The 55062-nt window shown below is 71.9% G+C and carries 51 protein-coding genes (2 of these 51 cut by a window edge); 23 read left to right on the top strand and 28 right to left on the bottom strand.

Annotated elements, in window-relative coordinates:
- Both murA and ACXJY8_RS18775 read right to left on the bottom strand, forming a co-directional pair.
- On the bottom strand, positions 1 to 1200 hold the 5' portion of the coding sequence (murA, locus tag ACXJY8_RS18780) for a UDP-N-acetylglucosamine 1-carboxyvinyltransferase (protein ID WP_463771970.1). 90 nt of this gene lie to the left of the window's left edge; 1200 of the gene's 1290 nt are visible here — the first part of the coding sequence; the start codon lies at positions 1198 to 1200; its stop codon lies off the left edge, out of view.
- 216 nt (positions 1201 to 1416) lie between these two features.
- Positions 1417 to 1620 carry a hypothetical protein gene (locus ACXJY8_RS18775; RefSeq protein WP_463780938.1) on the bottom strand — a complete coding sequence of 68 codons (204 nt, stop codon included), beginning with the start codon at positions 1618 to 1620 and terminating at the stop codon, positions 1417 to 1419.
- A 372-nt stretch (positions 1621 to 1992) separates the two neighbouring features.
- Here ACXJY8_RS18775 and hemA point away from each other — a divergent pair, with 372 nt between their 5' ends.
- On the top strand, positions 1993 to 3336 hold the full coding sequence (gene hemA / locus ACXJY8_RS18770) for a 5-aminolevulinate synthase (protein WP_463771967.1): 1344 nt from the start codon (positions 1993 to 1995) through the stop codon (positions 3334 to 3336).
- A 15-nt stretch (positions 3337 to 3351) separates the two neighbouring features.
- Here hemA and ACXJY8_RS18765 read toward each other — a convergent pair whose 3' ends face one another.
- Complete coding sequence (locus ACXJY8_RS18765; protein WP_463771965.1) at positions 3352 to 3885, bottom strand: TspO/MBR family protein; 534 nt, start codon at positions 3883 to 3885, stop codon at positions 3352 to 3354.
- Between the two features lie 134 nt (positions 3886 to 4019).
- On the opposite strand from ACXJY8_RS18765, the gene ACXJY8_RS18760 reads away from it, so the two are divergent.
- Complete coding sequence (locus ACXJY8_RS18760; RefSeq protein ID WP_463771962.1) at positions 4020 to 5201, top strand: trans-sulfuration enzyme family protein; 1182 nt, start codon at positions 4020 to 4022, stop codon at positions 5199 to 5201.
- Between the two features lie 125 nt (positions 5202 to 5326).
- Entirely contained in the window at positions 5327 to 5749 is a 423-nt protein-coding gene (locus tag ACXJY8_RS18755; RefSeq protein WP_463771959.1) for a hypothetical protein, read from the top strand.
- Between the two features lie 21 nt (positions 5750 to 5770).
- Here the strand turns inward: ACXJY8_RS18755 and mdoH are convergent, their stop codons facing one another.
- Positions 5771 to 7681, bottom strand: coding sequence for a glucans biosynthesis glucosyltransferase MdoH (gene mdoH, locus ACXJY8_RS18750; RefSeq protein WP_463771957.1), 1911 nt, complete (start codon positions 7679 to 7681; stop codon positions 5771 to 5773).
- Between the two features lie 226 nt (positions 7682 to 7907).
- On the opposite strand from mdoH, the gene ACXJY8_RS18745 reads away from it, so the two are divergent.
- Positions 7908 to 9383, top strand: coding sequence for an OpgD/OpgG family glucan biosynthesis protein (locus ACXJY8_RS18745; RefSeq protein WP_463780801.1), 1476 nt, complete (start codon positions 7908 to 7910; stop codon positions 9381 to 9383).
- Between the two features lie 135 nt (positions 9384 to 9518).
- Here ACXJY8_RS18745 and ACXJY8_RS18740 read toward each other — a convergent pair whose 3' ends face one another.
- The gene (locus ACXJY8_RS18740; RefSeq protein WP_463771955.1) at positions 9519 to 9692 is read right to left on the bottom strand and encodes a hypothetical protein; all 174 of its coding nucleotides are present in this window, start codon (positions 9690 to 9692) and stop codon (positions 9519 to 9521) included.
- Positions 9693 to 9981: 289 nt separating this feature from the next.
- Between ACXJY8_RS18740 and ACXJY8_RS18735 the strand changes: the two genes are divergently transcribed.
- Complete coding sequence (locus tag ACXJY8_RS18735) at positions 9982 to 12318, top strand: Tex family protein (protein WP_463771953.1); 2337 nt, start codon at positions 9982 to 9984, stop codon at positions 12316 to 12318.
- A gap of 51 nt (positions 12319 to 12369) precedes the next feature.
- Here the strand turns inward: ACXJY8_RS18735 and ACXJY8_RS18730 are convergent, their stop codons facing one another.
- The 6 genes from ACXJY8_RS18730 to ACXJY8_RS18705 form a co-directional block, all read right to left on the bottom strand.
- Entirely contained in the window at positions 12370 to 12930 is a 561-nt protein-coding gene (locus tag ACXJY8_RS18730; protein WP_243910365.1) for a DUF4337 domain-containing protein, read from the bottom strand.
- Positions 12931 to 13020: 90 nt separating this feature from the next.
- Complete coding sequence (locus tag ACXJY8_RS18725) at positions 13021 to 14067, bottom strand: sulfate/molybdate ABC transporter ATP-binding protein (protein ID WP_463780799.1); 1047 nt, start codon at positions 14065 to 14067, stop codon at positions 13021 to 13023.
- A gap of 4 nt (positions 14068 to 14071) precedes the next feature.
- Positions 14072 to 14956 carry a sulfate ABC transporter permease subunit CysW gene (gene cysW, locus ACXJY8_RS18720; RefSeq protein ID WP_463771947.1) on the bottom strand — a complete coding sequence of 295 codons (885 nt, stop codon included), beginning with the start codon at positions 14954 to 14956 and terminating at the stop codon, positions 14072 to 14074.
- Positions 14949 to 15758 carry a sulfate ABC transporter permease subunit CysT gene (gene cysT / locus ACXJY8_RS18715; RefSeq protein WP_463780796.1) on the bottom strand — a complete coding sequence of 270 codons (810 nt, stop codon included), beginning with the start codon at positions 15756 to 15758 and terminating at the stop codon, positions 14949 to 14951. The genes cysW and cysT overlap by 8 nt, the downstream gene beginning before the upstream one ends.
- A gap of 185 nt (positions 15759 to 15943) precedes the next feature.
- Complete coding sequence (locus tag ACXJY8_RS18710; protein WP_463771944.1) at positions 15944 to 16990, bottom strand: sulfate ABC transporter substrate-binding protein; 1047 nt, start codon at positions 16988 to 16990, stop codon at positions 15944 to 15946.
- 735 nt (positions 16991 to 17725) lie between these two features.
- A complete protein-coding gene (locus ACXJY8_RS18705; RefSeq protein WP_463771940.1) occupies positions 17726 to 17914 on the bottom strand; it encodes a hypothetical protein in 189 nt (62 codons plus the stop codon).
- Positions 17915 to 18308: 394 nt separating this feature from the next.
- On the opposite strand from ACXJY8_RS18705, the gene ACXJY8_RS18700 reads away from it, so the two are divergent.
- Positions 18309 to 18536, top strand: coding sequence for a hypothetical protein (locus ACXJY8_RS18700; protein WP_082487457.1), 228 nt, complete (start codon positions 18309 to 18311; stop codon positions 18534 to 18536).
- A gap of 127 nt (positions 18537 to 18663) precedes the next feature.
- Here the strand turns inward: ACXJY8_RS18700 and ACXJY8_RS18695 are convergent, their stop codons facing one another.
- From ACXJY8_RS18695 to zapE, 4 genes are all read right to left on the bottom strand, one after another.
- Positions 18664 to 19071 (bottom strand): hypothetical protein, encoded by a 408-nt coding sequence (locus ACXJY8_RS18695; RefSeq protein ID WP_463771936.1) that lies wholly within the window; start codon positions 19069 to 19071, stop codon positions 18664 to 18666.
- A gap of 314 nt (positions 19072 to 19385) precedes the next feature.
- Positions 19386 to 21743, bottom strand: a complete 2358-nt coding sequence (locus ACXJY8_RS18690) for a xanthine dehydrogenase family protein molybdopterin-binding subunit (RefSeq protein ID WP_463771934.1) — start codon at positions 21741 to 21743, stop codon at positions 19386 to 19388.
- Positions 21740 to 22237 carry a (2Fe-2S)-binding protein gene (locus tag ACXJY8_RS18685; protein ID WP_463771931.1) on the bottom strand — a complete coding sequence of 166 codons (498 nt, stop codon included), beginning with the start codon at positions 22235 to 22237 and terminating at the stop codon, positions 21740 to 21742. The genes ACXJY8_RS18690 and ACXJY8_RS18685 overlap by 4 nt, the downstream gene beginning before the upstream one ends.
- 402 nt (positions 22238 to 22639) lie before the next feature.
- The gene (zapE, locus tag ACXJY8_RS18680; RefSeq protein WP_463771928.1) at positions 22640 to 23875 is read right to left on the bottom strand and encodes a cell division protein ZapE; all 1236 of its coding nucleotides are present in this window, start codon (positions 23873 to 23875) and stop codon (positions 22640 to 22642) included.
- A gap of 248 nt (positions 23876 to 24123) precedes the next feature.
- Between zapE and ACXJY8_RS18675 the strand changes: the two genes are divergently transcribed.
- The 3 genes from ACXJY8_RS18675 to ACXJY8_RS18665 all read left to right on the top strand — a co-directional run bounded on the left by ACXJY8_RS18675 (position 24124) and on the right by ACXJY8_RS18665 (position 25459).
- Positions 24124 to 24708: a GNAT family N-acetyltransferase gene (locus ACXJY8_RS18675; protein WP_463771924.1), complete on the top strand. Its 585-nt coding sequence runs from the start codon at positions 24124 to 24126 to the stop codon at positions 24706 to 24708.
- Positions 24709 to 24806: 98 nt separating this feature from the next.
- A complete protein-coding gene (locus tag ACXJY8_RS18670; RefSeq protein WP_463771921.1) occupies positions 24807 to 25121 on the top strand; it encodes a hypothetical protein in 315 nt (104 codons plus the stop codon).
- Between the two features lie 122 nt (positions 25122 to 25243).
- Positions 25244 to 25459, top strand: a complete 216-nt coding sequence (locus ACXJY8_RS18665; RefSeq protein WP_463771919.1) for a hypothetical protein — start codon at positions 25244 to 25246, stop codon at positions 25457 to 25459.
- A 7-nt stretch (positions 25460 to 25466) separates the two neighbouring features.
- On the opposite strand, the gene ACXJY8_RS18660 is transcribed toward ACXJY8_RS18665, so the two are convergent.
- The 3 genes from ACXJY8_RS18660 to ACXJY8_RS18650 all read right to left on the bottom strand — a co-directional run bounded on the left by ACXJY8_RS18660 (position 25467) and on the right by ACXJY8_RS18650 (position 28380).
- Entirely contained in the window at positions 25467 to 26144 is a 678-nt protein-coding gene (locus tag ACXJY8_RS18660; protein WP_463771916.1) for a polyamine aminopropyltransferase, read from the bottom strand.
- A 110-nt stretch (positions 26145 to 26254) separates the two neighbouring features.
- A complete protein-coding gene (locus tag ACXJY8_RS18655) occupies positions 26255 to 27928 on the bottom strand; it encodes a formate--tetrahydrofolate ligase (RefSeq protein WP_463771913.1) in 1674 nt (557 codons plus the stop codon).
- A gap of 230 nt (positions 27929 to 28158) precedes the next feature.
- Positions 28159 to 28380, bottom strand: a complete 222-nt coding sequence (locus tag ACXJY8_RS18650) for a heavy-metal-associated domain-containing protein (RefSeq protein ID WP_463771911.1) — start codon at positions 28378 to 28380, stop codon at positions 28159 to 28161.
- A gap of 236 nt (positions 28381 to 28616) precedes the next feature.
- Here ACXJY8_RS18650 and ACXJY8_RS18645 point away from each other — a divergent pair, with 236 nt between their 5' ends.
- Positions 28617 to 30071, top strand: a complete 1455-nt coding sequence (locus ACXJY8_RS18645) for an EAL domain-containing protein (protein WP_463771909.1) — start codon at positions 28617 to 28619, stop codon at positions 30069 to 30071.
- Between the two features lie 89 nt (positions 30072 to 30160).
- Positions 30161 to 31075 (top strand): TIGR01459 family HAD-type hydrolase, encoded by a 915-nt coding sequence (locus ACXJY8_RS18640; RefSeq protein ID WP_463771907.1) that lies wholly within the window; start codon positions 30161 to 30163, stop codon positions 31073 to 31075.
- Here ACXJY8_RS18640 and ACXJY8_RS18635 read toward each other — a convergent pair whose 3' ends face one another.
- Entirely contained in the window at positions 31076 to 31609 is a 534-nt protein-coding gene (locus tag ACXJY8_RS18635; RefSeq protein WP_463771904.1) for a protein phosphatase CheZ, read from the bottom strand.
- Positions 31610 to 31659: 50 nt separating this feature from the next.
- A complete protein-coding gene (locus tag ACXJY8_RS18630) occupies positions 31660 to 32043 on the bottom strand; it encodes a response regulator (protein ID WP_018046001.1) in 384 nt (127 codons plus the stop codon).
- Between the two features lie 234 nt (positions 32044 to 32277).
- Between ACXJY8_RS18630 and ACXJY8_RS18625 the strand changes: the two genes are divergently transcribed.
- Positions 32278 to 33462 carry an aminotransferase class I/II-fold pyridoxal phosphate-dependent enzyme gene (locus tag ACXJY8_RS18625; RefSeq protein WP_463771896.1) on the top strand — a complete coding sequence of 395 codons (1185 nt, stop codon included), beginning with the start codon at positions 32278 to 32280 and terminating at the stop codon, positions 33460 to 33462.
- Between the two features lie 12 nt (positions 33463 to 33474).
- On the opposite strand, the gene ACXJY8_RS18620 is transcribed toward ACXJY8_RS18625, so the two are convergent.
- Positions 33475 to 33984 (bottom strand): hypothetical protein, encoded by a 510-nt coding sequence (locus tag ACXJY8_RS18620; RefSeq protein ID WP_463771893.1) that lies wholly within the window; start codon positions 33982 to 33984, stop codon positions 33475 to 33477.
- A 203-nt stretch (positions 33985 to 34187) separates the two neighbouring features.
- Entirely contained in the window at positions 34188 to 37601 is a 3414-nt protein-coding gene (locus ACXJY8_RS18615; protein WP_463771889.1) for an acyl-[ACP]--phospholipid O-acyltransferase, read from the bottom strand.
- A 212-nt stretch (positions 37602 to 37813) separates the two neighbouring features.
- Here ACXJY8_RS18615 and ACXJY8_RS18610 point away from each other — a divergent pair, with 212 nt between their 5' ends.
- Entirely contained in the window at positions 37814 to 38455 is a 642-nt protein-coding gene (locus ACXJY8_RS18610; RefSeq protein ID WP_463771886.1) for a TetR/AcrR family transcriptional regulator, read from the top strand.
- Between the two features lie 19 nt (positions 38456 to 38474).
- Here ACXJY8_RS18610 and ACXJY8_RS18605 read toward each other — a convergent pair whose 3' ends face one another.
- On the bottom strand, positions 38475 to 38837 hold the full coding sequence (locus ACXJY8_RS18605) for a hypothetical protein (protein ID WP_463771884.1): 363 nt from the start codon (positions 38835 to 38837) through the stop codon (positions 38475 to 38477).
- A gap of 378 nt (positions 38838 to 39215) precedes the next feature.
- Here ACXJY8_RS18605 and ACXJY8_RS18600 point away from each other — a divergent pair, with 378 nt between their 5' ends.
- Positions 39216 to 40904 (top strand): methyl-accepting chemotaxis protein, encoded by a 1689-nt coding sequence (locus tag ACXJY8_RS18600; protein WP_463771882.1) that lies wholly within the window; start codon positions 39216 to 39218, stop codon positions 40902 to 40904.
- A gap of 59 nt (positions 40905 to 40963) precedes the next feature.
- Here the strand turns inward: ACXJY8_RS18600 and ACXJY8_RS18595 are convergent, their stop codons facing one another.
- Both ACXJY8_RS18595 and ACXJY8_RS18590 read right to left on the bottom strand, forming a co-directional pair.
- A complete protein-coding gene (locus ACXJY8_RS18595; protein WP_463771879.1) occupies positions 40964 to 41218 on the bottom strand; it encodes a hypothetical protein in 255 nt (84 codons plus the stop codon).
- A 177-nt stretch (positions 41219 to 41395) separates the two neighbouring features.
- On the bottom strand, positions 41396 to 42415 hold the full coding sequence (locus ACXJY8_RS18590; RefSeq protein ID WP_463771874.1) for a gamma carbonic anhydrase family protein: 1020 nt from the start codon (positions 42413 to 42415) through the stop codon (positions 41396 to 41398).
- A 150-nt stretch (positions 42416 to 42565) separates the two neighbouring features.
- Here ACXJY8_RS18590 and ACXJY8_RS18585 point away from each other — a divergent pair, with 150 nt between their 5' ends.
- Together ACXJY8_RS18585 and ACXJY8_RS18580 are read left to right on the top strand one after the other, a co-directional pair.
- Entirely contained in the window at positions 42566 to 43042 is a 477-nt protein-coding gene (locus tag ACXJY8_RS18585) for a molybdenum cofactor biosynthesis protein MoaE (protein ID WP_463771872.1), read from the top strand.
- A gap of 146 nt (positions 43043 to 43188) precedes the next feature.
- Positions 43189 to 44418, top strand: a complete 1230-nt coding sequence (locus ACXJY8_RS18580; protein ID WP_463771869.1) for an AI-2E family transporter — start codon at positions 43189 to 43191, stop codon at positions 44416 to 44418.
- 12 nt (positions 44419 to 44430) lie between these two features.
- On the opposite strand, the gene ACXJY8_RS18575 is transcribed toward ACXJY8_RS18580, so the two are convergent.
- Both ACXJY8_RS18575 and ACXJY8_RS18570 read right to left on the bottom strand, forming a co-directional pair.
- Positions 44431 to 45309 (bottom strand): site-specific tyrosine recombinase, encoded by an 879-nt coding sequence (locus tag ACXJY8_RS18575; protein WP_463780790.1) that lies wholly within the window; start codon positions 45307 to 45309, stop codon positions 44431 to 44433.
- A gap of 116 nt (positions 45310 to 45425) precedes the next feature.
- Entirely contained in the window at positions 45426 to 45578 is a 153-nt protein-coding gene (locus ACXJY8_RS18570) for a hypothetical protein (RefSeq protein WP_055946764.1), read from the bottom strand.
- Positions 45579 to 45804: 226 nt separating this feature from the next.
- On the opposite strand from ACXJY8_RS18570, the gene ACXJY8_RS18565 reads away from it, so the two are divergent.
- The 5 genes from ACXJY8_RS18565 (at position 45805) to ACXJY8_RS18545 (ending at position 53124) form a co-directional block, all read left to right on the top strand.
- Positions 45805 to 46461, top strand: coding sequence for a shikimate kinase (locus ACXJY8_RS18565; RefSeq protein ID WP_463771864.1), 657 nt, complete (start codon positions 45805 to 45807; stop codon positions 46459 to 46461).
- The gene (aroB, locus tag ACXJY8_RS18560) at positions 46458 to 47576 is read left to right on the top strand and encodes a 3-dehydroquinate synthase (RefSeq protein WP_463771861.1); all 1119 of its coding nucleotides are present in this window, start codon (positions 46458 to 46460) and stop codon (positions 47574 to 47576) included. The genes ACXJY8_RS18565 and aroB overlap by 4 nt, the downstream gene beginning before the upstream one ends.
- Positions 47573 to 50443, top strand: a complete 2871-nt coding sequence (locus ACXJY8_RS18555) for a PAS domain-containing protein (RefSeq protein WP_463771858.1) — start codon at positions 47573 to 47575, stop codon at positions 50441 to 50443. The genes aroB and ACXJY8_RS18555 overlap by 4 nt, the downstream gene beginning before the upstream one ends.
- 65 nt (positions 50444 to 50508) lie before the next feature.
- Positions 50509 to 51804 (top strand): HlyC/CorC family transporter, encoded by a 1296-nt coding sequence (locus tag ACXJY8_RS18550; RefSeq protein ID WP_463771855.1) that lies wholly within the window; start codon positions 50509 to 50511, stop codon positions 51802 to 51804.
- Between the two features lie 150 nt (positions 51805 to 51954).
- Entirely contained in the window at positions 51955 to 53124 is a 1170-nt protein-coding gene (locus ACXJY8_RS18545) for a GGDEF domain-containing protein (protein ID WP_463771852.1), read from the top strand.
- A gap of 6 nt (positions 53125 to 53130) precedes the next feature.
- On the opposite strand, the gene ACXJY8_RS18540 is transcribed toward ACXJY8_RS18545, so the two are convergent.
- Positions 53131 to 54075 (bottom strand): peptidylprolyl isomerase, encoded by a 945-nt coding sequence (locus tag ACXJY8_RS18540; RefSeq protein WP_463780788.1) that lies wholly within the window; start codon positions 54073 to 54075, stop codon positions 53131 to 53133.
- A 140-nt stretch (positions 54076 to 54215) separates the two neighbouring features.
- Between ACXJY8_RS18540 and ACXJY8_RS18535 the strand changes: the two genes are divergently transcribed.
- Positions 54216 to 54437 (top strand): hypothetical protein, encoded by a 222-nt coding sequence (locus tag ACXJY8_RS18535; protein ID WP_463771849.1) that lies wholly within the window; start codon positions 54216 to 54218, stop codon positions 54435 to 54437.
- Positions 54438 to 54449: 12 nt separating this feature from the next.
- Positions 54450 to 55062 (top strand): IS3 family transposase gene (locus tag ACXJY8_RS18530; RefSeq protein ID WP_463771847.1). Its coding sequence is split into 2 segments (ribosomal slippage): positions 54450 to 54729 and positions 54729 to 55062, totalling 1215 coding nucleotides (it continues 601 nt past the right edge of the window); the frame shifts between segments, so codons are not numbered across the junction.

Below are 55062 nucleotides of genomic sequence, written 5' to 3'. Positions count from 1 at the left end.
GATGCTGGTCTCGCCTTCCGCCGCGAGGCCCGCGATGACGAGGGAGACCGAGGCGCGCAGGTCGGTCGCCATCACGGGCGCCCCCTTGAGGCGCTCGACGCCCTCGACGATGGCCAGATCGCCCTCGAGCCGGATCCGGGCGCCGAGGCGGGCCAGCTCCTGCACGTGCATGAAGCGGTTCTCGAAGATCGTCTCGCGGATGTTGGACTGGCCCTTGGCCAGCGTCATCAGCGCCATGAACTGCGCCTGCAGGTCGGTGGGGAAGCCCGGGAACGGATCGGTGGTGACGTCGACCGCGGCGATGCCGCCGCCGTTGCGGCGGATGCGGATCGTGTCGGTGCCCGTCGTGATCTCGGCCCCCGTGGTCGAGAGCACGTCCAGGGCCGCATGCAGCAGGTCCGCGCGGGTGTTCTCCAGGGTGACGTCGCCGCCGGTCATGGCCACCGCCATGGCGTAGGTGCCGGTCTCGATCCGGTCGGGCAGCACGTCGTGGCGGGCGCCGTGCAGGCGCGAGACGCCCTCGACGGTGATGCGGGGCGTGCCGGCGCCCTCGATGCGGGCCCCCATCTTGGTGAGGCAGGCGGCCAGATCGACGACCTCGGGCTCGCGCGCCGCGTTCTCGATCAGGGTCGAGCCGCTGGCGAGCGCCGCCGCCATCAGCGCCACGTGGGTGCCGCCCACGGTGACCTTGGGGAAGTGGATCTCGCCGCCGCGCAGGCCGTTCTTAGCCTTGGCGACGACGTAGCCGCCATCGACCTCGACGGTGGCGCCGAGGCGCTCCAGGGCCATCAGCAGCAGGTCGACGGGACGCGTCCCGATGGCGCAGCCGCCCGGCATCGAGACCCGGGCCTCGCCGAAGCGGGCGAGCAGCGGCGCGATCACCCAGAAGCTCGCCCGCATGGTCGAGACAAGCTCGTAGGGCGCCGTGGTGTCGATGACGTTGGAGGCGGTGAGGCGGATGGTCTGGCCGGTCTCGGTGGTCTGGCCCGGGCGCTTGCCCACCACCATATGGTCGACGCCGTGATTGCCGAGGATGCGCAGCAGGGCGTTGATGTCGGCGAGCCGCGGCACGTTGCCGAGCTCCAGGGTCTCGCCGGTCATCAGGCTGGCGATCATCAGGGGCAGCGCGGCGTTCTTGGCGCCCGAGATCGGGATGACCCCGTGCAGCGGCCGGCCGCCGATGATGTTGATGCGGTCCATCGTTCTAAAACCTTGCCCAAAACCTTGCCCGGCCGGGACGCATCGCGCGCCGCGGGCCGGAGACATACGAGATCGAAACCCGGCAGATCGAAACTTGGCGAGAGAGCCCTGGCGAGAGAACCCCGGCGAGAGAACCCCGGCGGCCCCTGCACCGTCCACGCGGAAACGGGACCGTTATAGCCAGGTTTTGTCGAAAAGGAGGTTCGCGGCGCGCGATTATGCGTCCCCGCCCGGCTCGTCGTCGCGCGCCGGGTCCGGCGGGCCCGCGCGTCCGCGCGACTGGGCCTTGCGCCGGCGCAGGTTTTCCCGAAGGGCGGCCTTCAGGCGCGCGGCCTTCTGCTCGGCGGCGCTCCTGGGCGGCGCCCCGGGCGTGTCCCGGGGCATGTCCGTGCGGGGCGGCTCGGGCTCGTCGTCCATCATGCGTCGCGGAAATCCGGGTGGGGCGGACGCAGAGTGCGCCGCGCGAAGGGTCGACACGAAGGGTCGGGAAGGGCGACGCGACCCATCGTCGCCACGTCGTCGTGTCGGCTTTGCAGCCCCGGGGCGATGGATGCAAAGCAGGAATGCGGATGTCGACTTGAACCAATTCCAAGTTCACCTGTATCGTCGCCACCGCATCGGGGAAACCCGAGCCAGGGCGAGCGTCGTCAGCAACTCCTTCACGGAGTGTGCGCCAGGCTCGCCATCGAGATCGCTTTCATCGCGGATCCCCGCACGAGGGTCCGCGTGGGAACGATCCCGCCGGAGGCCGCGACCCCACCGCCGGCCCCTCAGCCCAAGCGTGAAGGACGGATGCCCGTGAACCGCATGCCCGCGACGATCAAGATCAGCGACACCAAGCAGGGAGCGGGCCAGGAATCCGGGCAGGGGCGCAACATCGGGCCGGCCGGCCGGGGCCGGACCGACTACGAGTCGCATTTCCGCACCGCGCTGGACCGCCTGCACGGCGAGCGCCGCTACCGGGTCTTCGCCGATATCGAGCGCATCGCGGGCCGCTTTCCCACCGCGCACTGGCGCAAGCCCGACGGCGGCACCTCCGAGATCACCGTCTGGTGCTCCAACGACTACCTCGGCATGGGCCAGCATCCGGACGTGGTCGGGGCCATGACCCGCACCGCCGCCCGCTGCGGCGTGGGCGCGGGCGGCACCCGCAACATCGCCGGCAATAACTCGCCGCTCGTCGACCTGGAGCGCGAACTCGCCGACCTGCACGGCAAGGAGGCGGGCCTCGTCTTCACCTCGGGCTACGTCTCGAACCAGGCCGGCATCTCCACCATCGCCAAGCTGATCCCGAACTGCCTGATCCTGTCGGATGCCTTCAACCACAACTCGATGATCGAGGGCGTGCGCCATTCGGGCTGCGAGAAGCGCGTCTTCCGGCACAACGACCTCGCCCATCTCGAGGAGCTGCTGATCGCGGCGGGCGACCGCCCGAAGCTGATCGCCTTCGAGAGCGTCTACTCCATGGACGGCGACGTCTCCGACATCGCCGCGATCTGCGATCTCGCCGACCGGTACGGCGCCCTGACCTATCTCGACGAGGTCCACGCGGTCGGCCTCTACGGTCCCCGCGGCGGCGGCATCGCCGAGCGCGACGGGGTGATGCACCGGGTCGACGTGATCGAGGGCACGCTGGCCAAGGGCTTCGGCTGCGTCGGCGGCTACATCACCGGCTCGGCGGTGCTCTGCGACGCGGTCCGCAGCCACGCCCCGGGCTTCATCTTCACCACCGCCCTGCCGCCGGCCATCGCGGCGGCCGCCATCGCCTCGGTGCGCTACCTCAAGCGCTCGAGCGGCGAGCGCGAGGCGCACCAGCGCCAGGCCGCCCGGACCAAGGCCGCCCTGGAGGCCGCCGGCCTGCCGGTGCTGCACACCGACACCCATATCGTGCCCGTGATGGTGGGCGACGCCGAGCTGTGCAAGGCGGCGGCCGACCACCTGCTGGAGCACCACGGCATCTACATCCAGCCGATCAACTACCCCACCGTGCCGCGCGGCACCGAGCGCCTGCGCATCACGCCCTCGCCCTTCCACGACGATGCCCGCATCGCCCGGCTGACGGCGGCGCTGACCGAGACCTGGGACACCCTGGACCTGCCCCGCGCCGGCACCGTCTTCGTCGAGGCGGCCGAGTAGGCCGCCCCGGCCGCCTCAGTTCAGGCGCCAGATCGCGCCGGTGAGCACGGTGGCGAAACCGACCCAGGCGGCGTAGGGCACCAGCAGCCACGCCGCCGCCCGGTCGAAGCGCCAGGACAGGCGGATCGTCCAGAGGATCATCACCCACATCGCCGCCGAGACCACCAGGGCGGCCCCTAGCGCGTGGGCGGAAAAGAAGGACGGCGTCCAGGCGGCGTTGAGGGCGAGCTGCACCGCGAAGGCGGCGAGCGCCAGGCGCCAGCCCTCCCGCGTCGGCCCCGTGCGGGGCCTGGCCCCGAGCAGCCGGAAGGCCGAGACCGCGATCATCGCGTAGAGGATCGTCCAGGCCACCGGGAACGCCCAGTTCGGCGGGTTGAAGGACGGTTTCGTCAGGCCCGCATACCAGCCCTCGATGTTCGGTCCCGTGGCGGCCGAGCCCAGCACGGCCGTCAGCGCCACGGGCAGGATCGCCGCCGCCAGCCGCCAGGGCAGGGCGAGGGCGGGCTCGGCGGGGACGTGGATCGGCGACGATGCGGGCGCGCGGGACATGACGAACGGATTTCCTTTCCTCTGAACCGGGCCTCGGCACGGAGCGACGCGGGCTCGGCTTGCGGTCCGTGCACGGGTCTGCGAGGCCGGGTCAACCGAACCCCGACCTCGTGGACCCGCCCATGCCGGACCCCTTGTCAGAACCGAACGCGCCGACCGGGCCTTCGGATGCCGCGCCCGCCTTCGCCAAGCGCAGCCTCGCGGCGCAGGCCCTCGGCCGGATCGATCCGGTGACCCGGGGCGTGGTGACGCCGCTGCACGTCGCCACCACCTTCCTGCGCGATCCCGACAACGGCTACAGCTCGGGCTTCTCCTATGCCCGGCCGGACAACGCCACCGTGCGCGAGGCCGAAGGCGTGCTGGCGATGCTGGAGGACGCGGCGGCCGGCGCCCTGCTGTTCGGCTCCGGCATGGCGGCGGCCACGGCGGTGTTCACCGCCCTGGAGCCCGGCGACCACGTGGTGGCGCCCCGTGTGATGTACTGGGGCCTGAAGCGCTGGCTCAACGCCGAGATGCCGCGTCGGCGGATCGCGGTCGATTTCGTCGCCATGGACGACCTCGCCGCCCTGGCCCGGGCGATCCGGCCGGGCACCACGAAGCTCGTCTGGATCGAGACCCCCGGCAATCCCCTCTGGACGATCACCGACATCACCGAGGCCGCCCGCCTCGCCCATGCGGCGGGCGCGCGGCTGGCCGTCGATTCCACCGCCGCCTCGCCGATCCACACCCGGCCGCTGACGCTGGGGGCCGACCTCGTGATGCACTCGGCCACCAAGATCCTGAACGGCCATTCCGACGTGGTGGCGGGCGTGCTCGCCGGGGCCCGGGCGGACGGGTTCTGGGAGCGCCTCGTCGTGATCCGCTCGGGCGGCGGCGCCATCCTGGGGCCGTTCGAGGCCTACCTGCTGATGCGCTCGCTGCGCACCCTGCCGCTGCGGGCGGCGGCGCAAGCGGCCGGCGCCGCCGCGCTGGCGCGCCGGTTCCAGGGGCATCCTTGCGTCTCGCACGTGCTCTATCCCGGCCTGCCGGAGGATCCCGGCCACGCGGTGGCGGCCCGGCAGATGGAGGGCGGCTTCGGCTTCATGCTGTCGATCCGGGTCCGGGACGGCGAGGCGGCGGCGATCCGGGCGGCGGCGCGGGTGCGCCTGTGGAAGCGGGCCACCTCCCTCGGGGGCGTCGAGAGCCTGATCGAGCATCGCGCCTCGGTGGAGGGGCCGGACTCGCCGTGCCCCCCCGATCTCCTGCGCCTCTCCGTCGGGATCGAGGCGGTGGACGACCTGTTCGCCGATCTCGACGCCGCCCTGCGGAGCGCCTGAAGCGCCCCGCAGCCGCCGTGAACTTTTCGGTGGTGCCGGGGCGGGGCCTCGCGCGTTGGTGGGGCACATCCCGATCCCGCGACCGGATGCCGGCGCCGGGTCATGCCCCGAGAGACCGCCCGACCATGATGAAGCCCGTCCTCCTCTCCGGACCCCTCGCCCTCCTGCTCCTCGGGGTCCCGGCCCGGGCCGAGAGCGGACCGCCGGAGCTGAACATCGAGCGGACCTGCCAGTCGGCGGCCTCCGCGAGCGTCAGCGACAATGCCAGCCAGGAGGGATGCCTGCGCTCGGAGCGCGCCTCGCGCGACGAGGTCAAGCGCCGCTGGGGCGAGTTCTCCCCCGCCGCCAAGCGCCAGTGCGAGAAGCAGTTCGAGGCGGGCGGCTTCCCGTCCTACGTCGAGATGGTGACCTGCCTCGAACTCGCGAGCGGCACCGGCCTGCCGAATCAGCCGCATGATTCGGGCGCGGGCCGGGGCACCAGCAGCGCCACGAAGGAGCCGAGCCCGGCCCAGCGCACCGATCCGATCAAGGTGCTCGAGCGCCCGTAGGCCGCCGCGCCGGCCTCCGGATCAGGTCGACGAGGCCGGGACCTCCTCGGCGATCCAGGCCGGCTGCGGCCGGCCGCGACCGGGCTCGACCACACCGCCCCGGCTCTGCGCGAGGGCGGTGAGTTCCGGCGCGCGGGCGGTGTCGTCCACCGTCAGGAACAGGCGCCGCCCTTGCGAGATCCGGCCGAGGCGGGCGCTGCTGGTCAGCACGCTCTGGGCCGGGCTCGACAGCAGGCCGAGGACCACCGGCGCCATCCAGAGGGCGAGCCAGGCATCGCCGGCCCAGGCGAGGCCGGCCGCCAGGAGGGTGCCCGCCACGAGGGTGTCGACCTGCAGCCGGCAGGCTTCCGCCCAGGGCACGCGGCGGTCGTCGCGGACCTGCGCATCCCAGCGCACCACGCGGCCCACGAAGGTGGTGGCGACGGCACCCGCCGCGAACAGCGTCATCACCGGCCAGAGCAGCACCCAGATCGCCTGTTCGAGGACCGCGCTCTTGAGCAGCGAGGCGGTGCCGCCGAAGGCCGCGCGCCGCTCGCGCGAGGCCAGGACGTGGCCGAGGCTCAGGAGCTTCGGCAGGGCCAGGACCGCCAGGACGAGGGCGGCCAGGGCGTGGGCGGCGGCGCCCGTGCCGGTCAGGCCGTAGCCGAGCAGGCCGAGATCCCCGGTCCGGGCCGCCTGGAACGTTCCGAGGGCGAGGAACAGGACCCAGAGCGGGCAGGCCATGTAGGACAGGATGCCGACGGCGAGGTGCCAGCGGCTGGCCGGGCGCAGGCCCGGCATCGCGGTGACGCGCAGGTGCTGCATGTTGCCCTGGCACCAGCGGCGCTCGCGCCCGAGGAGGTCGACGAGGTTCGTGGGCATTTCCTCCCAGGTCCCGCCCATCTCCGGCAGCAGGCGGACCTCCCAGCCGGCGCGGCGCAGCAGCGCGCCCTCGACGATGTCGTGGCACAGGATCTCGCCGCCGAGCGGCGCCTTGCCCGGCAGCACCGGTAGTTCGGCGTTGTCGGCGAAGGCCGCGATCCGCACGATCGCGTTGTGGCCCCAGTAGCTGCCGTCCGGCCCCTGCCAGGTCTCCAGGCAGCGGATCGCCAGCGGTGCGTAGAGCCGCACGGCGAATTGCTGGATGCGGGCGAACAGGGTGTCGCGTCCGGTGGCGTAGGACACGGTCTGGATCAGGCCGACCCGGGGGCTCTCCTCCATCAGCCGGGCCAGGCGGCGCATGGCGCTGCCGGTCATCAGGCTGTCGGCGTCGAGCACGATCATGAAGTCGTATTCGGAGCCGTAGGTCTTGCAGAACTCGGCGATGTTGCCGGCCTTGCGGCCCGCATTGTCGCGGCGCCGGCGATAGCGGATGCGCGGCAGGCCGGGGCCGTGCTGGCGGGTCCAGGCCGCGATGCGCGCGAATTCATGCTCCTCGATGGCCGCGATGGCGCCGTCCCGCGTGTCGGAGAGGACGAAGATGTCGAGGTCGCCGCCGTCGCCCCCGGCCCGCTGCAGCGAGCGCGCCATGACCCGCAGGGCCGCGAACACCGCGACCGCGTCCTCGGCGTGGATCGCCACCACCGCTGCCGTGCGGCTCAGGCCCGAGGCCTCCGCCGGGACGGTGAGGGAACGCCGCTCCAGGGCGGATTTCGCCCGGTCGCCGAAGGCCGTGGCCACGAGGCCGTAGACGTATTGCCAGGCCACGAAGGCCTGCCAGGTCATGACCAGGGCGAACAGCCCGAGCACCGCGGCCCCGAGGAGGCCGGACGGCATCCCGTAGGCGGCCAGCGCCAGGGCGGCGATGGCCGCGCCCAGGGCGAGGGGCGGCAGGGCCAGCAGCAGGCGGCGGCCCAGGAAGCCGCCCGGCCGCGCGGCCGACGCCTCCGGTGCGATTTCCAGCGGCGCCGGGATTTCGGCCGCCGGGGCGTCATGCGACAACCTGTGGGACATGGGGCGCGGGGAACTCGAAGGAGGGACACCGCGATCCACCACCGGGCGCGATGCCGGAAAAGGGGAAGCGATGCGCGATGGCGAGGGTCTCGAAGGATGCGGGCGGACCGAACCCTTCTCGCGGCGGCAGGCCCTGCGGACCACGCTGAGCGCGGCCGTCGGGATGGTCCTGCCTACCGCGCATGATCTGAATGCGGGCCGAACGCGCGCCGCGGCCCCCGAACCCATAACATTCGAGGCGGTGAAGGCGAAGGCGCGGACCCTGGCGGCGATCCCCTATCAGGCGCCGCAGGACGATCTGCCGCCGGCCCTGGCCGGCCTCTCCTACGACGGCTACCGCGCCATCACCTTCCGGCCGGAGGCGCGCCTGCCCCTGGGCCGCTCCTTCTCGGCCCAGCTGTTCCATCGCGGCTTCCTCCAGCGCAAGCGCGTCGCCCTGTTCCTGCAGCCGCGGAACGGCCCGGCCCGGGCCATCCCCTACGCCCCCGACCTGTTCGACCTCGGACCGGACCTGAAGGGCCGGAGCTTCGCGCCCGAACTCGGCTTCGCCGGCTTCCGGCTGCACTACGCCTTCGCGGCCGACCGGCCGGGCGACCAGGAGGAGTTCCTGGTCTTCCTCGGCGCCTCCTACTTCCGGCTGCGCGGGTCCGGCCAGGAATACGGGCTCTCCGCCCGCGGCGCCGCGATCCGCACCGGGGGGCCGGGCGCGGAGGAATTCCCGGACTTCACGGCCTTCTGGATCTGCGAGCCGGAGGCCGATGCCCGCGCCATCGAGATCTGGGCCCTGCTCGACTCGCCGAGCCTCGCCGGGGCCTACCGCTTCCGCGTGGCGCCGGGCGACCCCTCGGTGATGCGGGTCGAGGCCGCGCTGCATGCCCGCACCGCCCTCGACCATCTCGGGCTCGCGCCCCTGACCAGCATGTTCCTGCACGGGGCGAACGGGCCGGGCGCGCGGGGGGCCGCGCCCTTCGACGATTTCCGTCCCCAGGTGCATGATTCCGACGGGCTGGCGGTGGTGACCCGGGGCGAGCGGCTGTGGCGCCCCCTCGTCAACGGCCGGGCGCAGCCGCAGATCTCGGCCTTCGGCGTCGATCCGCTGGAGGGCTTCGGGCTCCTCCAGAGGGCCCGCGACTTTCCCGCCTATCTCGACGTGCAGGCCCGGCACGAGGCGCGGCCCGGGCTCTGGGTCACGCCGGAATCGGGGTTCGGGGCCGGCGCGGTCCGGCTGTTCGAGATCCCGTCGCGCGAGGAGTATATGGACAACGTCGTGGCGGCCTTCGTGCCCGCCGCCGCCGTGCCGGCCGGGGCCGAGCGGAGCCTGTCCTACAGCCTCACGACGGTCGGCGCGGAGCCGGCGGCGGTCGTGCCCGGTGCCCTCGGGCGGGTCGTCTCGACCCGGGTCGGCTCGGCCGAGCGCCTGCGCCCGACCACGCCGCCGAGCCCGCAGCGCCGCCTCTACGTCGTCGATTTCGAGGGGCCGGGCCTGCCGGTCGAGCACGGGGCGGCCCTGGCCGCCGACGTCTCGGCGAGCGCGGGCACGATGGTCGACCCGGTGGTGGAATTCGTGCCCCAGACCGGCGGCTGGCGGCTCTACGTCGAGTGGCGGCCGCCGACGCCGCTGCCGGCGGGCGACGTGATCCTGCGCGCCCGTCTGCTGCAGGACGGGCGGGCCGTGACCGAGACGTGGGACGCGGCCGCCTGAGGCCGAGCGGGGCGAGCGGCCACCGCAGCCGTGCCGGCAGCGGCCGTTCGCGGAATCGGGGACGGGGCCCGTCCGCGGCCTCGCCGCGGATCGGTCGTTCCGCGTCGCCCGGCCGATCGGCGTCCGGGTCGGGCCCTACTGGCAATCGTAGGATTGCGCGTCCGCCGGATGTGCATTGAGGGTCAGTGCATAGGTATCGATGCGCGAAACGGTCCGTGCCTCGGAGACCGGAGGCTTGGTCAGCATCGTGATCGCGAATGCGGCGGCAGCCATAACAAATGCTACCGCAAGCGTTATCAGTGAACGCATGGAAGCCTCCATTGGTATGGATTGCTGCGAACACTTCGTTGTGTCGAGCGGGATGAGAAATAGATTGATTCGATTGGTGACTCAATCTCCGAATATTGGAGTCTGCGGCTAAATATTGTGCGATACCGAATGTTCGGGGCGTTGGCGCCTCACCCCGGCCCCGCTCCGCTCACCGAAACCGCAGCGCGTCCCGGCTTCGGAAAGGCCGTGCGGGACGTCCGTCGCGGCGCCGGGTTTGACCTCCCGGCGGACGGCCCTGTAGACACCCGGCCCCACCCGGAGACGCCTCATGGCCGCCATCAACACGAGTCTCGCCGCCGAACTCGGCGTCGCGGAATGGCAGGTGAAGGCCGCGGTCGACCTGCTCGACGGCGGCGCGACGGTGCCGTTCATCGCGCGCTACCGCAAGGAGGTCACCGGCACCCTCGACGACGCGCAACTGCGCAATCTGGAGGAGCGCCTCGCCTACCTGCGCGACCTGGAGGCCCGCCGGGCCGCCGTGCTGGAGGCGATCGAGGCCCAGGGCAAGCTCGAGGCCGGCCTGAAGGCCCGCATCCTCGCCGCCGACACCAAGGCCCGGCTCGAGGACCTCTACCTGCCGTTCAAGCTGAAGCGCCGGACGAAGGCGCAGATCGCCCGCGAGGCCGGGCTCGAACCCCTCGCCGAAGCGCTGCTGGCCCGGCCCGACCAGCACCCCGACGGGGCCGCCAAGGCCTACGTGGATGCGGGCAGGGGCATCGCCGATCTCGAGGCGGCCCTGGAGGGCGCACGCGCCATCCTGATCGAGCGCTTCAGCGAGGACCCGGAACTGGTGGGTTCGCTCCGCGAGACCGGCTGGCAGCGCGGCCGGATGGTCGCCACGGTGAAGGCCGGCAAGGCCGCCTCCGGCGAGAAGTTCTCGGACTATTTCGACTTCTCGGAAGCGCTCGCCAAGCTGCCCTCGCACCGCATCCTCGCCCTGTTCCGGGGCGAGAAGGAGGAGGTGCTCGACCTCGCCATCGCCGACGCGGCGGGCGAGGAGCCCGCCAAGGGCCAGCCCTCGTCGCAGGAGCTGCGCATCGCCAGGACCTTCGGCATCCGCGACCAGGGGCGGCCGGGCGACGCCTTCCTGGTGGAGACGGTGCGGCGTGCTTGGCGTACCCGCCTGAAGCCCGCCACCGACACCGACCTGCGGGCCCGTCTCTGGGCGGTGGCCGAGGCCGGGGCCGTCACGGTCTTCGCCGGCAACCTGCGCGACCTCCTGCTCGCGGCCCCGGCCGGGGCGCGCCCGACCCTCGGGCTCGACCCGGGCTTCCGCACCGGCGTGAAGGTCGCGGTGGTCGATGCCACCGGCAAGGTGGTGGCCACCGACACGATCTACCCGCACGAGCCGCGCCGCGACTGGAACGGCGCCCTGATCGCCCTGGCCAAGCTCTGCCGGGCGCATGGGGTGGAACTCGTCGCCATCGGCAACGGCACCGCCTCGCGGGAGACCGACAGGCTCGCCGCCGAGCTCATCGCCAAGCAGCCCGAGCTCAAGCTCACCAAGGTGATGGTCTCGGAGGCCGGCGCCTCGGTCTACTCGGCCTCGGCCTATGCCAGCGCGGAGCTGCCCGAGCTCGACGTCTCGATCCGCGGCGCGGTCTCCATCGCCCGGCGCCTGCAGGACCCGCTGGCCGAGCTCGTCAAGATCGAGCCGAAGGCGATCGGCGTCGGGCAGTACCAGCACGATCTCGCCGAGGGGAAGCTCGCGCGCTCCCTCGACGCGGTGGTGGAGGATTGCGTGAACGGCGTCGGGGTCGACGTGAACACGGCGTCCGCGCCGCTGCTGGCCCGGGTCTCGGGCCTGACCGCGCGGGTCGCCTCCAACATCATCGTGCACCGGGACGCCCACGGCCCGTTCCGCAGCCGCGCCGGCCTCAAGAAGGTGGCGGGGCTCGGGCCCAAGGCCTACGAGCTCGCCGCCGGCTTCCTGCGCATCCGCGACGGGAGCGATCCCCTCGACGCCTCGGGCGTGCACCCGGAGGCCTACCCGGTGGTGCGCCGCATCCTGGCCGCCACCGGCCAGCCGATCCAGGCGCTGATCGGCAATACCGGCGCCCTGCGGAGCCTGGACCCCAAAAAATTCACCGACGCGACCTTCGGCCTGCCCACCGTCACCGACATCCTGTCGGAGCTGGAGAAGCCGGGCCGCGACCCGCGCCCGGCCTTCCGGACCGCGGCCTTCCAGGAGGGCGTCGAAAAGATCTCCGACCTGAAGCCGGGCATGCGCCTGGAGGGCGTCGTCACCAACGTGGCGGCCTTCGGCGCCTTCGTGGATGTCGGGGTCCACCAGGACGGGCTGGTGCACATCTCGATGCTGGCCGACCGCTTCGTGAAGGACCCGCGCAAGGTGGTGAAGCCCGGCGACGTCGTGCAGGTGCGGGTGGTCGAGGTGGATCCCAACCGCAAGCGCATCGCCCTCACGATGCGCTCGGACGAGGCCGGCGCGCCGCGTCCCGCCGCCCGCCGCGAGGCGCCGGCCGCTCCGGCTCCGGCCGCGAGACCGGCCCCGCGGGCCAATCCGGCGCCGGCGCCCGAGGCCGGCGGCGCCCTGGCGGAGGCCCTGCGGCGCGCGGCCCTCGCCAAGGGAATGCCGAAGCGCTGAGCGCTCCGTCTCCGTCCGGCGGGCGCCGATGGCGCGCCGCCGAAGACGGGCTCAGTGGAAGAACGGCAGCGTGTGCGGCGCGTAGAGGCCGAAACCCAGCAGGGCCAGCCCGGCCACGCCCAGGAGGCCGCCGCCGACCACCAGGGCGAAGATGCCGGTGATGACTTCCGCCGAGGCCAGCACGATACCGATCTGGAAGGCGGCCGAGGCGAACTCGTAATGGTGGTAGCGGTGCAGGGCGAGGTCGCGCACCTCCTGCGAGTGGCGCGCCTTCTCGGCCAGTTCCTTGCGCCCCTCGCCGGTGGCGGGCTCGCTGTCCCAGCGCGCCATGGTCTTGGCCCACTCCGCCCGCTTGGCCTTCACCGCCTCGGAATTCGCCACCTCCGGCGGCAGCAGCGCCAGGGTCTCGTCGGCGGTCTTGAGGACCGTGCCCCGGATGGTACGGGCCTGAAAATAGGCCCATTGGTTGGAGGCCTCGACATTGGCCCCGAGGGCGTCGGTCTGCGCGCCCTTGGCCAGGGTCTCCGCCAGCGCCAGGAACAGCGCCAGCACCGAGATCAGCAGCGCCACGCGCTTGTTCGAACTGCCGCCCGCCCCGTGACCACCCGACATGCTGCCTCCTCCTGATTTGGACGGCGGCAGTCACACCCGATCGCGCCGGCGAGCGCAAGGCGATTTCCCGTCCGTGCGGAAGACGCCGCGCTAATTCGGGAACACGTGGCCGCCGATGATCCGCAGGCCCACCGGGCTGCCGGCGGCGAAGCGGTTGGTGTCGGCGGCCTCCACCACCACGGTCTTGCCCTCGGGCCGGTCGACCTCGATGCGCTGGCGCCCCTGCGTCCGGTAGGACGAGCGCACCACGCCGTGGAGATGGGCCTCGCCGCCCTCGGCGAACTGGAGCTGCCAGGGCCGCGCATAGAGCTTGACCGGGCCGACGAGGCCCTCCGGCGCCCGCACCGGGGTCAGCCGGCCGTCGACGCGGACCTCGCCGCCCTGCGCGATCGCCCCGACCTCGATGGTGTCGCCGAGGAACTTCAGCACGGTGGCGGAGACGGGCGCTTCCTGCACCTCGTCCGGCGTGCCGACCTGTTCCAGGCGGCCCTTGTCCAGCACCGCGACCCGGTCGGAGAGCTCCAGGGCCTCGTCCTGGTCGTGGGTGACGAAGATCGTGGTCTGGCCGGTGCGGTCGTGGATCTCGCGCAGCCAGCGGCGCAGGTCCTTTCGCACCTGGGCGTCGAGGGCGCCGAACGGCTCGTCGAGCAGGAGGACGCGGGGTTCCACCGCGAGCGCCCGGGCCAGGGCGACGCGCTGGCGCTGGCCGCCGGACAGCTGACTCGGATAGCGGTCGGCGAAGCCCGAGAGCTTGATCAGGTCGAGAAGGTCACCGACCCGGCGCTTGATCTCGGCCTTGGCGGGGCGGTCGGCGCGCTTCCGGGCATTGAGCCCGTAGGCGATGTTCTCGGCCACGCTCATGTGCTTGAACAGGGCGTAGTGCTGGAACACGAAGCCCACCGCGCGCTGCTGCACGGGGAGCCGGGTCGCGTCCTCCGCCCCGAACACGATGCGGCCCGCATCGGGGAAGTCGAGGCCGGCGATGATGCGCAGCAGCGTGGTCTTGCCCGAGCCCGAGGGGCCGAGCAGCGCCAGCAGCTCGCCCGCCCGCACGTCGAGGGAGAAATCGTGCAGCACCGCGGCGGTGTCGAAGGTCTTCGACAGGTCCTCGACGCGGATGGCGGTGGAGCCGCCCACCCGCTCAGTGGCCCCGGGCACCCGCGGCGATCTCGTCGGCGTAGCGCCATTCGAGGAGGGATTTGACGCAGAGGGTGACGAGGGCGAGGCCGGCCAGGAGGGAGGCGACGGCGAAAGCGGCAACGAAGTTGTACTCATTGTAGAGGATCTCCACGTGGAGCGGCAGCGTGTTGGTGAGGCCGCGGATGTGGCCGGAGACCACCGAGACCGCACCGAACTCGCCCATCGCGCGGGCATTGCAGAGGAGCACGCTGTACAGGAGGCCCCACCGGATGTTGGGCAGCGTCACCGTGCGGAAGGCGTGCCAGCCGGACGCCCCGAGGGTCAGCGCCGCCTCCTCCTCCGCCGTGCCCTGCTCCTGCATCAGCGGGATGAGCTGGCGGGCGACGAAGGGAAAGGTGACGAAGATGGTCGCCAGCACGATGCCGGGCACCGCGAAGATGACCTGGATGTCGTGGGCCAGCAGCCAGGGCCCGAGGAGCCCCTGCGCGCCGAAGACGAGCACGTAGATCAGCCCCGAGACCACCGGCGAGACCGAGAACGGCAGGTCGATCAGGGTGACGAGCAGGTTCTTGCCCCAGAACTCGAACTTGGCGATGGCCCAGGAGGCCATGATGCCGAAGACGAGGTTGAACGGCACCGCGATGGCGGCGGTCAGCAGCGTCAGCCGGATCGCCGCGTGGGCGTCGGCCTCGGTGAAGGCGGCGAGATACGCGGCGAAGCCCTTGGCGAAGGCCTGCGCGAACACGGTGAGCAGCGGCAGCACCAGGAACAGCGCGAGGAACAGGATCGCGACGCCGATCAGCAGCCAGCGGATCCAGCGGCCTTCCGTGACGACGCTGGCCGGACGGGCCTCGGCCAGGGCGACGGGGGCGAAGGTCTCAGACATAGCCGAATCTCCGCCGGCTCCAGGCCTGGATCAGGTTGATGGCGAGCAGGGTGAGGAACGAGATGCCGAGCATGATCGTGGCGATGGCGCAGGCGCCGCCGTAATCGTACTCGGACAGCTTGATGACGATGAGGAGCGGCGCGATCTCGGAGACGTAGGGCAGATTGCCGGCGATGAAGATGATCGAGCCGTACTCGCCGACGCCGCGGGCGAAGGCGAGGGCGAAGCCCGTGAGCACGGCCGGGATCAGCGGCGGCAGCACCACCCGCACCAGGGTGTGGACCCGCCCCGCCCCGAGGGTGGCGGAGGCCTCCTCGATCTCCTTGTCGATCTCGGCGATCAGCGGCTGCACGGTGCGCACCGCGAAGGGCAGGCCGATGAACACCATGGCGATGTAGATGCCCACGGGCGTGTAGGCGGCCTCGATGCCGAGCCGTGCCAGTTGCGCGCCGACGAGGCCGTTGGGCGCGTAGAGGGCGGCCAGGGCGATGCCCGCGACGGCGGTGGGCAGGGCGAAGGGCAGGTCCACCACCGCGTCGACGATCTTGCGGCCGGGAAAGCGGTAGCGCGTCAGCACCCAGGCGATGAGGAAGCCGAACACCGAGGCGGTCAGCGCCGCCACCAGGGAGACGCCGAAGCTGACCCGCAGGGCGCTGGCCACGCGCGGATCGGTGGCGACCTCCCAGATCCCCGCCAGGCCGAGCCCGGAGGCGCGCGTCACCAGCGCGGCGAGCGGCAGAAGCACGATCAGGCCGAGGCAGGTCAGGGTGTAGCCGAAGGCGAGCCCGAAGCCGGGGATCACGCTCGGGCGGAGAAAGCGCCGCTTGGCGCGGAGGGGCTCGGCGCGCAGGGGCTCCGCGCGCAAGGGTTCGGCGCGCAAGGGCTCGGCACGGATGGGTTCGGCACGGATGGGCGGAGCCATGGCGGTGTCCTGCTCAGGTCTCGGCCCCCTCCCGGAGCGGGAAGGGGCGGGGAGGTCGGCTCGCGTCAGCGCCCCGCCTTGCTCAACTGGTCGAACAGGCCCCCGTTGTCGAAGTTCTTCTTCTGAATCTCGTCCCAGTCGCCCTGCAGGTCCTCGATCTTGAACAGCTTGAGTTCGGGCAATTGCGCCAGATCCTCAGGCTTGGCCGCCGCCCGGTTGAGCGGGCGGTAATGGTGCTTGGCGAAGATGGCCTGCGCCCGGTCGGAATAGAGGAACTGGAGATAAGCCTCGGCCTGCTTGCGGGTTCCCTTCTTGTCGACGTTGGCGTCGACCAGGGCGACCGGCGGCTCGGCGTAGATCGAGCTGGGCGGCACGACCACATCGAACTTGTCGCGGCCGAATTCCTCGAACACCAGGTAGGCCTCGTTCTCCCAGGTCGGCAGCACGTCGCCGAGGCCCCGCTGCGCGAAGGTCACGGTGGAGCCGCGGGCGCCGGTGTCGAGGACGGGCACGTTCTTGTAGACCTCGCCCACGAAGGCGTTGGCCTTGTCGGCGTTCTTGCCGTCGCGCTCGTAGGCGTAGCCCCAGGCGGCCAGGAAATTCCAGCGGCCGCCCGCGGAGGTCTTCGGGTTGGGGGTGATGACCTTGATGTCGGGCTTCACGAGGTCGCCCCAGTCCTTCACGCCCTTCGGGTTGCCCTTGCGCACGAGGAACACCACCGTCGAGGTGTAGGGCAGGCCCTGGTTCGGCAGCTTGGTGCGCCAGTCCGCCGGGATCTTCTTCGAGATGCGGCTGATCGCGTCGATGTCGGAGGGGATGCCGAGGGTCACCACGTCGGCCGGAATGCCGTCGATCACGGTCCGGGCCTGCGAGCCCGAGCCGCCATGGGCCGCGCGCACCGTCAGGGTCTCGCCGGTCTTGGCCTTCCACTCCTCGGAGAAGGCGGCGTTGATCTCCCGGTAGAGCTCGCGGGTCGGATCGTAGGACACGTTGAGGAGTTCGGTCTGGGCGCAGGCGAGGGTGGGGGCGAGCAGGGCGGCCGCGAGGCCGGCGCCGAGCAGGACCGCATGGCGGCGGGTGCGTCCGGTGGTCCGGGAAAGGGTCTCGCTCACGGGAAGGCTCCGAATCTGGCATGCGCAGCCGGAGCGGAGGCATCCGCCCCGCGACCCCGGCGAGGCTGGTTTCGTTCGTTTTAACGAACATTGTCAAGCATCGCGACTGGGCGGGATAAGGGCGCCGGCGCAGATTCGTTCCCCAGTAGCTTAAAGAACAGCAGCGATTTTTCTCCCTCGTAGAACCAAATCCTCCTTCGGCGCCGAGAAAGAGAAGAAACCGCTCACGCGATCAGGGTTCTATAGAAAGGACATTCTGAAGAAAATTGGACGGTGGGGCTGCATCTCGCGCTGCAGACCCTGCATGCAGGCGCGCCGCAGCCGTTCGCGGGGCGCGAAGCCGCGTCCGGCCGCCCAGGGCGGGCATCTGCGGCCCCTGGAAACAGGGCACGGCCGGCCGAGCGCCGGTCTCCGCGGACGGGAGGCTCGGAGCGAAGCGTTGAAAGATCCGCGTTGGTGAAACCCGCGGGCGCCGGCTTTCAAGCCTCGGCGCGGAGTACCCGGCCGCTCAGTCCGCCGCGACGGCGATGAGCGAGAACAGGGACGCCAGCAGGATGTTGCCGACGACGACGAGGGCCAGGGTGATCATGGGGGTGCTTCATGTGAGAGTGCGGCCGAGTGCCCGCACGCATCGGATCAACGCCCAACTAGCCGTCTCGGCGTGAACCGTCAGTGAATTCTCGCACAGGCCACGGAAACATCCGGAAACGCGGTAAACGCGCCACACCCGGACGGTCAGCGCTTCCCCTTGCCGAGGCGCGCGAGCAGCGCTTCGAGCCGTGCGCCCGGAGGGTCGGACAGGATATCGGCGTAGACGGTGCGCAGGGTGTGCCCGAGGTGGCGGCGGATGCCGGGACCCAGCGTCGGCGTCGCGGGGGGCGCGCCATCGGGACGGGACGCGGACTCGCTTCGGGTCTTGGGCATGGAACGGACCCCGGCCTCGGGCATGGCGCGCCCTGCCCGAGGCAGGCGCGGCCGAAGCGTGAGCATGCCACCGATCGGTTAAGGATAAGCTGACGCCGAGGGGGTTCGTGCCGGCCCTCCGCGGGAGCGCGGACCCTCTTATCAAAGGTTGTCAAGCGCATAGGTGGGAATCGGAGGGCTAAAAAAAACCTGCGCGGCCGGGTGCCGGGGGAAACGGCGACCGGGCAAAGACTTGGCCGTTCGGGACCGGTCCGGACCGATGCTGAAATGGCTAACGGACCGTTTCCGGTTGTGGACGAATCCGCCGAGATTCGCTTACAACATTCAAGCTCACGGCGCCGCAGAGTGGTTGTTTTTCGACCTCCCGCAACCAACAACGGGAATTATAATCGGCATGCAGAATATTACCATCACCGATCGAGAACGCGATGCTGTATTGGCCGCGCTTCGCTATTATCAATTTTATCGTTTGCAGGGGCATCCCTTCAGTCCGCACCAAGATCATCTGATCGATGCCATTGCGAGTGATTCCGGAGAAGCCCTCGATCTTGCAGAGATCGATGATCTCTGTGCCGGCCTGAACGGCAACGATCACGCCCTCGCGGCCGTCACCAGCGCCTGAACGCCCCTATGCCGATGGGGCGGACGCCGCCGCCCCGATGTCCACGTTCCCCGATATCCGTCTCCTGAGACCCGCGCCGGCCCCTGATGACGGGGCCAGCGCTCCCCCGGCGATCCCGCCCTGCGCCTCAGGGTGCGCTGTTCACCTGCTTCTGCGCCCGATCGACCGCCTCGTCACAGGCCTTGGCATCGCCCTTCTTGTCGGCCGTGCGCGCCTCGTCGAGGGCGACCTTCGCCTGCATCGCCTTGTCGCCGCCCTGTCCCGCCTCCGCCGACTTCTCCGGGGGCGCGGCCTCGGCCGAAGCGCTGCCGCCGCTCCCCGTGATACCCTGGCCGCTGCGGGCGCTGGCCGCGGCCTTGCCGCTGGTATTGGCGGAGATCGCCTCCTTTGCCAGATCCTTCACCGAGCCCTCGAGCTGGGCGATCCGGTCGCCGCAGGGGGAGGCGAGGGCGGGTGCCGCACTCGCCGCGAGGAGGCCGCCGGCGAGGAGACCGGAGGCGAGACACCCGGCAGCGGGCCACACGAAACGCGTCATCGATTGTTGTCCTTGATTCGGAAGGTGGGGCCGGCCCGTCCGGGCCGCCGTCGTCCCGGGGTCAACCCGCGGGATCGATGCCGGGCTCCCTGCGGGGGCCGGAATTCCGCGAAGGAGGCCCCTGGCCGGCGATCCGCCGACGGATGAGGCCGTGATTCGCAGGCGCGCGACGGACCCGATCAGGCCATGGGCGCGCAAGCGCGGGCGACCGGCGGCGCCGGTGGAGGGGTGTCCGATACGAAACGGGGTGCGGAACGGCGCGAAGCCGTCCCGCACCCCGGGCCCGCCCCGAAACCGGGGAGGGACGCGCCCGCTCAGGCGCTGAGCTGGTCGCGGATCGGCAATTGCCGGATGCGGCGGCCGGTGGCGGCGAAGATCGCGTTGGCGATCGCCGGGGCCACGGGGGGGACGCCGGGCTCGCCGACGCCGCCCAGGGGACGGCTGTAGTCCGGGTTCGGCAGCAGGTGGACGTGGATCTCCTTCGGCGCCGCGTCGATGCGGGTGATCTCGTAGCCGTCGAAGTTGTTCTGCTGCGCGCGCCCGTCCTTGAAGGTGATCTCGGCCGAGAGGGCGAGACCCATGCCCATGACGACCGCGCCCTCCATCTGCGAACGGATCCGCTCCGGGTTGACCTGCGGCCCGCAATCGACGGCGATGTCGACGCGCTTGACCTGGACCTCGCCCTTGGGGCCGACCGCCACCTCCGCCGCCACCGCCGTATGGGTGACGAAGCTGTAGTGGCCGGCGATGCCGAGGCCGGTGCCCTTCTCCATCTTGCGGCCCCAGCCGATCCCCTTGGCCGCCGCCTCGATCACGCGGCGCAGGCGCCCCGTGTCGATCGGGTAGCGGGCCGGGTCCTCGCCGTAGTTCCACACGTCGCTGATGCTCGTCGGGTCGATGACCCGGTCGGGACCGATCAGCGCGAGCAGGTACTCCTTCGGGTCCTTGCCGGCCGCGTGGGCGAGTTCGGAGACGAAGGACTGGATCGCGAAGGCGTGCGGGATGTTCGAGACCGAGCGGAACCAGCCGATGCGCACATGCGCGTCCGCCGCCGGGTTCTCGAGGCGGATGTTGGGCACGTTGAACGGCGTGTTGGTCAGGCCCATGCCGAGCTCGAAGGGCAGCTCGTGCTTCGGGTCGGGCGCGAAGATCGACCCGATGGTGGGCGCCGCGGAGCGGTGCAGCCAGGCGACCGGCATGCCCTTGTCGTCGAGACCCGCCTCCAGGCGCTCCACCGAGATGGTGTGGTAGTAGCCGTGGTGGAGGTCGTCGTCGCGGGTCCAGATCAGCTTGACGGGCGCGCCGTCCACGGCCTGGCTGCAGAGCGCGGCCTCGAGCACGTAGTCGGGCTTCGACTTGCGGCCGAAGCCGCCGCCCAGCAGCGTCACGTTCACCCGCACCTTGTCGGCGGGCAGGTTCAGCTTCTTGGCGAGGCGGTCATGGGTCGCCTGCGGCGCCTGGGTGCAGGCCCAGGCCTCGCAGAATCCGTCCTTGATCCGCACGGTGGCGGCCGGCGGCTCCATCGGGGCCTGGACGAGATGGGGCACGAAGTACTCGGCCTCGAGCTTCGTCTTGGCCCTGGCCATGGCGCCGGCGACGTCGCCCTGGTCACGCACGACCTTCCCCGGTGCACGCGCGGCCTTCTCCAGTTCGCCCCGGAAGGCGACGGAATCGTAGCCGGCGTTCGGACCGTCGTCCCAGGTGATCTTGAGGGCCTCGCGGGCCTTCATCGCCGCCCAGGTGTTCTTGGCCACCACGGCGACGCCGCCGACGGGCTGGAACTCGGAGGGGATCTCGGGCGCGTCGATCGTGAAGATCTTGACCACGCCGGCGACCTTCCTGGCCTCGGTGTCGTCGAAGCTCACGACCTTGCCGCCGTAGACGGGCGGGCGGGCGACGAGGGCGTAGAGCATCCCGTCGAGGCGGGTGTCGATGCCGTACATCGCCTTGCCGACGGTGAAGTCGTGGTTGTCGATGAGGCCGATCTTGCCCTTGCCGATGTAGCGGAAGGCGTCCTGCTTCTTGAGTACGACGCTCTCGCGGGCCGGCACCGGCAGCTCGGCGGCGGCCGCCGCGAGCTCGCCGTAGCCCAGGGTCCGCTTCGACTTGGCGTGGGTGACCACGTGGTTCTCGGCCTTCACCTCGCCTGCCGGCACGCCCCACTGCTTGGCGGCGGCCTGGACCAACATGGCGCGGGCAGCGGCACCGGCGTGGCGCAGGTGCGGGAAGAAATGGCGCAGCGAGCGCGAGCCGTCGGTGTCCTGGTTGCCGAAGCGGGCCTCGTCGCCCCAGGCCTGGGCGACCTTCACCTTCGACCAGTCGGCCTCGAGCTCGTCGGCCACCACCAGGGCGACCGAGGTGCGCACGCCCTGGCCCATCTCGGAGCGATGGCACGTCACCGTCACGGTGCCGTCGGGGGCGATGGCGACGAACACCTTCGGGTCGTCCTGCCAGCCGTGGGGCATGGCATCGGCACCGTATTTCTTGGGCTCGTCCTTCTTGTCCTCGGCCCGGGCGGAATCGCGCCAGGACAGGGCGAGCACGAGGGCGCCCATGCCACCGAGCATGGCGCGGCGGCTGACATTGGCGAGCGCGCTCGGCGCGGTCTGGTCAGGTCCGGATCCGGCCGGCGCGGTGGCGAGGTCCGCCATGGTCTGAGCTTCGTGGATCACAGGCGCTCTCCCTTGTTCGCAGCAGGCTTCTGGCCGGCACCGGCCGCCTGGCCGGCGGCCTGGTGGATCGCGGCGCGGATGCGCGGATAGGTGCCGCAGCGGCACAGGTTTCCGCTCATCGCCTCGTCGATCTGCGCGTCGGTGGGCTTCGGGGTGTCGGTGAGGAGGGAGGCGGCCTGCATCATCTGCCCGCACTGGCAGTAGCCGCACTGGGCCACGTTCAGGTCGCGCCAGGCCACCTGGACCGGATGGTTGCCGTCGGGGGAGAGGCCCTCGATGGTGACGACGGCCTGCCCCTCGGCGGCCGAGACGGGGGTGACGCAGCCGCGCACGGCGGTGCCGCCCACATGGATGGTGCAGGCGCCGCAGAGAGCCTGCCCGCAGCCGAACTTGGTTCCGGTGAGCCCGACCTCGTCGCGCAGGTACCACAGCAGCGGCATGTTGGGATCGCCGTCGAAGCTGCGTTCAGCTCCGTTCACGGTCAGTTTGATCATCGGTGTATCCTGTCATGGATCAGGCCACGGGCCGGCCGGGATCGGCATCACGCCGATCCATCAACCGGCGGGAAGCCGTCGGGGTCACATGTCGGGCGTCGGGAGCGTGGTCCGCCCCCCGGAAGGGTCCTGAGACACGGCGGCGGATCCGGCTCCTCGCAGGAGCCGTCGCAGCGCACGAAGCCCCCACGCCCCGTACCTCGGAATGAATACAATTAAACGCCGGGTCCGCCGCAGCGCAACCTGACGGCGGCCCCCGTCATCCGTCCGGGGCCGGCCGCTCCGACCTCCATGTGCCGTTGCGCACGAGGCAATGCGGTATCGGCGATCCACATGGCCGCGCGGCGCGTTGGCTATGCCGGCTTTCCCGCAAATCCCAAATCCGGCCGCTCGGGCCTGGTCTCAGGTCTCGACGAGACCGGCGCTCGACCCGCTCGCGCCTGAATCGCCGGCCCCGTGCGGCAGGGCGAGGTATTCCGACGAGCGCATCTCGATCAGGCGGGAGACCGTGCGATCGAACTCGAACGCCTCGCGGCCCTCGGTGGCGGTGTAGAGCTCGTGCGGCTCGGCCGCGGCCGAGGCGACGAGTTTCACGTGGGCGTCGTAGAGGGTGTCCACCAGGGTGATGAAGCGCTTGGCCTCGTTGCGGTTGTCCGGGCCCATCACGGGGATGTCCGAGACGATCACGGTGTGGAAGGCGCGCGCCACCGCCAGGTAGTCGGAGGCGCCGAGCGGCCGGGCGCAGAGATCGGCGAAGCCGAACCGGGCGACGCCGCCGGTCTCCTCGGGCACCGGGACGTCATGGCCCTTCACCCGCAGGGTCGCGGGCCGGCCCCTGGCCTTGCCGGTGAGGCCCTTGAAGGCGGCCGCGAGGGCCGCCTCCGCCGCCGCATCCGCGGGCACGTGGTAGACGGAAGCGCCCCCGAGCTTTTCCAGCCGGAAGTCCGTGCGGGAATCGAGTCGCAGCACCTCCACGCGCTCCTGCAGCTCGGCGATGAAGGGCAGGAACAGGGCGCGGTTCAGGCCGCCCTCGTAGAGCCGGTCGGGCTCGACGTTGGAGGTCGCCACCACGGTGACGCCGCGCTTGAACAGGGCGCCGAACAGGCGGCCGAGGATCATCGCGTCGGCGATGTCGGTGACGGTGAACTCGTCGAAGCAGAGCAGCGTCGCCTCGTCGGCGAGGGCGTCGGCGACCACCGGGATCGGATCGTCGCCCTTGGCGGTGCCGGCCTTCAGCGCCTGGCGGTGGGCGTGGATGCGCTCATGCGCGTCGGCGAGGAAGCCGTGGAAATGCACCCGGCGCTTCGGCTCGGGCGCGGCCTCGTGGAAGAGGTCCATCAGCATGGTCTTGCCGCGCCCCACCGACCCCCAGATGTAGAGCCCCTTCGGCGGCGTCGCGACGTCGTCCCGGCGGCCGAACAGCCAGCCGAGGGCGCTGCCCTTGCGGGCACGCTTGCGCCGCCCGAGCTCCAGCACCAGACGGTCGAGGGCGCGCACGAGGTGGATCTGCGCCGGGTCGCGCTCGATGGCCGCCGCGCGGACCAGGGCCTCGTAGCGGTCGAAGACCGGCCCGGGGGACACGGCGCCGGCCTTGGCCTGGCTCGACGGCTCGAGGCTCGCGGAGGAGGGGGCGTTCACGGTGGGGGCGACCTGTTCGCGGAGGGATCAGAAAGGCGGGGATCGGGTGGCCGGCGGGCCTGCCGGTCTGACGCGGCCGACCCACCGGATCAAGCCCCGGACCCGGTTCCGGCGCCGGACGCGCGGCAGTCGGTCACTTTGCTGCATTGCACAACCGTGGCGGCGATGCCAGATCTGGTGCGCCTTGAGGGAGGCTACGCCCGGAACCGGCGCGCCCCGCGCGCCCCGAAACCGGAGACCGGCACCCGATGCCCGATACGCATTCGACCTTCCCGTCGATCGTCCCGCCACCGATCGTCCGCCGCCTGTGGCCTAAGGACGGCCCGGCCGTGGAAGCCTACTTCCTGCGGCTCGATCCGGAGACCCGCGCCAACCGCTTCATGGGCGCGTTGAGCGACGCGGCCGCCGTCACCTATGCCCGCAGCGCCATGAGCGCCGAAGGCCTGATGTTCGGCAGTTTCGTCGACGGCACCCTGCGGGGGCTCGGCGAATTGCGGCCCGCCTCGGCGCCACCGCCCGGTTTCGTCCTCGGGGCGGAGGCGGAGGCCGCCTTCGCGGTGGAGAAGGGATTTCGGCGGAACGGCCTCGGCCAGGCCCTGTTCCGCCGCATCGCGGCCGCCGCCCGCAACCGCGGCGTGCGCGACCTGCATGTCCGTTGCCTGCCCTGGAACCGCCCGATGCGGGGTCTGGCCACCAAGGTCGGGGCGGACCTGCGCATCACCGGCGGCGAGGCGGACGGCGCCCTGCACCTGGAGCGCCCGACCCCCGTCTCCCTGTGGCAGGAGGGCGTCACCGAGGCGGTGGACTTCACCCTCGCCCTCACGGCGGCGTGACCGCGACTTTGCCGGACGCGCGGGCCGGGCTAACCTGCCCGCAGACGACGCCGTCCGGCCGGGTTCCCCGCCCCGGGGACGGCCGGAGGCCATCCCCCATGACGGACCTTTCCCGGCGGCGCCTGTCCGCCCTCCTCGTCTCAGCGATGCTCCTGCCCGGAGCGGCCCTCGCCCAAGGCCGGCCCGACGTCACCGCCATGACCTGCGCCGAGGCCTCGGCCCTGGTGTCGCGGGCCGGGGCCATCGTGATGACCACCGGGCCGGTGACCTACGCGCGCTTCGTGCGCGACGTCGGGTTCTGTCCGCTGCCGGAGACGACGCGCCCCTCCTGGGAGATGACGCGCGACGATCCCAAATGCTTCGTCGGGTACATCTGCCGCGACAAGTTCAACGAGGGCCAGGGCCGCGACTGACCGCGTGGGCCCCGCCGCGAGATCTACGGCCAAGCTGCCATGTTGCCGCCCCGGCGCCTGACGATGCTCGCCGTCGAGACCCGTCTCCCGAGAGGACGGGCTCGCGGACGAGGGGCCGAGGCATGGATCAGACCGAGATCACCCAGATCACCCGACGGCCGAGCCGGCCGGCCGAGGCGCGCCTCGAGCGCTCCGTGGCCGATGCCCTGCGGGTCATCCGGGCCGCCTGCGAGGAGCGGAACCAAGCTCCGGTCAAGGCCGCCCGGCGCCACCTCGCCGAGATCTACGGCGCCACCCGCCTGAGCCGCCGGCGCGAGGGCCGGGGCGCCTCCGCCTGATCCCCCGTCACCGGGCCGGCCGCTCGGCGAGCCAGATGGTGTGGCGCGCGCCCCGCGCCCGTCCGGCCCGCACGGCGACCGCCTCGACCCGGAAGCCGCCCCGCGCCAGGCGCTGGGTGAAGGCGGGGTCGGGATGGGCCGACCAGACCGCCAGCACGCCGCCGGGGCGCAGGGCGGCCCGCGCCGCGGCGAGGCCCGCCGCGTCGTAGAGCCGGTCGTTGGTGCGGCGCGTCAGGCCGTCGGGGCCGTTGTCGACATCGAGCAGGATCGCGTCGTAAGTGCCGCGCCCGGCCCGGATCACCGCGGCGACGTCCGCCACCCGCGCCTCGGCGCGAGGGTCCGACAGCGCCTCCGATGAGAGGCCCGCCAGAGGGCCGCGGCCCCAGTCCAGCACCGCCGGCACGAGTTCGGCCAGCACGATCCGGGCTTCCTCCGGCAGCGCGTCGAGGGCGGCCCGGAGGGTGAAGCCCATGCCGTAGCCCCCGATCAGCCAGCAGGCCTTCGGCCGGTTTCCGAGCCGCCCGGCGGTCAGGGTCGCCAGCGCTTCCTCGGAACCGCTGAGCCGGCTGTTCATCAATTCGTTGTGGCCGAGCTGGATCGAGAACTCGGTGCCCCGCTGCAGCAGGCGCAGGGGCTCCGCCCCGCCGGGGACCGGCGCGGTGTCGAGGACGAGCCAGGGGATCACGATCGGGACTCGGGAGGCAGGTTCATCCGCTCCGGCTAGCATGGTCCGCGCGCCGGATCACGCCGGCGGGCCCCCCGCCGGTCGGACAGGGGGCCCGCCGCGCGGGTCTTTTAGAACAGTCCCTCGATCTGCCCGTTGGCGTCGAGGTGGATGCCCTCCGAGGCCGGGACCTTGGGCAGGCCCGGCATGGTCATGATCTCACCGCAGATCACCACGACGAAGCCCGCGCCCGCCGAGAGGCGCACGTCGCGCACCGCGATGAGGTGGCCGGAGGGCGCACCCATCAGGCTCGGATCGGTGGAGAACGAGTACTGCGTCTTGGCCATGCAGACGGGCAGGTGGCCGTAGCCGTCCTTCTCGAACTGGGCGAGCTTGGCGGCGGCCTTGGACTCCACCTGGATGTCGCCGGCGCCGTAGAGCTTGGTGGCGATGGCGAGGATCTTGTCGGTCAGTTTGGTCTCGGTCTCGTAGACGAAGTTCAGGGGCTTCTGCTCGCCCTCCGCCAGCTTGACCACCGCGCGGGCGAGCTCCTCGGCGCCGGCGCCGCCCTCCGCCCAGTGCTTGCAGGTGATCGCCTCGACCTGGAGCCTGTCGCGGCACAGCTCCTTCAGCTTGGCGTGCTCGGCATCGGTGTCGGCGTAGAAATGGTTCACGCCGACGACGACGGGCAGGCCGAAGCTGCGCACGTTGGTGACGTGGCGCGCCAGGTTCGCGAACCCCCTCTCCAGGGCGTCGAGGTTCTCGGAGCCGAGCTCCTTCTTCGAGACGCCGCCATGCATCTTGAGGGCGCGCACGGTGGCGACGATGACCACCGCGGAGGGCTTCAGGCCGGCCTGGCGGCACTTGATGTCGATGAACTTCTCCGCGCCGAGATCGGCACCGAAGCCGGCCTCCGTGACCACGTAGTCGCCGAGCTTGAGGCCGGCGCGGGTGGCGATCACCGAGTTGCAGCCATGGGCGATGTTGGCGAAGGGGCCGCCGTGGATCAGGGCGGGGTTGCCCTCCAGGGTCTGCACGAGGTTGGGCTGCAGGGCGTCCTTGAGGAGCACCGTCATGGCGCCGGTGGCCTTGACGTCCTTGAGCGTCACCGGCTTGCGGTCGCGGGTCTCGGCGATGACGATGCGGCCGAGGCGGGCCTCCAGGTCGTCGAGGTCCTTGGCGAGGCAGAACACCGCCATGACCTCGGAGGCCACGGTGATGTCGAAGCCGTCCTCCCGGGGGAAGCCGTTGGCGACGCCGCCGAGGGACTGGGTGATGGCGCGCAGCGCCCGGTCGTTCATGTCGACCACCCGGCGCCAGTGGATGCGGCGCACGTCGATGTTGAGCTCGTTGGCCCAGTAGACGTGGTTGTCGATGAGCGCGGCCGCCAGGCTGTGCGCGGAGGTGATGGCGTGGAAGTCGCCGGTGAAATGCAGGTTGATCTGCTCCATCGGCACGACCTGGGCCTTGCCGCCGCCGGCCGCGCCGCCCTTCATGCCGAAGCAGGGGCCCAGCGAGGGCTCGCGCAGGCACATCACCGTCTTCTGGCCGATGCGGTTGAGCGCATCGCCGAGGCCGACCGTGGTGGTGGTCTTGCCTTCGCCGGCCGGCGTCGGGCTGATCGCCGTCACGAGGACGAGCTTGCCCTCGGGCTTGCTCTCCAGCGACTTGATGAAGGCGTGGTCGATCTTGGCGATATGCTTGCCGTAGTGGTGCAGCGCATCGTCCGGGATGCCGATCCTGGCGGCGACCTCGGTGATCGGCTGAAGCGTCGCTGCGCGCGCGATCTCGATATCTGAGGGCATTGTTGCGTTTCTCCCGGATTGTTCTTGTGCGTCCGGGCCGGCGCGAGGCCGGATTCCGTCCGCTGGCGTTCTTCGTCCGCCGCCAGGACCGGATCCGCCGACGTTGGGCCGTGCGGATCGGCCGAGCGGCCACGCATCATCGATCGCATCAGTTTGCGGGAAGGGACAAGCAAAAGCGCGTCGGAAATTTTGAATTTGCAGGCAAAAATTTGTTTGGGATCAGACCTGTGTCAGCCCGTCATGGCACTGGCTGTGTATCCGGCCTCGGTCAGAGCCTCGGCGATGCTCAGGGCCTGGGCGGTCGTCGTCACGGCGACGCGGCCGTGATCGAGGTCGACCGCGACCCGGGCGTCGGGGTCGAGCCGCTGGATGGCCCGGCGCACCGCCGCCGCGCAGCCGTCGCAGGTCATGCCCTCCACCTGCATCAGGAGGTCCGATGGCGTCGCGTCCATGAGGTTCGCTCCGGGCTTCTCGATCCGCAGGCCGCATTGTGGCGCCTCGCCGCGCTGATGCAAGCGGCCCGGTGCGCGCGGCCCGGAACCACAAGTCACAGTTCGGGAAAATCCGTTTCCGCCGCCGCCCGGTGGCTTGTGGGCCGCGAGCGTCTCGGCAACAAAAGGGCATCGGACCGGCCCGAGGCCGGGACGGCTCCCGTGTTCTCCCCTGGTTTCGAGGATCGAAGACTCCGATGGCCCGGATCATCGGCCGGCGTACGAGCCTGTGGGCCCTCGGCCTGCTCGGGCTCTGCCTTCTCGGACCGCTCGCGGTCTTCTCCCCGCTCGGGGCGAGCCTCGGGCTCGCCGGGATCGGGCTGGCGGCTGCCCTCGTCGCCCACCGTCGCGCGGGGACGCTCAACGCCCGCTGCGAGAAGCTGTCGGGCGAGGTCAACGTGCTGTCGCAGCGCCTGGTCCGGCTGGAGACGGTCACCCGCGCCCTGGCCGAGCAGCAGGTCCGCGCCGTCGATGCCGAACTCCCGGCGGCCGCATCCGGCCCGGATACCCGCGACCTCAGCGCCGGTATCGAGGAAGTCACGGCCGAGATCGGGCTCCTCAGCGGCATCGTGCGGGAACTCGCGGCCGTGGTCGCGGCGCAGGACGGGGACATCGCGGTCCTCAAGGCCGCGCCACCCCCGGTCGCTCCCCCCGTCGCACCCCCGGTGCGCCCTGCGCCGCGGGTCCTCGCCCCCGAGCCCGAGATGCGCCTGGAGCCGCGCTTCGAGGCACCGCCCCGGCGCGCCGATCCGTCCCCGGCCGTGCCCTGGACGCCGCGGGCCCTCGGCCGGGCGGAAGCCCCGGCCCGCGATCCGGAGCGCGACGCCGCCCTGATCGCCGCCTTCGATGCGGCCGGGCTCGAGGTCCATCTCCAGCCCATCGTGTCGCTGCCCCAGCGCAAGGTGGTGTCCTACGAGGCGATGGCGCGCCTGCGGCTGGCCGGCGAGACCCTGATGCCCGAGGCCTTCGTGCCGGTGCTTGAGCGCCACGGGCGCACCACCGACCTCGACCGCCGCATGATCCAGCGCGTCGCGACCATCGCGCAGCACCTCGCCGGGCGCGGCAGCCAGGCGGCGGTGGCCTATGGGCTGTCGCCGCGCTCCCTGTTCGAGCCGGGCTTCCTGCGCTCCCTCGGACGCCTGGTGGAGGGCACGCCGGACCTGTCGGGCCGGGTCATGCTGGCGCTGCCGCAGCTGAGCTGGCGCAGCCTCGACGCCGAGCAGGCCGGGGCCCTCTCCGACCTGCGCGGCCGCATCGGCTTCATCCTGGACCGGCCCCTCGACCTGCGCCTCGATCCCCTGGCCCTCGCCGACCGCGGAGTCGCGCAGGTGAAGGTCCCGGCGGACCTGCTCCTGCGCCCAGATTCACGCCAGTCGATGCCCGACATCGCCCTCGAGGACCTCGTGGCGTCCCTGGCGCGGGCCGGCATCCGCCTCGTGGCCGAGCGCGTCGAGCGCGAGACCGACGTGCCGGACCTCATCGAGCTCGACGTACCCATGGCGCAGGGCAGCGTGTTCGCGCCCGCCCGCGTGGTGCGTGCCGAGGTGCTCAACGCGGCCCCGCCCGCGCCGGAGCCCGGTCCGCCGAACGAGGATCCGGAACCGCCGCCCCAGCGCCGGCCCTTCCGCGACTTCCTGCGCAGGGCGGGCTGAAACCCGCGCGGCGTTGATTTTCGGCCGGGTCCCGCCTAACCGGACGGCGCTCCCCCGCCACGTCCGCCGTCCAGGTTGAGGCCCGCCGCATGCCCGATACGTCCGCACGCCCCGCTGCGTCCCGGCCCGTCCCGACCCTTGAGGGCTTCGCCGCGATCGCGGCCGATTACGACCTCGTCCTCTGCGATGTCTGGGGTGTGCTGCACGACGGCACCAACGCCCATCGGGGCGCCGGCGAGGCGCTGATCCGCTTCCGGGCCCTCCCGCAGGACGGGCGGCCGCGCCGGGTGGTCCTGGTCTCGAACGCGCCGCGTCCCTGGGCCGGGGTGCAGGCGATCCTCGACGGGTTCGGCGTGCCCCGCGATGCCTACGATGCGATCCTGACCTCGGGCGACCTGACCCGCAGCCTGATCGCCGCCCGGCCCGGCGAGCACCTGCACCATCTCGGGCCGGAGCGCGACGCCACGATCTTCGACGGCCTCGACGTGACCCTGGTCGACGTCGCCCGGGCCGAGCGCGTCGTCTGCACCGGACTGTTCGACGATACCCGCGAGACCGCCGAGGATTACCGCGGGACGCTGGAGGGAATGCTGGCCCGGGGCGTCCCGATGATCTGCGCCAATCCCGACCTCGTGGTCGAGCGCCGGGGCGAACTCATTCCCTGCGCCGGGCTGATCGCGGAGGCCTACGCGGCGATGGGCGGCGCGGTGACCTATGCGGGCAAGCCGCATCGCCCCGTCTACGACGCCGCCCTCGCGCTGGCGGGCGGCCTCGACGACCGGGCCGCGCCGGAGCGGGGCCGGGTGCTCGCCATCGGGGACGCCCTGCGCACCGACATCGCGGGCGCGTCCGGGTTCGGAATTTCCAGCCTGCTGGTGGCGCGCGGAATCCACGCGGAGGAACTCGGCGTCTCGGCGGCGCATGCCAGCCTCGGGGACATCGCCGATTGGCTCGACCGTCAGGCGGTCCGGCCGGATGCGGTGATCGAGCGCCTGGTCTGGTGATCAGGCGAACAGCGCGTCGATCTCGTCCTGGGCGACGGCCGGGCCGTTGAGCTGCGGGCCGTTGAGGATGAGCAGTTCCTTGCGCACCCGGCGCTCGACCTCCTCCGGATCGATGCCGCCCTCGTCCTTGGCCTTGACGGCGCTGGCGAAGCGCGAGAGCCGGCTCTCGAGCTGGCGCAGCGCCTCCACCACCTTGGCGATCCGCTGGCCAGTGATGTCCTGGAAGGTGCAGGCCTCGAAGATGTCGTTCATGCGCGCCTCGACGGTGGCGCGGTAGTTCTTGTCGTCGGGCAGGCCGAGGATCTCCTCGGCCGTGTTCATGATGGAGTTCGTGGCGCCCGCCGTGGCGGCCACCACGCTGCCGAGCTCCTCGTGCGCCATCGGCAGGCGGTCCCGGGTGAACTCGTTGGCCCGCAAGGCGGCGATCTCGTTGCGCAGGTGGGCGATGTAGTCCGCGATCTCGACCAGCTCTCGGATCAAGGACGGCTTGTCTGGCGCGGCATTCACTTTCCGCGCCTGCTTGGCGAATGCCATGAGCTTCCGGCTCCCCGAATGCGGTGTTCCGCGGCTGCGTTCCGGATCGATCAGGCGCCGCAGACGGCTTCGATCTTGCTCTTGAGGGTGGCGGCGTTGAACGGCTTGACGATGTAGTTGTTCACGCCGGCCTTCTTGGCGGCGATGACGTTCTCGGTCTTCGACTCGGCGGTGACCATGATGAACGGGGTGGTGCGCAGGGCCTCGTCGGCGCGGACGTGGCGCAGCAGCTCGTAGCCCGTCATCGGCTCCATGTTCCAGTCGGAGATCACGAGGCCGTACTTGCGGTTCTTGAGGCGGGCGAGGGCGGCGGTGCCGTCGGAGGCGTCGTCGACCTCCTCGAAGCCGAGCTGCTTCAGGAGGTTGCGGATGATACGGACCATCGTCTGATAATCGTCGACGACGAGGATCGGCATGCCGAGATCGAGGGCCATGGTTCGGTGTGCTCCGTCAGGGGATGGCGCGTGCCTCGGCACGGCGCTCCGGGAATGGGCCGGAGCGCCGAAGTCCGGACGCCCCTTGCCGATGAAACTACGCCGCATCGCATTGCGAAGCGGTTAACTGCCCAAGCGGTCCATCTTGTCTTGACTTGCCGAATGTCCGGGGATGGCGGGAATGGACCAAGTCCGTCTTGACAAGGCCGCCGCCCTCGCCCCCATGCGGTCGCCATGTCCCTCGCGCCGCGCCCGTCCGACACCGCCGGTTCCGACCCGTCCAGCCTCGACGCCTTCGCCCGGCAGACCCTGGCCGACCTCGAGGCGCGCGCCCTGCGCCGCCGCCTCGTCGACACCGCCCGCGGACCCGGACCGGAGGCGCGCCGGCAAGGTCGGAGCCTGATCTCGTTCTCCTGCAACGATTACCTCGGGCTCTCCGACGATCCGCGGGTGATCGCCGCGGCACAGGAGGCGCTGGCGCGCTACGGGGCCGGGGCGGGCGCCTCCCGCCTCGTCACCGGCAACCATCCCGTCCTCGCCGCCCTGGAGGCGCGGCTCGCGGCCCACAAGGGCAAGGCCGCTGCCCTGGTCTTCGGCAGCGGCTACATGGCCAATCTCGGCATCGTGCCGGCCCTGGCCGGGCCCAAGGACCTCGTCCTCGTCGATGCGCTCGGCCATTCCTGCCTGTTCGCCGGGACGCAGGTTTCCGGGGCGACGATGCTGCGCTTCCGGCACAACGACGTCGGGCACCTGCGGGACATCCTCGCCGCGCGCCGGGGTCGGCACGGACGGGCCCTGATCCTGACCGAGCGGGTCTTCAGCATGGACGGGGACCGCGCGCCCCTGGAGGCGATCCTGGAGGTCGCCGCCGCCCACGATGCCTGGACCCTGGTGGACGATGCCCACGGCCTGGGCGTGGTGGAGGCGGGCGCCCGCGCGCCCCTCGAGATGGGCACCCTGTCGAAGTCGCTGGGCTCCTATGGCGGCTATCTCTGCGCCTCGCGCGACGTCGTCGACCTGATGACGAGCCGGGCCCGCAGCTTCGTCTACACCACGGGCCTTCCGCCCGCTTCGGCGGCGGCGGCCCTGCGCGCCCTGGAGATCATCGAGGCGGAACCCGAACGGGCGGCCCGGACCCTGGCCCTCGCCCGCCGCTTCACGGCGCGGCTCGGGCTACCCGAGGCGGCCAGTCCGATCGTGCCCGTCCTCGTCGGCGCGGCGGAGGCGGCGCTGGCCCTCTCGGCCGCGCTGGAGGCGCGGGGCTACCTCGTCGTCGCGATCCGCCCGCCGACGGTGCCGCCCGGCACCGCCCGCCTGCGGGTGGCGTTCTCGGCCGCGCACGTGGCGGACCAGGTCGACGGCCTCGCCGATGCGCTGCGCGAGCTCGGCATCGGGCCGCAGAGCCCGTCCGAGTCCTGACGCGGACGGGGATCAGGAGTTGGAGCGGGCCTCGCTGCCCCCGTGATGGCGGTCCCGGAGCCGGTTCGAGCGCTCCTGCGCCCGCCGGCGCTGGGCCGAGAACCCGATCCAGCGCGTCACCAGGGGGCCGCGGCGGCGCATGATCTGCGCCGTGTTCCCGATGTCGTGGAATTCCACGGCCTCGTCCTCGGGGAGGCCCTCATCGGAGGATCCGTCGTGGCCGAAGGCTTCGGGATGGGTCTTTTCCGTCACGACCGTGAGTCTCCCCCGGGGATACTGAGTGGTGCCATGGGCAGGCAGGGCGATGCGCGAGAGCACGACGGGGCGGGCGCCGGCCGTCGCGTCCGGAAGGCCCGATGCCGCCGCGCCGGTCCTGTCGCCGGGGGATCGGAACGTGCGAATGTCAGCGGTCATCTCGCCTGTTGCCATCTGTGCGAGATCCAGCGTGGCGCGCCGCGCGCACCCGTGATCCCATCCCCTGCACGGCCCGGCCATCGGGTCCAGCAGCGTGGGCAACAGCATAATCGATCCCGCCGCCGGGTTGAGTCGGTTGCTTGGTCTGGGAGTCCATATCTGTTGTCTCGGCGTCCCAAACCGCCGCCCGGACGGTGATTTTCCGGGCTCGGAGGCGGGGCGCCGGACGATGGGCCGGCGCGGATGGGCCTGAATCCGGACCGGCGAATCCGGCGTCCGGCCGCGCACGGGGGCCCGGAGCGAGGCCGCGCTCAGGCCGCCGCGGGCGCCTCGCCGGCGGCGCGCTCGCGGGCGAGCTTGACCACGCTGACCTGATCGACCTTGCCGGTGCCGAGCATGGGGACGCGCTCCAGGACCACGACCTCGGCGGGCATCGCGATCTCCGGCACGCCCTTGCCCTTGGCGAAGCTCAGGTAGGCGGCGCGGGTCGCGTCCTTGGCTTGCGTGAACAGCACCAGCCGTTCGCCCTTGCGCGCATCCGGCACCGCGGCGACGGCGCTCGGCACGTCCGGCCAGAGTTCGGCCGCGACGGCCTCGACGCTCGCGAGCGACACCATCTCGCCCGCGATCTTGGCGAAGCGCTTGGCCCGCCCCTTGATGGTGACGAAGCCCTGGGCATCGAGGGCGACGATGTCGCCGGTGTCGTGCCAGCCTTGCGGAGGCGCCTCGATGCTGCCGGGGCGCTCGGGCCGCAGGTAGCCCAGCATGATGTTGGGGCCGCGCAGGGACAGGCGCCCCCCCTCCTCGATGCCGGGCACCGGCTCCAGGCGCCATTCCTGGCCCGGCAGGAGCCGGCCGACCGTGCCGAAGCGGTTGAACATCGGTGTGTTGAGGGCGACCACCGGGCCGCACTCGGTGACGCCGTAGCCTTCCAGGATGCGCAGGCCGAACTTCTCGCCCCAGGTCTTGCGGGTGGAATCCTTCACCGCCTCGGCGCCGGCCACCACGTAGCGCAACGAGCGCAGATCGTAGGAATGGGCGGTCTTGGCGTAGCCGGCCAGGAAGGTGTCGGTGCCGAACAGGACGGTGGCGTTGGAGCCGTAGATGAGTTCGGGCACGATCCGGTAGTGCAGGGGCGAGGGGTAGAGGTAGACCGGGACGCCCGAGACCAGGGGCAGCACCAGCCCCGCCGTTAGCCCGAAGGCGTGGAACACCGGCAGCACGTTGAACACTTTGTCGCTCGGGCCGAAATCGATCCGGGCCGCCACCTGCGCGGTGTTGGCGAGCATGTTGCGGTTGGCGAGCACCACACCCTTGGGCGCGCCCTCCGAGCCGGAGGTGAACAGGATCGCGGCCGGATCGTCGCCGCGCCGGGCCACCAGGGGCGCGCGTTTGGCCAGGAAGCCGCGCAGCTTGTCGCCCGTCGTGATGCCGGCGCGGATGTCCTCGAGGTAGACCAGGGTGACGGCGCCCCCGATCGCCTCCACGAGGGCGCCGAGGCGACCCTTCTCGATGAAGGCGCGGGAGGTCAGGACGGTGTCGACCTCGGCCGTCCTGCAGGCCGACAGGATATTAGCGGCCCCGGCCGAGAAGTTGATCATCGCCGGGACGCGGCCGGCCGAGGCCAGGGCGAACAGGGTGACGGCGGCGCCGTTGGCGTTCGGCAGCATCACGCCGAGCGGCTTACCCGGGGCGCCGAGCCCCTGGAGCTTGCGCCCCAGGATGTTGGCGCCCATCACCAGCCGGGAGAAGCTCAAGGCGCCGGTGGGATCCTCGACGGCCGTGCGGCGCCAGCCGTGGCGGTCGCCCGCCGCGATCAGGGCCTGCATCAGGCCGCGGTCGATATCCGTGGTGCGGAAGACGAGGTCGGACATGATCCCGTAGAGCGCGGCGCCCGCCGCCTGCCGGCGAGCCTTGCCCTTGAGGGCCGGGTCCACGTTAAGGGCGACCGGCGAAAGGATCGTGACGGTGACCTTCGGCCACCAGCGCCGCTTCACCTGGTTCTTCGACAGGCGCGAGAAGACCGTCTTCTCCAGGCCGTCGATCTTCACCGGCACCACCATGGCCCCGGATTTGTCGGCGATGAGGCCGGCCCCGTCATAGACCTTCATCAGGCTGCCGGTGACGGTGAGGCGGCCTTCGGGGAAGATGATCAGCGTCTCGCCGTTCTTGACCGCGTTGATCAGGGTGCGGGTGGCCAGGGGCCGGGTCGGGTCCAGCGGCATCGCCTTCGTCATCGCTAGGAAGGGCTTCACCCACCAGCGCTGCGCGATGCCGTGGTCGACGGCGAAGACGGGCTCCTGGTCGAGGAGCGAGAGGGCGAGCGGCGCATCGAGGAAGGAGACGTGGTTGAGGGCGATGATGGCGTTCGGGCCGGCCTTCTCGACGTTCTCGAGGCCGCGCACCTCCAGGCGGTAGAAGGCCCGGAACAGGATCGACAGGAAATCGCGGAACGGGCTCGTCGGCAGGACGGCGAGGATGACGATGCCGGCGATGAGGTTGAGCACGCCGAGCAGAGCGAGCAGCGCCGCCATCGACCAGCCGGCGCCCTGCAGGGCGGCGAGGCCCAGCGCCCCCGTCACCATGAAGGCGGCGGTGAGCACGTTGACGGCGCCGATGACGCGGGCGCGCTTGTCCTTGTCGGTCCAGGCCTGCACGGCGGCGAAGGAGGGCACGATGTAGAGGCCGCCCGCGACCGCGAGGCCGAACAGGTCGACCGTGACGCGCAGGCCGGTGCCCGTGGTGAGGAAGTCCCAGGCTCCCGAGGGATCGCCCGAGACGGGGGGGAGATGCGCGACCGTCCAGGCGAGGTCGAGGCCGAAGGCCCCCATCAGCAGGGCGCCGACGGGGGTGGGCAGCAGCACGATGCGGCCGCTGGCGAGCCAGGAGGCCAGTCCCGAGCCCACCGCGATGCCGATGGAGAACACCGCGAGCAGGGTCGTCACCACGGTCTCGGAGCCGTTGAGGCTCTGCCGCACCAGCACGGGAAGCAGCGACAGCACCACCGCCCCCACGAGCCAGAACCAGCTCACGATGAGCGAGCCGCGCCACAGCCGGGTGTCGCCCCAGAGATCGCGCAGGAGGGCGCCGGTGGAGCGGGCGACGTTGGGGTCGACCCGCAGGGTCGGGGCGGCCTCGCCGGTGGACGGGATCGCCCGGGCCGAGAGCCAGCACAGGACGGCGAACACCATGATCATCGAGCTGAAGGCCAGCGCGCCGCCGCCCATGGCGGTGGCGAGGCCCGCCACGATGGTGCCCAGCAGGATGGCGAGGAAGGTCGCGGCCTCGACCAGCGCGTTCCCGGCCGTGAGTTCCTCCCGGCGCAGATGGTCGGGCAGGATGCCGTACTTGATCGGCCCGAACAGGGCCGCGATCGTGCCGAACAGGCCCAGCGCCACGAACAGCACCGGGACGGCGTGCATCCAGAAGCCCAGGGCGGCGGCGGCGGCGGCGAAGATCTCGGCGAATTTCAGCCGCTTGGCGATGAGCGCCTTGTCGTAGCGATCGGCCATCTGCCCGCCGAGGCCAGAGAGGATGAAGAACGGGCCGATGAAGACCGCCCCCGCCAAAGTCACCAGCATCGGCGAGCCGCCGCCCTCGCCGCCCACCTTGAACAGGATCAGGAACACCAGGGCGTTCTTGAGGAAGTTGTCGTTGAAGGCCGAGAAGAACTGGCACCAGAACAGGGGTGCGAACCGGCGCGTCGTCATCAAGGTACGGAACATGGAAGTCTCCTCGGACGACGCATGACTGCCCGCGCGAGGCGGTAGCGTCAAATGGCAGGCCGTGCGTCCTTTGAACAACGTTCAAAACATATCGCCGCCGCAGATCGGGTTCAATGGCGCGATTGCACGGCGTGCAATCAGAGGGGCGGACCTGTGCGGCGGCACACCGTCGCCCGTGCAATCGGGGCCGGATCGGCGGAGCGGGAGTGGCGATGGCGGGGGTGGAGAAGCGGGGCACGGGCCCGCGCGGCGAGCACAATCGCGACGAGTTCCTGGCGCTGGTGACGAAGGCCGCCGAAGGGCTCGTCCGGCGCGAGGGCCTGCGGGGCCTCGGGATGCGCCGGCTCGCCAGTGCCATCGGCTACGCGCCGAACTCGATCTACAACGCGGTCGGCGACCTCGACGCGGTGACGATGCGGGTGAATGCCCGCACCCTGGCGCGCCTGCAGGCGACCCTCGAGGCGGCCGTGGCCTCGGAGGCCGCGCCGCCGGAGAAGGCCCTGGCGCTCGCCGATGCCTACCTCGCCTTCGTCGCCGCCGACCCGCAGGTCTGGAGCCTCGTCTACGAGCACCAGATCGCACCGGACAGTGCTTTCCCGGACTGGTACGCCGAGGCTCTGGGGCAGACGACCGATCTCGTCGCCCGGGTGCTCGCGCCGATGATCCCCGATGCGGATGAGCGCCGGCAGGCGGTGGCGACCCTCTGGGCGGCCCTGCACGGGCTCGCCTCGCTCTCGACCTCGCGCAAACTCGCGGTGCTGACCCCGGAATCCCCGCGCGACCTCGCGCGTCTGCTGATCCGGCGGTTTCTCGGGACATCGGGCTCGCTGGCGCCGGATCGGCAGGACGCCTGAGCGGTGCCGATCGGAGCGGTCAGCGCGCGGATCCGTTGCGGCGGTTGCTCAGGCCCTTGAACAGGGCCGGGTGCGGATCGTTGAGCCCGCGCGGGGACGAAGTCTCCGGCATGCCGGGGGGCGGGCTCGCTCCGGCGGCGGCCTCGCGCGCGCGGCTCTTGGCGCCGGTCCGCCGGGCGCTCCGGTGCGGGGTCTCGTCCTTCGTCCCGCCCTCGCCCGGCCGGGGCGAGGGGAAGAGCGACAGACCCCCGAAGGCCGCCAGGCAGGCGAGGCCGATGCCGGCGGAATGCCAGCTCGGTTCGGGCGCGAGCATCATCGCGCCGAGCCCGAATACGGCGAAGGTCGCGGCGAGGTTGCGCGCTGAGAGGGGATCGCTGGCCATGACCGCCATCCTGACGCGCCGCCGCTCACGAAGTCGTGAAGCGAGGGATTCAATTTGTAGGGATTAGGCGCTCGCGGCGCGACGATGCTCGGAGCGGCCCCCGCGAGCAGACCGGCAGTCACGGTTCGGGGATTGGGTGCCGGAGCCCGTGAAGCACAGCGTCCGGAACCGGCCCGGCGCGTCTCTCCGGACCTCGGCCGCAACCGGAGACGCCGAAAACCCGACTATCGGCTCGAACATCTTCCCGGTTCTGTTTCCTGCAACCAGCGGTAACTGCGTTCTATTTCGCGGAGGCGATATCTTAAGCATTCGCTGCGCTCTTTCGCTTCCAGCCGTGCATGCTGGTCTGGTCGGGCGGCTCCCCGGGTGAGGTTCGTCGTGTCGTTGCAAAATCTGTCCATCCGCGCCCGGTTGATCGCGGCCTTCTCGGTGATGACCCTGTTCGTGGTCGGGCTGGGTCTCCTCGGGCTCCTCGGCACGCAGCGCATGCGCGAGCAGAGCCTGGAGATCGAGACGAACTGGCTCCCGAGCATCCGGGTGCTGGGCGAGATCGACACCCTCACGGCGCGCATCAGCGCCGTCGTCCTGCGCCACACGCAGGCCACCGATCCGAAGCTCGCGGCCGTGATCGAGGCGGATCTGGAGCGCTTCGACAAGAAGCTGGCCGAGCGCCGGGCACTCTACGAGCCGATGATCGCCTCGCCGGAGGAGCGCGCCCTCTACGAGACCTACATGCGCGAGGCGGCCGCCTTCCTGCCCGTGCGCCAGGCCATCCTGGATCTGTCGCGCAGCGGCCAGAAGGCCCAGGCCTTCGAACTCTACGAGAGCAAGGGCCTGCCGGTCCGCCGGGCCGCCTCCAACGCCCTCGACAAGCTCTCCGCCCTCAACAACGACGGCGCCGCGCAGGCGCAGGCCCAGAGCAAGGCGGTCTTCGAGGACACCCGCAGCTGGGGCCTCGCGGCCATGGGCTTGGCGGTCGTGCTCTCGGCCCTCTCGGCCGTGTCGATCATCCGCGGCGTGTCCGGCGGCATCGGTGCCGTCGTGAGGCCCATGCAGGCGCTGGCGGCCGGCGACCTCTCCGCGACCATCCCGAACCAGGGGGCGCGCACCGAGATCGGCACCATCGCGGACGCCGTGCAGGTGTTCAAGGACGGCCTGATCCGGATGCGGGCCCTCGAGGAGGAGACGGTCCTGGCGCGGGCGGGGGCGGAGGCGCAGCGCCAGGCGGGGATGCGGGCGATGGCGGACCGCTTCGAGGGGGCGGTGGGGGGCATCATCAGCATGGTGACGAGCTCGGCCACCGAGCTGCAGGCCACCGCCCAGAGCATGGCCGGCACCGCCACCCAGACCGCCAACCAGTCCACCAGCGTGGCGGCGGCCGCCGACGAGGCCGCCTGCAACGTCAACACGGTGGCGGCGGCGGCCGAGGAGCTCGGCTCGTCGGTCCAGGAGATCGGGCGCCAAGTCAGCGCCTCGGCGGCCATGGCCCAGACGGCCGTGACGGAGGCGGCCCAGACGGCGGCCTTCGTGCAGACCCTCAACACGGCGGTGGCGCGCATCGGCGACGTGGTGACGATGATCACCTCGATCGCCGGCCAGACCAACCTGCTGGCGCTCAACGCCACCATCGAGGCGGCCCGCGCGGGCGAGGCGGGCCGGGGCTTTGCCGTGGTGGCGGCCGAGGTCAAGGAGCTGGCCAACCAGACGGCCCGGGCCACCGAGGAGATCGGCGAGCACATCGCCCAGATCCAGGGGTCGACGGGCCAGGCGGTGGAGGCGATCGGCGGGATCGCGGCGCGCATCCGCGAGATCAGCGGTGTGGCCACCTCGATCTCGGCGGCGGTGGAGGAGCAGGGGGCGGCCACCCAGGAGATCGTGCGCAACGTGGCCCAGGCGGCCATGGGCACGGGGGCGGTGACCACCAACATCGCCGGGGTGGCGGGGGCGGCCGAGGAGACGGGGGCGGCGGCCGCCCAGGTCCTGGGCGCGGCCTCCGAGCTCTCGCGCCAGTCCGAGCATCTCAGCGCCGAGGTCCAGCGCTTCCTCGCCACCGTACGCGCCGCCTGAGCGGCGACGAGGACGATCGGATAAAAAAGGGCCCGGAGCGATCCGGGCCCTTCGGCGTCTCAGCGGCCGGCGGGCGCGCCGGGCGCGACGTCGGTCATGCCGGGGGCCGGACGGCCGGTCGAGCCCGTGGTCGGGACCCGGTCCTGGGCCGGCGCGGTGTCGGCGGGAGCGCCGTACTGGGAGGCGTTCCGCGCGCCGTTCTGCTCCAGCTCCTGGGCCGGCGCGTTGTTGGCCGAGCCCGGGCCGCTGCCGGCGGCGAGGGCGGCGCCCCCGAGGGTGAAGGTCGCGATGACGGCGAGGGTGACGGCTTTCATGGGGAACTCTCTGCGGGGCGTCGGGGCCGGGCGTCGGGGGCAGACAACGTCCGTTCGACGACAGGTGTTCCCGGGGCGGACGGGGCGGTGGTTTGGCGGATCCCGCCGCGCGGGTGCCGTGAGAGCGGCGTCACCGGTGCCCGCCGCGACGCTCCGGTCCGGGCCGGGAGGCCCGTCTCAGGCCAGGGCCGCTTCCGCCTGCCGGTAGGCCACCCCGTGGGCCACGTAGCCCTCGACCACCCGGGCCATCATGGCGCGCTTCTCGGCATCGAGGGGTCCGAGGATGCGGGCCGGGCGCCCGCCCCAGAGATGGCCGCCCTCCAGGAGCTGGCCCGGATCGGTGGCGGCGCCGGCGGCCAGCAGCACGTCGTCGGCGATCACGGTGCCGGGCGCCACGACGCAGCCGATGCCGATCAGGCTGCGCGCGCCGATGCGGCAGTCGGAGAGCCGGACGTTGTGGCCGACCGTGGTGTCGCGCCCGAGCACGACGCCCTCGCCGCGGCTGCGGATGACGCTGTTGTCCTGGATGTTGGTGTTGGCCCCGACCACGATGGGGCCGACCTCGGCATGGAGGTCGCAGGAGAACAGCACGGTGGAGCCGGCGCCGAGGGCGATGCGGCCGCGCAGGCGCGCCGTGCGGGCGACGTAGACGCTGGGATCGGGCTCGGGCTCGTCGGCGGCCGGGGGCGTCGGCAGGTCGCCGGAGGCCTCGCGCAGGCGCTCCGCCTGCTCGGCGATCTCCGGCAGGCTGATCGCCCGCACCGCCTTGGCGGGGCTGCCCGCATAGGCGAAGCCGGCGGCCAGATGCGCCCGGGGGAACACGGTGGCCCCCGCCTCGATCAGCACGCCGCTCTCCACGCGCGCGCCGTCGAGCACGATCACGTCGTCCTCGATCACCACGTCCGAGCCGACGGTGCAGGCATGCACCACGGCGTTGCGGCCCACCGTCACCCGGTCGCCCACCAGGGTCGGGTAGGTGTTGGTGGCGATGTGGACGGTGGAGCGGTGGCCGAGCCAGAAGCGCTCGCCGATGACGATCCGGTCGCCGTCGGCGCGGATGACGCTGTGGTCGCCGAGCCAGGCCTGGGCGCCGAGGGTGGCGTCACCGATCACCGTGCTCGCGCGCCCGCACCAGACCGGACGGGCCGAGAAGACCGGCAGGACGCCGTCATGGGGCAGGATCAGCTCTGGGGTCACGGCGGAAAATGTCCTTCGCATCCCGGTGGCGTCGCCGGGCGTTCGGGGGCATAGAGCGCCCGTGCCCGTGAGGGCAGGTTCGCCGGGCCTCGTCAAGAGTGTAGCGCCCGGAAAGGCGGCTCCGGGCCGGGGCCGTTCCGAGGGGAGATCATGCCCGACGTCAGCATCCAGAGCACGCCCTTCGACGCCGGCGCCGAGATCGCGCGCCTCACCGACGCGCTCGGCGGCCGGGCCGGGGCCATCGTCACCTTCACGGGCTTGTGCCGCGACGAGGGCGGCCGTCTCACCGGGCTGGAGCTCGAGCATTACCCCGGCATGGCCGAGGCGGAGATCGGCCGGGTGGTCGAGACCGCCCGCGGGCGCTGGCCGCTCCAGGCGGTGCGCGTGATCCACCGCCACGGGCTCGTGGCGCCGGGGGAGGGCATCGTCCTGGTGGTCACCGCGTCGAGCCACCGGATCGCGGCCTTCGAGGCGGCCAGCTTCCTGATGGATTACCTCAAGACCCGGGCGCCGTTCTGGAAGCGCGAGCACCTCGCCGACGGCAGCACCGGCGGATGGGTCGAGGCGACGGAGGCGGACGACCAGGCCGCGGCCCGCTGGGACGCGACGACGGCCGGGCCGGCCTAGCCGCGCGGGGCCGTCCGGCGACGGAACCCAAGCTGCGCTGGCGACATCCTTTTGCAGGAGGGGTCTGGCGCTGGGCGGCCGGACCCGCCCGGAGATCCGTCCGACATCCGCGTGCCCGACCGGCACGCCAGGAGCCCAACCCGTTCATGGCCATTCCCTTCCTCAGCGAGGAGCCCGCCGGCCCGCGCCCGCGCCGCTGGTCGCTCGCCGTCTCCGGCATCGCCGTCGTGGCCTTCATCGCCGTCCTGGCGCTCGCCTGGATGGCGGCCTCGACCCTGCTCCTCGTCTTCGCCGGCATCCTGCTCGGCGTCTTCCTCGACGGGCTGACGCGCCTCCTCGGCCAGGTGATGCCGGGCAGCCGGGGCCTGCGCCTCAGCCTCGTCAGCCTCGTGCTGGCCGGGCTGACCCTGGCCCTCATCGCCTTCGGCGGCGCCACCATCGTGCAGCAGGGGCGGGACCTCGGCCAGACGGTGGCGGCCCAGGCCGGCACCGTGCGCGACCGGCTCAAAGATTACGGCATCGACGTGCCCGAGATCGCCCCCGGCAAGAGCGGCGAAACGAAGAGCGGCGAAAAGAAGAGCGACGAAAACAAGGGTGGCGCGAGCAAGCCCGTCGCCGGCGGAGGGGATTCGGGCCCTCGGCGCGACGACGATTCCGCATCCTCCGGCCATAAGCCCGGCGGCCTCGCGGGCCTCGCCTCGGGGGCGATGAAGAGCCCCGGCTCGCTGCTGTCGGATGCCGGCAGCGTGCTCGGGCCGGCGGCCACCGTGGTGATCGGCCTGTTCAGCGCGCTCGGCAACGCCCTCGTCATCGTCTTCCTCGGCCTCTCGGTGGCGGCCGATCCGGGCGCCTACCGCGACGGCCTCGTGCGCTTCGTGCCGCCCGCGCACCGGGAGCGCGCCACCGCCCTCCTCGACGGCATGGGCGAGACCCTGCGCCACTGGCTGTTCGGCCAGCTCGTCACCATGGCGGTGATCTTCGTCTGCACCTGGGCGGGCCTCGCCTTCTTAGGCATCGGCGGCGCCCTCATCCTCGGCCTCCAGGCCGGGCTCCTGGCCTTCATCCCGACCATCGGCCCGCTGATCGCCGGCGTCGTGATCCTGCTCGCCTCCCTGGCCTCGGGCACCACGGCGCTGCTCGGAGCCCTCGGCGTCTATCTCGCGGTGCAGACCCTGGAGAGCTACGGGCTGACGCCCTTCATCCAGAAGAAGGCCCTCGACATCCCCCCGGCCACGATCTTCGCCGGGCAGCTGGTCCTCGGCGTGATCTTCGGCCTCTGGGGCATCGCCCTGGCCCTGCCGCTGATGGCGGTGGCGAAGGTGCTGCTGGCGCAGCTCTACATCGAGGACACCCTGCACGAGGCGGCGGAGGGCTGAAGCCGCCGGCCCTCACTCGTCCATCAGCGGGTGCAGGTCGCGGACCATGCTCTTCAGGCGCTCGTCGAGGACGTGGGTGTAGATCTGCGTCGTCGAGATGTCGGCGTGGCCCAGCAGCTCCTGGACGATGCGCAGGTCCGCGCCGTTCTGCAGCAGGTGGCTCGCGAAGGCGTGCCGCAGCACGTGCGGGCTGACCCGGTCGGCCCGGAGGCCGGCCGCGGCGGCCACCATCTTCAGGTCCCGGGCGAAGGATTGCCGGGTCAGGTGCCCGCTCTCGCTGTCGGCGGGAAACAGCCAGGGGCCGTCGGCGCGCAGGTTGGCGAGGTGGTCGCGCATGGCGCTGCGGGCGATCTCCGTGAGCGGCACCAGCCGCTCGCGCCCGCCCTTGCCCCGGACCACGAGGTAGCGCTCCTTCGTGGAGGCCGCCGCCCGGGGCAGGGCGATGAGCTCCGAGACGCGCAGGCCCGTGGCGTAGAGGAGCTCGATCAGACAGAGCAGGCGCGTGCCGCGTGCGTCGCCCGCCGCGCTCTCGCGCGCCACCGCGAGCAGCCCGTCGACCTCGGCCACCGACAGCACCTTGGGCAGGGCCCGGACCCGCCGCGGCCCGCCGATCGGCGCGCTGGGATCGTCCTCGGCGAGGCCCTCGGCGTAGAGGAAGCGGTGGAAGCCGCGGATGCAGGAGAGCCGCCGCGCGGCGGAGGCCGCCGAGAGGCCGCGCGTCTCGAGGTCGGCGAGGTAGGCGCGCAGCGGCGCGGCCTCCATCGCGACGGGGTCGTGCCCGCCCCGCGCCAGGGCGGCGAGGTAGTCGGCGAGGTCGCGCCGGTAGGCCGCGAGCGTGTTGGCGGCCGCGCCCCGCTCGGCGGCCAGCATGTCGAGGTAGTCGCGGATCAGGACCTCGCCAGGAGATCCTTCAACCGGAGCTCCTTCATCCGGAGCCCTTTCGCCCCGAGCCTCTTCGCCCGGAACTCTCGCGCCCGGCCCGGCCGGGGCTGGGACCGGCGCCCGCGTCACCGGTTCGGCGGCTGCAGCTTCGAGGCCGGGATGGTCACGCTCATCTCGCGCGGCGTCGGCACCACGAAGGTCGCGAGCGCGAACATCCCCGCGAAGGCGAGCCCGGCCAGGATGGCGAGGGTGGCGAGGAAGCGGAACAGGGTCGGCACTCGGACGAACCTCGATCGTGCGGCGCTGGGGACGGGGCGCGCCTCGGGGGCCAGATGGCCTCGGGGGCCGGGGTAAGGCTGACGACAAGCTTGGGGTTGCATCACGCGCGGGCGCCGATGGCAATGACTTCGGGGCCACAGGCGCCGCGGCATTCCGGTGCGCGCGCCGCGCCGGGTGCTTCGCCCCCACCGGAAAACGCGCTAAGACCCGCCCAACGATGTGTAGATGTCCGTGATGACCGAAGTCCCTCCTCAGGGCGGCGTTCCGCCCCCGGGCGAACCGCCGGGCGCCGCCTCCGGCGGCGAGCCGATCGAACTGCGCCTGCGCCGGGCCCTCGGGCACCGGTCGATCGTGCTCGTCGGCCTCATGGGGGCCGGCAAGAGCACCGTCGGCCGCCGGCTGGCCACGCGCCTCGGGCTGATGTTCAAGGATGCCGACAACGAGATCGAGACGGCGGCCAAGCTCACCATCCCCGACATCTTCGCGATCTACGGCGAGCCGAGTTTTCGCGACGGCGAGGAGCGGGTGATCGCCCGCCTGATGCGCGAGGGGCCCCTGGTGCTCGCCACCGGCGGCGGCGCCTTCATGCGCGAGACCACCCGCGCCCGCATCGCCGAGGGCGGCGTCTCGATCTGGCTGAAGGCCGAGCTCGACGTGCTGATGCGCCGGGTGCGCAAGCGCGGCGGACGCCCGCTCCTCCAGACCGAGGACCCGGAGGAGACCCTGCGCCAGCTCATGGCCCAGCGCCATCCGGTCTACGCCACCGCCGACGTGGAGGTGATCTCCCGCGACGTCGCCCACGACCGGGTCGTCCAGGACGTCATGGAGGCCCTGGACGCCTATCTGAACCGTCCCTCGCAGACCGGAATCGCAGCCCAGTGACCGACCGCCGCACCGTGGCCGTGCCCCTCGACCAGGGGCGGGCCTACGACATCCTGATCGGGCGCGGCCTCCTCGACGAGGCCGGCCGGCACGTGGCCGCCCTCGGGGCGAAGGCGGCGGTGATCGTCTCCGACACCAACGTGGCCGCCCTCTACGGCGCACGCCTGCAGGACGGCCTCGCGGCGGCGGGCCTGCGCTCGGGCCTCGTCACCGTGGCCCCGGGCGAGGCCTCGAAATCCTACGCCACCTACGCGGCGGTCTGCGACGGGCTCCTCGCCCACAAGGTCGAGCGCAACGACCTCGTGGTGGCCCTCGGCGGCGGCGTCGTCGGCGACCTCGCGGGCTTCGCGGCCGCCACCCTGCGCCGCGGCGTGCGCTTCGTGCAGGCGCCGACGAGCCTGCTCGCCCAGGTCGATTCCTCGGTCGGCGGCAAGACCGGGATCAACTCGCCCCACGGCAAGAACCTCATCGGCGCCTTCCACCAGCCCCGCCTCGTGCTCGCCGACACCGGCACCCTCGACACCCTGTCGGAGCGGGAGATGCGGGCGGGCTACGCCGAGGTGGCCAAGTACGGCCTCATCAACGACGCCGCCTTCTTCGACTGGTGCGAGGCGCACTGGGCCGGCATCTTCGCGGGCGGGCCGGAGCGGGACGAGGCGGTGGCGATCTGCTGCCGGTCCAAGGCCGGCGTGGTGGTGCGCGACGAGCGCGAGGACGGCGAGCGCGCCCTGCTCAACCTCGGCCACACCTTCGCGCACGCCCTGGAGCGGCTGACCGGCTACGAATCCGCCCGCCTCGTCCACGGCGAGGCGGTGGCGATCGGGCTGGCGCTCGCCTTCCGCTTCTCCGCCCGCCTCGGCCTGTGCCCGGGCCAGGACGCGGGCCGGGTCGCCAACCACCTCGCCCTCGCGGGCCTGCCGACCCGGCTCCAGGCGGTGCCGGGCGGCTGCGGCGACGCCGATGCCCTCGTGGCGGCGATGGCCCAGGACAAGAAGGTCCGCGACGGGGCGCTGACCTTCATCCTGGCGCGCGGCATCGGCCGGAGCTTCATCGCGCCGGGCATCGACGGGGCCGAGGTCCGCGCCTTCCTGGATGCCGAGCTGAGCGCCGCTTGAGCGAATCCGGGACAGAGGACCCGCACCGCCGCATCGCCGCGCTGGAGGCCGAGATCGCCCGCCTGCGCGGCGCCCCGGCGGGACAGCGCGAGACGGAGCTGCGCCTGATCACCGACGCGCTGCCGGTGCTCGTGGCCTATCTCGACCGCGACTACACCTACCGGTTCAACAACCGCTACTACGAGACCTGGTTCGGGCGCCGGGTCGAGACCCTGGTCGGCCGTTCCGCCCGGGAGGTGCTCGGCGCCGAAGCCTTCGCGGAGCGCCGCCCCGACATGGATCGGGCGCTGGCCGGCGCGACCATCGCGGTCGACGGGTTCCTGCCGGACGGCGACGGCCGCCGCCGCGCCTGCGCCATCCAGTACATCCCGCGCCGGAACGAGGCCGGCGCGGTGGAGGGCTTCTTCGTCCTCGCCATCGACATCGAGGAGCGCCGGGCCGCCGAGGCCCGGCGCATCGCCGTGGCCGAGCTCGGCGACCGCCTGCGCGACCTCGACGACACCGCCGCCATCGCGTACGCGGCCGCCGAGATCCTCGGCACCACCCTCGGGGTCAGCCGGGCCGGCTACGGCACCATCGACCCGGTGGCCGAGACGATCCTGATCGAGCGCGACTGGAACGCCCCTGGCATCCGGAGCCTCGCCGGGACCCTGCATTTCCGCGACTACGGCTCCTACATCGAGGATCTGAAGCGCGGCGAGACCGTGACCTGCAGCGATGCCGACACGGACCCGCGCACCGCCTCCGGCGCCGAGGCCCTGAAGGCGATCAGCGCGCACGCCTTCGTCAACATGCCGGTGACCGAGCGCGGCGGCTTCGTCGCGCTGCTCTACCTCAACCACGCCACCGCCCGGTCCTGGTCGCCGGAAGAGCTCGCCTTCCTGCGCAACGTCGCCGAGCGCGTGCGGGCGGCCACCGAGCGCAGCCGCGCGACCGCGGCCCGCCGGGCGAGCGACGCGCAGTTCCACGCCTTCGCGCAGGCGGTGCCGATCCACGTCTGGGCGGCGTCCGCCGACGGGCGCCTCGACTGGTTCAACGCCGCCTGCGCCGCCTATTGCGGCCCCGCCCTCGAGGCCGTCCGGGGCGCGGCCTGGACCGCGATCGTCCATCCGGCCGACCGGGCGGCGGTGGAGGACTGGGAGGCCTGCTGCGCCGACGGCCGGCCCTATGCGGGCGAGGTCCGCATCCGCCGCGCGGACGGGGCCTATCGCTGGTTCCTGGTCCGGGCCGAGTCGATCCGGGCGGCGGAGGGCGCCATCCTGCGCTGGGTCGGCACCGGCACCGACATCGACGACCAGAAGGCCGCGAGCGCCGAGCTCGCCCGGCTCAACGCCAGCCTGGAGCGCCAGGTCGAGAGCCGCACCCGCGAGCGCGACCGCATCTGGGAGACCACCACCGACCTGATGGGCACCGCCGGGCTCGACGGCTACCTGAAGACCATCAACCCGGCCTGGAGCCGCACCCTCGGCTGGGACCACGACACCCTGCTCGCCCGGCCCTTCGCGGCTTTGATCGATCCGGCCGACCACGCCGAGACCGCCGAGGCGATCCGGCGCCTCGCCCGGGGCGAGACCGTGACCGGCTTCGTCGACCGCGTCCTGACCAGGGCGGGCGAGCGCCGCACGGTGATGTGGACGGCGGCCCCCGACGGCGAGACCTTCACCATCATCGGGCGCGACATCACCGACCAGCGCCGGACCGAGGCGGCCCTGCGCCAGGCGCAGAAGATGGAGGCGGTGGGCCAGCTCACCGGCGGCCTCGCCCACGACTTCAACAACCTGCTCACGGGCATCTCCGGCAGCCTCGAGCTGCTCCAGGCCCGGATGGCGCAGGGACGGGTCACCGACCTCGACCGCTACATCAACGCGGCGCAGGGCGCGGCCAAGCGCGCCGCCGCCCTGACGCACCGGCTCCTGGCCTTCTCGCGCCGGCAGACCCTGGCCCCGAAGCCCACCGGCGTGAACGGCCTCATCGCCGGCATGGAGGAGCTGGTGCGCCGCACGGTCGGCCCCGCGGTGACCATCGAGGTGGTGGGCGCGGCCGGGCTCTGGACCGCCCTGGTCGATCCGAACCAGCTCGAGAACGCCCTCCTCAACCTCTGCATCAACGCCCGCGACGCCATGCCGGAGGGCGGGCGCATCACCATCGAGACCGCCAACAAGTGGCTCGACCAGCGCGCCGCCCGCGAGCGCGACCTCGAACCCGGCCAGTTCCTCTCCCTCTGCGTCACCGACACCGGCACCGGCATGACGCCGGAGGTGATCGCCCGCGCCTTCGACCCGTTCTTCACCACCAAGCCGCTGGGCGAGGGCACCGGCCTCGGCCTGTCGATGATCTACGGCTTCGCCCGCCAGTCGGGCGGGCAGGTGCGGATCTACTCGGAGGTCGGCCAGGGCACGACGGTGTGCCTCTACCTGCCCCGCCACTACGGGGAGGCCGAGGCGCGCGAGGCCGAGGCCGACCTCGCCCACGCGCCCCGGGCCGAGCAGGGCCAGACCGTGCTCATCGTCGACGACGAGCCCACGGTGCGGATGCTGGTCACCGAGGTGCTGGAGGATCTCGGCTACACCGCGATCGAGGCGGCGGACGGGGCGGCCGGCCTCAAGGTGCTCGAATCGGACGTGCGGCTCGACCTCCTGGTGACGGATGTCGGCCTGCCCGGCGGCATGAACGGCCGCCAGATGGCCGATGCCGGCCGGGTCGCGCGCCCCGGCCTGAAGGTGCTGTTCATCACCGGCTACGCCGAGAACGCCGTGCTCGGCAACGGCTACCTCGAGCCCGGCATGCAGGTGCTGACGAAGCCCTTCGTGATGGAGGCGCTCGCCGGGCGGATCAGGGACCTGATCGCCGGGACCGACGGCGCGTGACCGGCCCGGCCCGCGCCGTGGTAATCAGGCGCTCGTCCTGACGACACCCTCCGGCATCGGCGCGCATGGAACCCCATACCGATCTCTGGCTGGCCGCGAGCATCGTGGTGATCTCGCTCCTGCTCTCGGCCTTCTTCGCGGGCGCCGAGACCGCCTTCACGGCGGCCTCCCGGGCCCGCATGCTGGCCCTGGAGAATGCCGGCGACGGGCGCGCCCGCCTCGTCAACGCCATCCTGGCGAGCCGGGAGCGCTTCATCGGCGCCATGCTCATCGGCTACAACATCGTGGCGATCGGCGCCTCGGCCTTCACCACCAGCGTGCTCACCACCCTGTTCGGCAAGAGCGGCGTCCTCTACGCCACCGGGGTGATGTCGGTCCTCGTCATCATCTTCGCCGAGGTGCTGCCCAAGACCCTCGCGATCAACAAGCCGGACAGCGCCGCCCTGGTCATGGCCCGCCCCGTGGCCTTCGCGGTGGCCCTGCTGGGGCCGGCGGCGCTCGCCATCGAGGCCCTGGTCCGGGCCATGCTCCGGCCCTTCGGCATCCGGGTCGGCGAGCGCCAGACCATCCTCTCGGCCACCGACGAGATCCGCGGCCAGGTCGCCCTGCTGCATCGCGAGGGCGGGGTCGCCAAGGCCGAGCGCGACATGCTCGGCGGCCTCCTCGACCTGTCCGACCTCACCGTCTCGGAGGTGATGGTCCACCGCACCAAGATGCGCACCATCGATGCCGACCTGCCCTCGGAGGAGATCGTGCGCGCGGTGCTGGCCTCGCCCTACACGCGCATGCCCCTCTGGCGCGGCACCACCGAGAACATCGTCGGGGTGCTGCACGCCAAGGACCTCCTGCGGGCGCTCGACGCCGCCGGCGGGGACGCCTCCGGCCTCCAGGTCGAGGCCCTGGCCCTGGAGACCTGGTTCGTGCCCGACACCACCTCCCTGCGCGACCAGCTCAAGGCCTTCCTCACCAAGAAGACCCACTTCGCCCTGGTGGTCGACGAGTACGGCGAGGTGATGGGTCTCGTGACCCTGGAGGACATCCTCGAGGAGATCGTCGGCGACATCGCCGACGAGCACGACGTGACCGTGTCCGGGGTGCGGCCCCAGGGCGACGGCTCGGTGCATGCCGACGGCAGCGTGCCGATCCGCGACCTCAACCGGGCGATGGACTGGGACCTGCCCGACGACGAGGCCACCACCATCGCGGGCCTCGTCATCCACGAGGCCCGGGCGATTCCCGACACCGGCACGGCCTTCAACTTCCACGGCTTCCGCTTCCAGGTCCTGCGCAAGGCCCGCAACCGGATCACCGCCCTGCGGATCACGCCGCTCGGCCCCGGTCCTCGCAAGGTCGAACCGTGAAGACCCGCCGCGCGCGGATGTCGTCGATGCACATCGCGGGGCGGATCTGGGTATCCGCGATCATTTAGGATAACATCGTCGCTCTGTCGGCTGTCCCAGGGGGCAGGCGATGCCTGATCGTCGGACGAGCGAGGGGAGCGGAACCGACCGATGCTGCTCGACGCCTCGACCCTGCTGCTCGTGACCGTGATCCTGACCTTCATGGTCGGGAGCCTGTTCTTGCTGTCCTGGAGCCAGGCCCGCCACGTCCACGCCCTGGCGATCTGGGGGGTCGCCCACATCACCGGCGCGATGGCCTCGGCCCTGCTGGCCCTGCGGGGCGTGATTCCGGACTGGGTCTCGATCGGCGTCGCCAACGGCGTGATGATCGGGGCCTACGGGCTGATCTGGGCCGGGACCCGCGCCTTCGAGGGACGGCGCGCGCGCCTGGCGCCGATCCTGATCGCGATGGGGACCTGGTGCGTGGGCTGCCTGATCCCGGCCTTCTTCGCCTCGCTTCAGGCCCGGGTGATGCTGGCCTCCGGCCTCGCCGGCGGCTTCTGCTTCCTCGCCGCGCGCGAGATCTGGCGGGCGCGGGCCGAACCCCTGGTGTCGCGCTATCCCGGGGTCGCCCTGCTGCTGCTCTACACCTTCGCCTACTGGATCCGCGTCCCCCTGGCGGTCGTGGCGCCGCCGCAGGCCGGGCCGAACCCGCTGCAGACGCCCTGGCTGACGATCCTGTGCCTGGCCGGGATGCTCTTCACCCTGGCGATCGCCTTCGTGTTCATGTCGCTGACGAAGGAGCGCGCGGAGCGGCTGCAGCGGCTGGCCGCCGAGACCGACGCGCTCACCGGCATCCTCAGCCGGCGCGCCTTCGTGGCCCGGGCGGAGGCCGCCCTGGCGGCGGGGGGCGACGTCACCCTGCTGCTGTTCGACCTCGACCACTTCAAGCGCATCAACGACCGGTACGGCCACGCGGTGGGCGACGGGGTCCTGGTCGGCTTCTGCCATACGGTGGCGGCGCTGCTGCCGGGCTCCGCGATCTTCGGGCGGATGGGCGGCGAGGAATTCGCCTGCCTCCTGCGCGGCGTGCGCCCGGAGGAGGCCCTGGCCAAGGCCGAGTTCCTGCGCCGCGCCGTGGCCGCGGTCGCCGTGCCGGAACTGCCGCAGCTCGCGATCGGCGTCAGCATCGGCCTCGCGGCGCCGGAGGACGCCGCCGCGGCGCCCGGGCGCCAGCTCGACGCCCTGCTCAGCCGGGCCGACGCCGCGCTCTACCGGGCCAAGCGCGACGGGCGCGGGCGGACCGAGCCCGCGCCGCAGGCGCTGCGCCGGGTCGCCTGAGGCCCCTTACGGCGCCTTCTGGGCCGGGGCGGGCGCCACGGCCGGGGCCGCGGCCGTGCGCTCGATCTTGGCGCCCTCGCGCAGCTTCAGGATCAGGTCCTGCTGCGCCTTGCGGGTGAGGTACTGGTCGACCTGCTCCCGCATCTCGTCGAAGGTCGGGACCGGCTTGGTGCGCTTCTCCTCGAGCTTGATCACGTGCCAGCCGAACTGGGTCTTGACCGGATCGGAGACCTGGCCCGGGTTCATCTTGAAGGCGGCCTCGGCGAAGGGGGCGACCATGCGCTCCTTGGTGAACCAGCCGAGATCGCCGCCCTCGGTCTTCGAGCCGGGGTCCTTCGACACCTCGGCCGCCACCCGGGCGAAGTCCTCGCCGCCCTTGATGCGCGCGGCGATCTTCCTGGCCTCGTCCTCGCTCTCCACGAGGATGTGGCGGGCATGCACCTCCTCCTCGGGCTTCATCGCCTTGACCGTCTGGTCGTAGAGGGCCTTGGCCGCCTCCGGCGTCGCCGCCTTCTTGGCCTCGCGCTCCAGGTACTCGTCGAGCAGGAGCTTGTCCTTGAAGTAGGCGAGCTTGCGCTGGAAGTCCGGCGAATCGCCGACCTTGGCGGCCTCCGCCGCCTGGGCGCCGACCTTGAGGTCGATCATGTAGTCGACGAGCAGGCCCTTCTTCTGGGCGTCGTCGACGCCCGGCAGCGACAGGGCCGGGTCCTCGGACGCGATGGCGAGATCGCCCGCCGTGATCGGCGCCCCGTTCACCTTCGCCACCACGGTCTCGGGGGCGACCGGTGCGGCGGCCGGGGCCGCCGGGGCCGCCGGGGCCGCGGCGGGCGCCTGGGCCCGGGCGGAGGCCAGCGGCAGGCCGAGCGCCAGGGCGACGGCGCCGGAGCGCAGGAGGCCGGAGCGCAGGAGGCTGGGGCGCAGGAGACCGGGGCGCGAGAGGGGCTTGATCATCGTCATGGAGGCGTCCTTGGGAGCGCCGCCCGCGTCCCGGCGCGGGGCCGGCCGGAGGTCGTCGCATGGGGCGGTCGAGAGAGACGTGCGGCCGGGAGCCGCGGTTTTGCCGCGACATCAGGTGGCGCGTGCGTGTTCCGATGGCAAGACTCCGACGGCAAGCCTCCGGCGGCAAGTGGCAAGCCTCCGGCGGCAAGTGGCAAGCCTCCGGCGGCAAGTGGCAAGCCTCCGGCGGCAAGTGGCAAGCCTCCGGCGGCAAGTGGCAAGCCTCCGGCGGCAAGTGGCAAGCCTCCGACGCCAAGTGGCAAGCCTCCGACTGGGATTGCCCCGGTTTGGTGGACACCGACAACGCTTTCGCGTGAGGTGTTTATCCGATGCCCAAGAGCCATCCCCCATACCCCGCCGAGTTCCGCCGACAGATGGTCGAGTTGGTCCGCGCCGGCCGTGATCCGAACGATCTGGCTCGCGAGTTCGAGCCCTCCGCACAGGCCATCCGCAACTGGGTGGCCGAGGCCGACCGCAGCGAAGGACGGCGTGATGCGAAGCCACCGCCTGCCGACCCCGGCCTGACAGCGGTTGAGCGCGATGAACTCGTCCGGCTACGGCGCGAGAACCGGCAGCTGAAGCTGGAGCGCGATATCCTCTCTCGCGCGACGGCCTGGTTTGCTCGGGAGACCGGGGTTCTGCCGTCGGGGTCTTCCGGTTCATGAACGCGAACCAGGCCGACTTCCCGATCGCTGCCATGGCACGCATGCTCGGCGTGTCGAAGGCGGGATACTATGCCTGGGCTGGCCGGCAGCCCTCGGCGCGTCGGACAGCGGACGCAGCCCTGCTCAAGCGAATCCGCACCGTCCATCTCGGCTCGCACGAGACTTATGGCGCGCCACGCGTCCACGCCGACCTGCGCGAACAGGGCGAGCGGCACTCTCGCAAACGCATAGCCCGGTTGATGCGCGAGGCTGGCCTTGTCGGAGCCAGTCATCGGCG

The sequence above is a fragment of the Methylobacterium sp. TK31 genome (genome assembly GCF_055361545.1).
This window is presented reverse-complemented; position numbering and strand designations above follow the sequence as displayed.

What these genes read in the sequence shown, in the direction of transcription:
- ACXJY8_RS18775 (WP_463780938.1), bottom strand. Translation starts at nt 1,620, where the DNA reads ATGATGGACGACGAGCCCGAGCCGCCCCGCACGGACATGCCCCGGGAC.
- hemA (WP_463771967.1), top strand. Translation starts at nt 1,993, where the DNA reads ATGCCCGTGAACCGCATGCCCGCGACGATCAAGATCAGCGACACCAAG.
- ACXJY8_RS18765 (WP_463771965.1), bottom strand. Translation starts at nt 3,885, where the DNA reads ATGTCCCGCGCGCCCGCATCGTCGCCGATCCACGTCCCCGCCGAGCCC.
- ACXJY8_RS18755 (WP_463771959.1), top strand. Translation starts at nt 5,327, where the DNA reads ATGATGAAGCCCGTCCTCCTCTCCGGACCCCTCGCCCTCCTGCTCCTC.
- mdoH (WP_463771957.1), bottom strand. Translation starts at nt 7,681, where the DNA reads ATGTCCCACAGGTTGTCGCATGACGCCCCGGCGGCCGAAATCCCGGCG.
- ACXJY8_RS18740 (WP_463771955.1), bottom strand. Translation starts at nt 9,692, where the DNA reads ATGCGTTCACTGATAACGCTTGCGGTAGCATTTGTTATGGCTGCCGCC.
- ACXJY8_RS18735 (WP_463771953.1), top strand. Translation starts at nt 9,982, where the DNA reads ATGGCCGCCATCAACACGAGTCTCGCCGCCGAACTCGGCGTCGCGGAA.
- ACXJY8_RS18730 (WP_243910365.1), bottom strand. Translation starts at nt 12,930, where the DNA reads ATGTCGGGTGGTCACGGGGCGGGCGGCAGTTCGAACAAGCGCGTGGCG.
- cysW (WP_463771947.1), bottom strand. Translation starts at nt 14,956, where the DNA reads ATGTCTGAGACCTTCGCCCCCGTCGCCCTGGCCGAGGCCCGTCCGGCC.
- ACXJY8_RS18705 (WP_463771940.1), bottom strand. Translation starts at nt 17,914, where the DNA reads ATGCCCAAGACCCGAAGCGAGTCCGCGTCCCGTCCCGATGGCGCGCCC.
- ACXJY8_RS18700 (WP_082487457.1), top strand. Translation starts at nt 18,309, where the DNA reads ATGCAGAATATTACCATCACCGATCGAGAACGCGATGCTGTATTGGCC.
- ACXJY8_RS18695 (WP_463771936.1), bottom strand. Translation starts at nt 19,071, where the DNA reads ATGACGCGTTTCGTGTGGCCCGCTGCCGGGTGTCTCGCCTCCGGTCTC.
- ACXJY8_RS18685 (WP_463771931.1), bottom strand. Translation starts at nt 22,237, where the DNA reads ATGATCAAACTGACCGTGAACGGAGCTGAACGCAGCTTCGACGGCGAT.
- ACXJY8_RS18675 (WP_463771924.1), top strand. Translation starts at nt 24,124, where the DNA reads ATGCCCGATACGCATTCGACCTTCCCGTCGATCGTCCCGCCACCGATC.
- ACXJY8_RS18670 (WP_463771921.1), top strand. Translation starts at nt 24,807, where the DNA reads ATGACGGACCTTTCCCGGCGGCGCCTGTCCGCCCTCCTCGTCTCAGCG.
- ACXJY8_RS18665 (WP_463771919.1), top strand. Translation starts at nt 25,244, where the DNA reads ATGGATCAGACCGAGATCACCCAGATCACCCGACGGCCGAGCCGGCCG.
- ACXJY8_RS18655 (WP_463771913.1), bottom strand. Translation starts at nt 27,928, where the DNA reads ATGCCCTCAGATATCGAGATCGCGCGCGCAGCGACGCTTCAGCCGATC.
- ACXJY8_RS18650 (WP_463771911.1), bottom strand. Translation starts at nt 28,380, where the DNA reads ATGGACGCGACGCCATCGGACCTCCTGATGCAGGTGGAGGGCATGACC.
- ACXJY8_RS18645 (WP_463771909.1), top strand. Translation starts at nt 28,617, where the DNA reads ATGGCCCGGATCATCGGCCGGCGTACGAGCCTGTGGGCCCTCGGCCTG.
- ACXJY8_RS18640 (WP_463771907.1), top strand. Translation starts at nt 30,161, where the DNA reads ATGCCCGATACGTCCGCACGCCCCGCTGCGTCCCGGCCCGTCCCGACC.
- ACXJY8_RS18635 (WP_463771904.1), bottom strand. Translation starts at nt 31,609, where the DNA reads ATGGCATTCGCCAAGCAGGCGCGGAAAGTGAATGCCGCGCCAGACAAG.
- ACXJY8_RS18630 (WP_018046001.1), bottom strand. Translation starts at nt 32,043, where the DNA reads ATGGCCCTCGATCTCGGCATGCCGATCCTCGTCGTCGACGATTATCAG.
- ACXJY8_RS18625 (WP_463771896.1), top strand. Translation starts at nt 32,278, where the DNA reads ATGTCCCTCGCGCCGCGCCCGTCCGACACCGCCGGTTCCGACCCGTCC.
- ACXJY8_RS18620 (WP_463771893.1), bottom strand. Translation starts at nt 33,984, where the DNA reads ATGCTGTTGCCCACGCTGCTGGACCCGATGGCCGGGCCGTGCAGGGGA.
- ACXJY8_RS18615 (WP_463771889.1), bottom strand. Translation starts at nt 37,601, where the DNA reads ATGTTCCGTACCTTGATGACGACGCGCCGGTTCGCACCCCTGTTCTGG.
- ACXJY8_RS18610 (WP_463771886.1), top strand. Translation starts at nt 37,814, where the DNA reads ATGGCGGGGGTGGAGAAGCGGGGCACGGGCCCGCGCGGCGAGCACAAT.
- ACXJY8_RS18605 (WP_463771884.1), bottom strand. Translation starts at nt 38,837, where the DNA reads ATGGCCAGCGATCCCCTCTCAGCGCGCAACCTCGCCGCGACCTTCGCC.
- ACXJY8_RS18595 (WP_463771879.1), bottom strand. Translation starts at nt 41,218, where the DNA reads ATGAAAGCCGTCACCCTCGCCGTCATCGCGACCTTCACCCTCGGGGGC.
- ACXJY8_RS18585 (WP_463771872.1), top strand. Translation starts at nt 42,566, where the DNA reads ATGCCCGACGTCAGCATCCAGAGCACGCCCTTCGACGCCGGCGCCGAG.
- ACXJY8_RS18580 (WP_463771869.1), top strand. Translation starts at nt 43,189, where the DNA reads ATGGCCATTCCCTTCCTCAGCGAGGAGCCCGCCGGCCCGCGCCCGCGC.
- ACXJY8_RS18565 (WP_463771864.1), top strand. Translation starts at nt 45,805, where the DNA reads ATGTCCGTGATGACCGAAGTCCCTCCTCAGGGCGGCGTTCCGCCCCCG.
- ACXJY8_RS18550 (WP_463771855.1), top strand. Translation starts at nt 50,509, where the DNA reads ATGGAACCCCATACCGATCTCTGGCTGGCCGCGAGCATCGTGGTGATC.
- ACXJY8_RS18545 (WP_463771852.1), top strand. Translation starts at nt 51,955, where the DNA reads ATGCTGCTCGACGCCTCGACCCTGCTGCTCGTGACCGTGATCCTGACC.
- ACXJY8_RS18540 (WP_463780788.1), bottom strand. Translation starts at nt 54,075, where the DNA reads ATGATCAAGCCCCTCTCGCGCCCCGGTCTCCTGCGCCCCAGCCTCCTG.
- ACXJY8_RS18535 (WP_463771849.1), top strand. Translation starts at nt 54,216, where the DNA reads ATGGCAAGACTCCGACGGCAAGCCTCCGGCGGCAAGTGGCAAGCCTCC.